At 66.9% G+C, this 54748-nt stretch carries 48 protein-coding genes and 3 tRNA genes (1 of these 51 only partly in view); 25 read left to right on the plus strand and 26 right to left on the minus strand.

From position 1 onward, the window contains the following. The 13 genes from DOM67_RS11045 to DOM67_RS11105 all read right to left on the minus strand — a co-directional run. Positions 1 to 221: the start of a serine hydrolase gene (locus DOM67_RS11045; protein ID WP_110675804.1), read on the minus strand. It extends 973 nt beyond the left edge of the window; 221 of the gene's 1194 nt are visible here — the first part of the coding sequence; it begins with the start codon at positions 219 to 221; the stop codon falls past the left edge of the window. A 191-nt stretch (positions 222 to 412) separates the two neighbouring features. Continuing rightward, positions 413 to 488: transfer RNA gene (locus tag DOM67_RS11050), tRNA-Lys, on the minus strand. A 62-nt stretch (positions 489 to 550) separates the two neighbouring features. After that, positions 551 to 626: transfer RNA gene (locus tag DOM67_RS11055), tRNA-Lys, on the minus strand. A 32-nt stretch (positions 627 to 658) separates the two neighbouring features. Next, positions 659 to 734: transfer RNA gene (locus tag DOM67_RS11060), tRNA-Lys, on the minus strand. Positions 735 to 905: 171 nt separating this feature from the next. Continuing rightward, positions 906 to 1769, minus strand: coding sequence for a 23S rRNA pseudouridine(2605) synthase RluB (rluB, locus tag DOM67_RS11065; RefSeq protein WP_110675805.1), 864 nt, complete (start codon positions 1767 to 1769; stop codon positions 906 to 908). A 38-nt stretch (positions 1770 to 1807) separates the two neighbouring features. Continuing rightward, positions 1808 to 2692, minus strand: coding sequence for an SMC-Scp complex subunit ScpB (scpB, locus tag DOM67_RS11070; protein WP_110675808.1), 885 nt, complete (start codon positions 2690 to 2692; stop codon positions 1808 to 1810). A 12-nt stretch (positions 2693 to 2704) separates the two neighbouring features. Beyond that, the gene (locus DOM67_RS11075) at positions 2705 to 3682 is read right to left on the minus strand and encodes a ScpA family protein (protein ID WP_110675810.1); all 978 of its coding nucleotides are present in this window, start codon (positions 3680 to 3682) and stop codon (positions 2705 to 2707) included. Between the two features lie 147 nt (positions 3683 to 3829). Next, a complete protein-coding gene (pqqE, locus tag DOM67_RS11080) occupies positions 3830 to 4933 on the minus strand; it encodes a pyrroloquinoline quinone biosynthesis protein PqqE (RefSeq protein ID WP_110675812.1) in 1104 nt (367 codons plus the stop codon). Next, on the minus strand, positions 4930 to 5223 hold the full coding sequence (gene pqqD, locus DOM67_RS11085) for a pyrroloquinoline quinone biosynthesis peptide chaperone PqqD (protein ID WP_110675814.1): 294 nt from the start codon (positions 5221 to 5223) through the stop codon (positions 4930 to 4932). Before pqqD ends, pqqE begins: the two co-directional genes overlap by 4 nt. After that, positions 5220 to 6005 carry a pyrroloquinoline-quinone synthase PqqC gene (gene pqqC / locus DOM67_RS11090; protein WP_232825224.1) on the minus strand — a complete coding sequence of 262 codons (786 nt, stop codon included), beginning with the start codon at positions 6003 to 6005 and terminating at the stop codon, positions 5220 to 5222. Before pqqC ends, pqqD begins: the two co-directional genes overlap by 4 nt. Then, entirely contained in the window at positions 5993 to 6886 is an 894-nt protein-coding gene (pqqB, locus tag DOM67_RS11095) for a pyrroloquinoline quinone biosynthesis protein PqqB (protein WP_232825225.1), read from the minus strand. Before pqqB ends, pqqC begins: the two co-directional genes overlap by 13 nt. Before the next feature lie 44 nt (positions 6887 to 6930). Further along, positions 6931 to 7059 carry a pyrroloquinoline quinone precursor peptide PqqA gene (gene pqqA, locus DOM67_RS19995; protein WP_198651791.1) on the minus strand — a complete coding sequence of 43 codons (129 nt, stop codon included), beginning with the start codon at positions 7057 to 7059 and terminating at the stop codon, positions 6931 to 6933. A 57-nt stretch (positions 7060 to 7116) separates the two neighbouring features. Beyond that, the gene (locus DOM67_RS11105; protein ID WP_110675816.1) at positions 7117 to 9111 is read right to left on the minus strand and encodes a DEAD/DEAH box helicase; all 1995 of its coding nucleotides are present in this window, start codon (positions 9109 to 9111) and stop codon (positions 7117 to 7119) included. 194 nt (positions 9112 to 9305) lie between these two features. On the opposite strand from DOM67_RS11105, the gene DOM67_RS11110 reads away from it, so the two are divergent. From DOM67_RS11110 to DOM67_RS11160, 11 genes are all read left to right on the plus strand, one after another. Next, the gene (locus tag DOM67_RS11110; RefSeq protein ID WP_110675818.1) at positions 9306 to 9722 is read left to right on the plus strand and encodes a hypothetical protein; all 417 of its coding nucleotides are present in this window, start codon (positions 9306 to 9308) and stop codon (positions 9720 to 9722) included. 465 nt (positions 9723 to 10187) lie between these two features. Further along, positions 10188 to 10964 carry an FCD domain-containing protein gene (locus DOM67_RS11115; protein ID WP_110675820.1) on the plus strand — a complete coding sequence of 259 codons (777 nt, stop codon included), beginning with the start codon at positions 10188 to 10190 and terminating at the stop codon, positions 10962 to 10964. Positions 10965 to 11034: 70 nt separating this feature from the next. After that, a complete protein-coding gene (locus tag DOM67_RS11120; protein ID WP_110675908.1) occupies positions 11035 to 12270 on the plus strand; it encodes an ABC transporter substrate-binding protein in 1236 nt (411 codons plus the stop codon). A gap of 75 nt (positions 12271 to 12345) precedes the next feature. Next, the gene (locus DOM67_RS11125; RefSeq protein WP_110675822.1) at positions 12346 to 13206 is read left to right on the plus strand and encodes a branched-chain amino acid ABC transporter permease; all 861 of its coding nucleotides are present in this window, start codon (positions 12346 to 12348) and stop codon (positions 13204 to 13206) included. A gap of 1 nt (position 13207) precedes the next feature. Further along, positions 13208 to 14236 carry a branched-chain amino acid ABC transporter permease gene (locus DOM67_RS11130; protein WP_198651792.1) on the plus strand — a complete coding sequence of 343 codons (1029 nt, stop codon included), beginning with the start codon at positions 13208 to 13210 and terminating at the stop codon, positions 14234 to 14236. Continuing rightward, the gene (locus DOM67_RS11135) at positions 14233 to 14985 is read left to right on the plus strand and encodes an ABC transporter ATP-binding protein (RefSeq protein ID WP_110675824.1); all 753 of its coding nucleotides are present in this window, start codon (positions 14233 to 14235) and stop codon (positions 14983 to 14985) included. The genes DOM67_RS11130 and DOM67_RS11135 overlap by 4 nt, the downstream gene beginning before the upstream one ends. Next, a complete protein-coding gene (locus DOM67_RS11140; RefSeq protein ID WP_110675826.1) occupies positions 14985 to 15680 on the plus strand; it encodes an ABC transporter ATP-binding protein in 696 nt (231 codons plus the stop codon). Before DOM67_RS11135 ends, DOM67_RS11140 begins: the two co-directional genes overlap by 1 nt. A gap of 44 nt (positions 15681 to 15724) precedes the next feature. Next, on the plus strand, positions 15725 to 16987 hold the full coding sequence (locus DOM67_RS11145) for a Zn-dependent hydrolase (RefSeq protein ID WP_110675828.1): 1263 nt from the start codon (positions 15725 to 15727) through the stop codon (positions 16985 to 16987). Between the two features lie 2 nt (positions 16988 to 16989). After that, positions 16990 to 18411, plus strand: a complete 1422-nt coding sequence (locus DOM67_RS11150; RefSeq protein WP_110675830.1) for an amidase — start codon at positions 16990 to 16992, stop codon at positions 18409 to 18411. A 76-nt stretch (positions 18412 to 18487) separates the two neighbouring features. Then, on the plus strand, positions 18488 to 18805 hold the full coding sequence (locus DOM67_RS11155) for a putative quinol monooxygenase (RefSeq protein ID WP_110675832.1): 318 nt from the start codon (positions 18488 to 18490) through the stop codon (positions 18803 to 18805). Between the two features lie 103 nt (positions 18806 to 18908). Beyond that, positions 18909 to 20441: an aromatic amino acid ammonia-lyase gene (locus DOM67_RS11160; RefSeq protein WP_110675834.1), complete on the plus strand. Its 1533-nt coding sequence runs from the start codon at positions 18909 to 18911 to the stop codon at positions 20439 to 20441. A 55-nt stretch (positions 20442 to 20496) separates the two neighbouring features. Here the strand turns inward: DOM67_RS11160 and DOM67_RS11165 are convergent, their stop codons facing one another. The 3 genes from DOM67_RS11165 to DOM67_RS11175 all read right to left on the minus strand — a co-directional run bounded on the left by DOM67_RS11165 (position 20497) and on the right by DOM67_RS11175 (position 24965). Continuing rightward, the gene (locus tag DOM67_RS11165; RefSeq protein WP_110675836.1) at positions 20497 to 21777 is read right to left on the minus strand and encodes an FAD-binding oxidoreductase; all 1281 of its coding nucleotides are present in this window, start codon (positions 21775 to 21777) and stop codon (positions 20497 to 20499) included. A 128-nt stretch (positions 21778 to 21905) separates the two neighbouring features. Then, entirely contained in the window at positions 21906 to 23369 is a 1464-nt protein-coding gene (gene nhaC, locus DOM67_RS11170; RefSeq protein WP_110675838.1) for a Na+/H+ antiporter NhaC, read from the minus strand. Between the two features lie 102 nt (positions 23370 to 23471). After that, positions 23472 to 24965 carry an aldehyde dehydrogenase family protein gene (locus DOM67_RS11175; RefSeq protein WP_110675841.1) on the minus strand — a complete coding sequence of 498 codons (1494 nt, stop codon included), beginning with the start codon at positions 24963 to 24965 and terminating at the stop codon, positions 23472 to 23474. 120 nt (positions 24966 to 25085) lie between these two features. Here DOM67_RS11175 and DOM67_RS11180 point away from each other — a divergent pair, with 120 nt between their 5' ends. From DOM67_RS11180 to DOM67_RS11190, 3 genes are all read left to right on the plus strand, one after another. Beyond that, on the plus strand, positions 25086 to 26018 hold the full coding sequence (locus tag DOM67_RS11180; RefSeq protein WP_110675842.1) for a LysR substrate-binding domain-containing protein: 933 nt from the start codon (positions 25086 to 25088) through the stop codon (positions 26016 to 26018). A gap of 146 nt (positions 26019 to 26164) precedes the next feature. Beyond that, positions 26165 to 27418: an aspartate aminotransferase family protein gene (locus DOM67_RS11185; RefSeq protein ID WP_110675844.1), complete on the plus strand. Its 1254-nt coding sequence runs from the start codon at positions 26165 to 26167 to the stop codon at positions 27416 to 27418. A gap of 83 nt (positions 27419 to 27501) precedes the next feature. Beyond that, positions 27502 to 28941, plus strand: a complete 1440-nt coding sequence (locus tag DOM67_RS11190; protein ID WP_110675846.1) for a VOC family protein — start codon at positions 27502 to 27504, stop codon at positions 28939 to 28941. A 44-nt stretch (positions 28942 to 28985) separates the two neighbouring features. Here the strand turns inward: DOM67_RS11190 and DOM67_RS11195 are convergent, their stop codons facing one another. Next, positions 28986 to 30221 (minus strand): FAD-dependent oxidoreductase, encoded by a 1236-nt coding sequence (locus DOM67_RS11195; RefSeq protein ID WP_110675848.1) that lies wholly within the window; start codon positions 30219 to 30221, stop codon positions 28986 to 28988. Positions 30222 to 30597: 376 nt separating this feature from the next. On the opposite strand from DOM67_RS11195, the gene DOM67_RS11200 reads away from it, so the two are divergent. The 5 genes from DOM67_RS11200 (at position 30598) to DOM67_RS11220 (ending at position 34632) form a co-directional block, all read left to right on the plus strand. Then, positions 30598 to 31584, plus strand: coding sequence for a D-glycerate dehydrogenase (locus DOM67_RS11200; protein WP_110675850.1), 987 nt, complete (start codon positions 30598 to 30600; stop codon positions 31582 to 31584). 281 nt (positions 31585 to 31865) lie between these two features. Next, positions 31866 to 32546 carry an HAD family hydrolase gene (locus DOM67_RS11205; RefSeq protein ID WP_110675852.1) on the plus strand — a complete coding sequence of 227 codons (681 nt, stop codon included), beginning with the start codon at positions 31866 to 31868 and terminating at the stop codon, positions 32544 to 32546. Between the two features lie 87 nt (positions 32547 to 32633). Then, the gene (locus tag DOM67_RS11210; protein ID WP_110675855.1) at positions 32634 to 33008 is read left to right on the plus strand and encodes a translation initiation factor Sui1; all 375 of its coding nucleotides are present in this window, start codon (positions 32634 to 32636) and stop codon (positions 33006 to 33008) included. 68 nt (positions 33009 to 33076) lie between these two features. After that, the gene (locus tag DOM67_RS11215; RefSeq protein ID WP_110675857.1) at positions 33077 to 33508 is read left to right on the plus strand and encodes a YbaY family lipoprotein; all 432 of its coding nucleotides are present in this window, start codon (positions 33077 to 33079) and stop codon (positions 33506 to 33508) included. A 131-nt stretch (positions 33509 to 33639) separates the two neighbouring features. Then, on the plus strand, positions 33640 to 34632 hold the full coding sequence (locus DOM67_RS11220) for an aldo/keto reductase (RefSeq protein ID WP_110675859.1): 993 nt from the start codon (positions 33640 to 33642) through the stop codon (positions 34630 to 34632). On the opposite strand, the gene DOM67_RS11225 is transcribed toward DOM67_RS11220, so the two are convergent. Next, positions 34607 to 35485 (minus strand): NAD-dependent protein deacetylase, encoded by an 879-nt coding sequence (locus tag DOM67_RS11225; RefSeq protein ID WP_110675861.1) that lies wholly within the window; start codon positions 35483 to 35485, stop codon positions 34607 to 34609. The genes DOM67_RS11220 and DOM67_RS11225 overlap by 26 nt on opposite strands. Positions 35486 to 35570: 85 nt before the next feature. Between DOM67_RS11225 and DOM67_RS11230 the strand changes: the two genes are divergently transcribed. The 3 genes from DOM67_RS11230 to DOM67_RS11240 are packed head-to-tail and all read left to right on the plus strand — an operon-like array spanning position 35571 to position 38606. Beyond that, a complete protein-coding gene (locus DOM67_RS11230) occupies positions 35571 to 36656 on the plus strand; it encodes a diguanylate cyclase (protein ID WP_110675864.1) in 1086 nt (361 codons plus the stop codon). Positions 36657 to 36693: 37 nt separating this feature from the next. Beyond that, on the plus strand, positions 36694 to 37608 hold the full coding sequence (locus DOM67_RS11235; protein ID WP_110675866.1) for a nuclease-related domain-containing protein: 915 nt from the start codon (positions 36694 to 36696) through the stop codon (positions 37606 to 37608). 26 nt (positions 37609 to 37634) lie between these two features. Next, positions 37635 to 38606: a sugar kinase gene (locus DOM67_RS11240; protein ID WP_110675868.1), complete on the plus strand. Its 972-nt coding sequence runs from the start codon at positions 37635 to 37637 to the stop codon at positions 38604 to 38606. A 27-nt stretch (positions 38607 to 38633) separates the two neighbouring features. On the opposite strand, the gene DOM67_RS11245 is transcribed toward DOM67_RS11240, so the two are convergent. Further along, positions 38634 to 39146 (minus strand): hypothetical protein, encoded by a 513-nt coding sequence (locus DOM67_RS11245; protein WP_110675869.1) that lies wholly within the window; start codon positions 39144 to 39146, stop codon positions 38634 to 38636. Further along, a complete protein-coding gene (locus DOM67_RS11250; RefSeq protein WP_110675871.1) occupies positions 39139 to 40770 on the minus strand; it encodes a sodium:solute symporter in 1632 nt (543 codons plus the stop codon). The genes DOM67_RS11245 and DOM67_RS11250 overlap by 8 nt, the downstream gene beginning before the upstream one ends. A 311-nt stretch (positions 40771 to 41081) precedes the next feature. Here DOM67_RS11250 and DOM67_RS11255 point away from each other — a divergent pair, with 311 nt between their 5' ends. After that, complete coding sequence (locus DOM67_RS11255; RefSeq protein ID WP_110675873.1) at positions 41082 to 41933, plus strand: hypothetical protein; 852 nt, start codon at positions 41082 to 41084, stop codon at positions 41931 to 41933. Positions 41934 to 42037: 104 nt separating this feature from the next. Here DOM67_RS11255 and DOM67_RS11260 read toward each other — a convergent pair whose 3' ends face one another. Further along, positions 42038 to 42916 (minus strand): LysR family transcriptional regulator, encoded by an 879-nt coding sequence (locus tag DOM67_RS11260; RefSeq protein WP_232825226.1) that lies wholly within the window; start codon positions 42914 to 42916, stop codon positions 42038 to 42040. 170 nt (positions 42917 to 43086) lie between these two features. Here DOM67_RS11260 and DOM67_RS11265 point away from each other — a divergent pair, with 170 nt between their 5' ends. Then, positions 43087 to 44274 (plus strand): MFS transporter, encoded by a 1188-nt coding sequence (locus DOM67_RS11265; protein WP_110675877.1) that lies wholly within the window; start codon positions 43087 to 43089, stop codon positions 44272 to 44274. 66 nt (positions 44275 to 44340) lie between these two features. Here DOM67_RS11265 and betT read toward each other — a convergent pair whose 3' ends face one another. From betT to DOM67_RS11290, 5 genes are all read right to left on the minus strand, one after another. Further along, on the minus strand, positions 44341 to 46404 hold the full coding sequence (betT, locus tag DOM67_RS11270) for a choline BCCT transporter BetT (protein ID WP_110675879.1): 2064 nt from the start codon (positions 46402 to 46404) through the stop codon (positions 44341 to 44343). A 283-nt stretch (positions 46405 to 46687) separates the two neighbouring features. Further along, the gene (locus DOM67_RS11275) at positions 46688 to 48742 is read right to left on the minus strand and encodes a choline transporter (protein WP_110675881.1); all 2055 of its coding nucleotides are present in this window, start codon (positions 48740 to 48742) and stop codon (positions 46688 to 46690) included. A 323-nt stretch (positions 48743 to 49065) separates the two neighbouring features. After that, positions 49066 to 51021, minus strand: a complete 1956-nt coding sequence (locus DOM67_RS11280) for a tripartite tricarboxylate transporter permease (RefSeq protein WP_110675883.1) — start codon at positions 51019 to 51021, stop codon at positions 49066 to 49068. Positions 51022 to 51060: 39 nt separating this feature from the next. Next, a complete protein-coding gene (locus DOM67_RS11285) occupies positions 51061 to 52176 on the minus strand; it encodes a tripartite tricarboxylate transporter substrate-binding protein (protein WP_110675885.1) in 1116 nt (371 codons plus the stop codon). A gap of 257 nt (positions 52177 to 52433) precedes the next feature. Beyond that, positions 52434 to 53522 carry a 4-oxalomesaconate tautomerase gene (locus DOM67_RS11290; protein WP_110675887.1) on the minus strand — a complete coding sequence of 363 codons (1089 nt, stop codon included), beginning with the start codon at positions 53520 to 53522 and terminating at the stop codon, positions 52434 to 52436. A 210-nt stretch (positions 53523 to 53732) separates the two neighbouring features. Here DOM67_RS11290 and DOM67_RS11295 point away from each other — a divergent pair, with 210 nt between their 5' ends. Further along, the gene (locus DOM67_RS11295) at positions 53733 to 54659 is read left to right on the plus strand and encodes a LysR family transcriptional regulator (RefSeq protein WP_110675889.1); all 927 of its coding nucleotides are present in this window, start codon (positions 53733 to 53735) and stop codon (positions 54657 to 54659) included. Positions 54660 to 54748: the final 89 nt, after the last annotated feature.

The following is a 54748-nucleotide window of genomic DNA, read 5'->3' on the forward strand; positions in this document are numbered from 1 at the left end:
ATCTCGCCCAGCCCCCTGGGCGAGCGCGACAACTCACGCACCGGCCCGCCAGCGGCGATGGTGCGCGACGGAAACAGCCGCTGGATATTGCGATAGGTCGCCACCGCCAGATCCGGAGTCAGGTGACCCGAGTAGGCATCGGTGACGCTACCGATCGGCTCCTCGGCGTGGCGGTAGCCGGCGGCACGGGAAGCGGTGTGGTCGAGTGACCCTGGGGGCATGGCGATTCTCCTCGGCGAATCCCCCATCTCTATCACAGTTACATGCCACGTGGCGCCGCGCGCTCACCTGCCGTATCGACAGACGCGACAACGCAGACACCGCAGGCCGTGGGTCAATAGGAAACGGGCAATGGGAAGTGGGCAACTGGAAACGGAACGACGTGCGAGGGAGAGCGAAAACAAAGAAGCAATGGTGGGTCGTGTAGGATTCGAACCTACGACCAATTGGTTAAAAGCCAACTGCTCTACCAACTGAGCTAACGACCCATTGCACACGACCGACGAAGGTGTCGAGTCGCTTGCCGAAAAACGGCGAGGGGGGAGATCGATGGTGGGTCGTGTAGGATTCGAACCTACGACCAATTGGTTAAAAGCCAACTGCTCTACCAACTGAGCTAACGACCCAAAACTTGCAAACTGCATCGACCCGTCGGCGGTGGTGGGTCGTGTAGGATTCGAACCTACGACCAATTGGTTAAAAGCCAACTGCTCTACCAACTGAGCTAACGACCCTTACCGACTGGGCGCACATATTACTGGTAAGCCCCGGAGCAGGCAAGCGTTTTTTCTCACCCACCTGCACCGACTCTGCACCACGCCGCTGATGCCAAGCACACGCCAAGGCGACGAGACGAACCAGCGTCGAGGAGACGCTGGCCCGGCATCGGTCAAGCCGCCAAGACGTCAGGCGTCGCGCCGCGGCCGCCGCGGTTTTTTCATCGCCGTGACCGGGCGCCGCTTGTTCTTGTCGCGGCTCCAGCGATTCTTCTCATCCGGGGTCAGCTCCGGCACCTTGCGCGGCTCCAGCCCGGCCATGTTGGAGAGTTCGTCGATCTCGTCCTGGGAGAGTTCGAGCCACTCGCCAGCCTTGGCGCGCTTGTCGAGAAAGATATTGCCGTAGCGCACGCGCTTGAGCCGGCTCACGGTCAGCCCCTGGGACTCCCACAGCCGGCGCACCTCTCGGTTGCGCCCTTCGAGGATCACCACGTGGAACCAGGTGTTGATGCCTTCGCCGCCGAACTCCTGAACGTCGGTGAAGCGCGCCGGGCCATCCTCGAGCATCACACCCTCGACCATGTTGACCACGTGCTCGCGCTGCACCTCGCCCATGACGCGCACGGCGTACTCACGCTCGATCTGGTGCGACGGGTGCATCAGCCGGTTGGCCAGCTCGCCGTCGGTGGTGAACAGCAGCAACCCGCTGGTGTTGATGTCGAGACGACCGATCGCGATCCAGCGCTCGCCCTTCAGACGCGGCAGCCGCTCGAACACGGTGCGTCGCCCTTCCGGGTCCTTGCGCGTGCACAGCTCGCCTTCCGGCTTGTTGTACATGATCACCCGGCGCGGCACCTCGTCGGTGGCGCGCAGGTTGACCGGGCGGTCGTCGAGGGTAACCCGGTCACGCGCGCCGACCCGGTCGCCCAGGGTGGCGACACTGCCATTGACCTTGACGCGCCCGGCGCCGATCGCGGTCTCCATCTCACGGCGCGAGCCGTAGCCGGCCCGGGCCAGCACTTTCTGCAGTTTTTCGGTATTGGTGTCTGTCATGGGTCTATCGATGCCTCATCGGCTGCGGGAAGCCAGGCTCAGGGATCCTGTTCGTCCGAGGCTTCCGGGGTGTCCGCGTCCGTGACGTCGGCCGTGGAGTCTGGCTCCGCGGCCTGGCGCTGGCGGGCGCGTTCGGCCAGTCGTGCGTCGAGCTCGGCAAAACTCAACGACTGGCCGGGGGACGCCGTCTCGGCGTGCTCGCCTGCGTCGGAGAGTGCCGACGCTGCCGAAGATACTGTCTGTTCATCGCCGCTCGGCGTATCACTCTCCACCGCGGGCATCTCGCTCTCCGCCCCGGGGCTCTCGGTCTCTGCTCCGGGTGCGCTGTCAGCGCTCGCGGCATCCTCCGTGGACAGCGCGGTCTCGAAGGTCTCGAAGTGCTTCAGCTCGTGCATCGGCGGTAGCGCATCGAGACTCTTAAGCCCCAGGGCATCGAGAAACGCCCGGGTGGTGGCATACACTGCCGGGCGCCCGGGGACGTCACGCTGGCCCACGGCACGAATCCAGCCGCGCTCGACCAGGGTCCGCATGATCGAGCTCGACACCGCCACGCCGCGCACCTCCTCGATGTCGCCGCGGGTCACCGGTTGACGATAGGCGATCAGCGCCAGCGTCTCCAGCAGCGCCCGCGAGTAGCGCTGCGGACGCTCGTCCCACAGTCGCGAGACCCACGGCGAGTAGCGCTGACGAATACGCACCTGATAGCCGGAGGCGGACTCCATCAGCTCCAGCGCACTCCCCGCGAGCAGGCGCTCGGAGAGCTTGTTGAGCGACTCTCGAATCGCCGCCCGCGAGGGCGGCTTGCCCTCGTCGAACACCGCTTCGATCCGCTCCAGCGACAGCGGCTCGCCCGCGGCCAGCAGCACGGCCTCGAGAATCTCGTCGAGCGCCGGCGTCACGTAGGGATCGGTCAGACGGTTCATGGTATCGCTTCGCTATCGCTGCTGTCGGCCCGGCGGCGCGCCGGGATCAGTCGCGCCCGTCTCGGTATCGGTGGCGAAGACCGGCTCGTCCGCCGCCTCGTCCGTGATTCCGTCGGCGTCGAAGGCGGCCTCGACCCCCGCCTCAAGCGCCAGCCGCGCACGCACGTGGATCGGCGAGAGCGGCGCATTCTGCACGATTTCGATCATCGACTCACGCGCTAATTCGAGAATCGCCATGAAGGTGACGATCACCCCGGCGCGCCCTTCGCGGGGGGTGAACAGCGCCTCGAACGGGGTGAATTGATCGGCGCTGAGCCGCTGCATGATCGCCTGCATGCGATCGCGGGTCGACAGCGCCTCGCGGCTGATACGGTGCGACTGGCGCAGGTCGGCACGCTTGAGCATCTGCCCCAGGGCGCCGAGCAGCTCGCCCAGTTCGACGTCCGGATGCACCACCCGCGGCGTGAGCGTGGGCAGCGCCGCCTGGGCCGGATGCCAGTCACGCCCCAGGCGCGGCAGCGCGTCGAGTTCCTCGGCGGCGAGCTTGAGCTGCTCGTACTCCTGCAGCCGGCGGATCAGCTCGGCGCGGGGGTCCTCCTCGTCGTCGTCCGCGTCCGCCCTGGGCGGTCGTGGCAACAGGCTGCGCGATTTGATCTCGGTGAGCATCGCCGCCATCACCAGATACTCGCCGGCGAGATCGATCTCCATCGCCTGCATCAGCTCGACATACTCGACGTACTGATGGGTGATCGCAGCGACGTTGATCGCCAGGATATCCAGGTTATGGCGCCGGATCAGATAGAGCAGCAGATCCAGCGGCCCCTCGAAGGTCTCGAGGAAGACCTTGAGCGCCTCCGGGGGAATATAGAGATCCTCGGGCAGCTGGGTCAGCGTCTCGCCGTTGACCCGTACCACGAAATCCAGCGGCAGCTGCTCGGGTGACGCCGCGTCGGCGGCATCGGGTTCCTGCTCGGAATCGATCACGCCCATGTCGCCTCCCGGCCGGGTGCTGGATGAAATCGCTCAACGCCAATTCGGCAGTCTAACAAGGGATGGAAGCCCAAGGGATAGCGCGGCCGCGGAATAGAACGTCTAGGGGTGAGACGTGCCAGGGCCAAGAAAAGCCAGTCAGCGCCCCTAACGTCCGAAGCGCCGATAACGGAACTCAGCATCGCGGCTGGCATCGACGATCGCCAGCGTCTGGACCTCGTCGTGATAGGGCGAACGCTCGCACACCGGGTCCATCTGGCTGGCCTCCCCGGTGAGCGCGAGCGCCTGACAGCGACAGCCGCCCCAGTCGATCTCGCGCCGCTCGCAACTCTGGCAGGTATCCGGCATCCACGCCGTACCGCGATAGGCATTGAAGGCCGGGCTGTCGTACCAGATCTCGCCGAGACCGTGCTCGCGCACGTCCCAGAACGCAAGGCCGGGAATCGTCTCCGCCGCGTGGCACGGCAGCACGCGGCCCGCCGGGGTGACGTTGAGCGACTGCCGCCCCCAGCCGTTCATGCATGGCTTGGGCAGGCGCGCATAGTAGTCCGGCACCACGGCATCGATCACCAGCTTGCCCGCGAGCCGTTCACGCGCCGCCTCGACCAGCGCGAGCGCATCCATCACCTGCTCCCGCGGCGGCATCAGCGCGGCGCGGTTCTCCAGCGCCCAGCCATAGTACTGGGCGTGGGCGATCTCCAGGCGCCGGGCCCCCAGGTCGAGCGCGAGCTCCACCAACTCGGGCAACTGGTGCAGATTGTGCCGGTGGATCACGCTGTTGAGGGTCAGCGGCAGGCCCACCGCGGTGACATCGCGGGCGAAGGCCATCTTCTTGGCAAAGGCACCGGGCAGATTGGCGATGCGGTCGTTGACCTCGGCGCTGGCGCCCTGAATCGAGAGCTGCACATGGTCGAGCCCGGCCTCGGCCAGGGCCTCGAGTCGCGCCCGCGAGAGATTGACCCCGGCGGTGATCAGATTGGTGTAGAGCCCGTGTTCGACGCAGCTCGCCACCAGCGCTTCGAGATCCGGCCGTGCCGCCGGCTCGCCGCCGGAGAGATGCACCTGCAGCACACCCAGCTCGGCGGCTTCGGCGAAGACACGCTGCCAGGTCGCCGTGTCGAGTTCGTCGCGCTTGCGCGTCAGTTCGAGCGGATTGGAGCAGTAAGGACACTGCAGCGGGCAGCGGTGGGTCAGCTCCGCCAGCATGCCGAGCGGCGGCGCGGGGCGGGCCGGGTCATCGAGATGGCTCATGCCACTTCCAGCACTTGCTTGAGGATCAGATCGGCGAGCATGGCACGCACGTCGCCGAGAATGCGTTCGCGCGGGGCCGCGAAGGCAGCGGCCAGATCATCGACGATGGCGCCGATATCGCGCTCGCCGTCGACCCGTGCGAGGACTTCACGGGCCACCGGGTCGAGCTGGAACACGCGCTCCGGGGCGAGCAGCACCCAGCCGCCGCGGGCCTTGTCTTCCCGCAGTCTCACGCCGCGCGGCAGACGCACGATCGCGTCCTCCGCGAGTGCTGGCGCTGATGGATTCATGTCGGCTGCCCTCCCATTTCCGGCTCGCCGTTCCAGGCGCCCGGCGGGACTTGACCTGGCGTCACGTAGGCGTGCTGGAGCGCATCGAGCATGGCCCACAGCACGCTGCACTTGAAGCGCAGCGCATCGATCACCGCTTGCTGCTGGTCGGCCCGCTGGGCATGGCGCTTGACGTAATCCAGCGCCATCTCGGCATCCCGCGGGGCCTGGGTCAGGCGCGGCTCGAAGTAGGCCAGGGTCTCGGCCGAGACGAAATCGTAGTGCGCCAGCATGCCGCGCACCCGCTGGCCGATCACCATCGGTGAAAACAGCTCGGTGAGCGAGGAGGCCACCGCTTCCAGCAGCGTGCGATCGCGCACGAAGTGGGTGTAAGCCTCCACCGCGAAGCGTGTGGCCGGCAGGATGCCGCGGGTCGAGACCACTAGTTCACGCCCCAGTCCCAGGCCATCGGTCAGCTTCAGCCAGCGCGCGATGCCGCCCTCGCCCGGCGCCTCGCCGTCATGGTCGACCAGCCGGGCGCGCCAGATACGACGCAGCTCGGGATCGTCGAGACGGGCGATCAAGGAGGCGTCCTTGATAGGAATCATCGCCTGATAGTAATAGCGGTTGAGCGCCCAGGCCTGCACCTGGCGCTTGTCCAGCTCGCCGTTCTGCAGCATCAGCTGGAACGGATGACGATGGTGATAGCGGGTCTCGCCCACCTCGCGCAGGCGTGCTTCCAGCGCTGCCATGCTCAGGGGTTCGACCAGATCGGGATGGTTCTCGACTTTCAGCTGCGACACGCAAGCTCCATGCCGTCGTAGGCGATTTCCCAACCCGCGCGCTCGGCCTGGGCGCGCTCCAGCGAGCCCTCGATCAGCACCGGGTTGGTGTTGTTGATATGCACGAAAACGCGCCGGCGCACCGCCAATTCGGCGAAGGCGGCAATACTGCCCGCGTCGCCCGACATCGACATATGCCCCATGCGTGCCCCGGTCTTGACGCCGACACCGGCGCTGATCATCTCGTCGTCGCGCCACAGGGTGCCATCGAACAGCACCAGATCGGCGCCCTCCAGACGCGCGGCGAGGCTCGGCGTCATCGCCGCGCAGCCGGGGATGTAATAGACCCGCGAGCCGGCACCGATGAACTCCACGCCGACGGTATCCTCACCCTCGACGCCGATCTCGACCGTGTCGCCTTCCAGGTAGAGCGCGGTCTTGCCCGGCACCGCGAACAGCCGTGCGCTGACGCCATCGAGCAGTTCGAAGGCGGTTTCGAGCGCCACCGGCTCGCGCGTCACGCACTCGGCGTTGAGCACCTCGAAGATCGGGTTGGCCTTGAGCACCGCCTGGATCGACGGTGTGGCCAGGAGCCGGAACGGCGAACGCTCGCGCAGATTGAGCAGCCCGCCGATATGGTCGACGTCGGCGTTGGTCAGCAGCACGCTGCGAATCGGGGTATGGCGGTCACCGTGCTGCGGCTGCAGCACCGGGTTGTGACGAATCTGGGCGAGAATCTCGGGGGCGCAGTTGATCAGCGCCCACTGCTCGCCGTCGCGACTGATGGCAATCGAGGATTGCGTGCGCGGGGTGATGCGCGGGTCACCGGCCCAGGCCAGGCGGCACACCTCGCAACGACAGTTCCACTGCGGGGAGCCGCCTCCGGCGGCCGCCCCCAGCACGCGAAGCCGCAGGCCTGCGGCTTCGCGTGCACCTGCTGCCGGGCTCAAAACTCGGCGGGCATGTAGTCGTTGATTTCCATGCCGACGCAGATTTCCTTCACTTCCGGGGTCGTCCAGCTCATGGCGAGCTCCTTGAATCGAGTGGCGTGGCGCTCCAACGAACGCCTGTACATTCTAGCCAATCCGACCCGACTCCGTGAAACAATTAGCCGGTGAACGGTTCTCTCCACTCAGCCATCCGCTGCCTCGGCGGTGCGATAGCGCCCGGCATAGTCGAACAGCTTCTCGCCCAGACGCCAGTAGCGCCCGCTCTTGCGCGCGATGACGAAGTCAGGTGCCCGCAGGCGATGCGCCTCGGCGGCGGCCTCCTCGGCCGAGGCGGGCTGCCAGTCGCTGCCCGGAGCTCGCAGATGCTGGCGCAGGAAGAGCCGCGCGAAGACATGGCGCTGCCCCCGGGTCTCGAGGCCGAACCACTCGTCCAGGGTGTCACCATCCTCATCGTGGTAAGTCACCTTGAGGCGCGGCACGCCGCGGCCGTTGGTGGTCGCCTGCAACTGCATGCCGCTGACCCTCAGCACCTTGGCGTGCTTGAGCTTGACCGCATCGCGCAGCTTGTCGTCGGGGTCGACCAGGCGCTCGCCGCAGTGGCCACAGGCGCGTGCAGCGATGTCGTTCTCGCCGCCGCACTGCTCACACACCTTGAAGCGGAAGCGAAAGGTGCACTGCACCTTATTACTGGCGCCCGAAGCCGCGCCCTTGGCTTTATTGGCGCCCGAAGCCGTGCCTTTGCCTTTATTGGCGCCCGAAGCCGCGCCCCGGCTTTCATTGGCGCCCGCCCCCACGCCGGCACTGGCTGACGCTTCCGGGTTCGACCTGTCGCTTTGCGCGCCGGGTTGGATGCGATCGACAGCGTCGCGTGTGGATAGCAGCCCCTGGCAGCGGCGGCCGTGGTGTTCGATCACCAGATCACCGTCGCGCTTACCCCAGAAGGTGTTGGCGAAGCCGCACTCGGGGCACTCGACCTGGACCGGCTCGCTCTCGCTGTCCGGGCGCGCCTGATCGATCTCGGGGGCGTAGAGATCCCATGGGTTGCCGGCATAGTCGAGCACCAGACAGTCGCGCTTGCCGGGCGATAGCCGCAAGCCGCGGCCGACGATCTGCTGATAGAGCCCCACCGACTCGGTCGGCCGCAGGATCGCTATCACATCGACATGGGGAGCGTCGAAACCGGTGGTGAGTACCGCCACGTTGACCAGATACTTGAGCTCGCGCGCCTTGAAGGCGGCGATCAGACGCTCGCGCTCCGGCCCCGGCGTCGCCCCGGTGACCAGCGCGCTGGCCTCCGCCGGCAGCAGCCCCAGCACCTCCTCGGCGTGGGCCACGGTGGCGGCGAAGATCATCACGCCCTCGCGATCGCGGGCCCGCTCGATCACGTCGGCCACGATCTGCGGCGTGGCGCGGTTGCCCTGCACCACGCCGTTCAGATCGCGCTCGGCGAACTGCCCATTGCCCTGCGCCACGAGGTGCGAGAAGTCGTAGAACGCCAGGGCGGCGTCGAGGCGCCGGGGTTCGGCGAGATAGCCCTGGCGCACCATCACCCGCAGCGGCTGCTCGAACACGCAGTCGCGGAAGAAGGCGTCCTCCGGCCCCTTCACCATGCCGTGGTAGTGGCGATAGTAAAGAAAGCCCTCTCCCAGCCGGTAGGGCGTCGCGGTCAGACCCAGAATCTTGAGATTGGGCCGTGCCTGGCGCAGCCGAGCGATCACCTGGGCATAGCTCGAGGATGCCCGCGCCCGGGCCGCGGCGCTCGTCTGCACCTCGCTCTCTGCCCCACCGTGGCGCAGCGCGACCCGGTGGCACTCGTCGATCACCAGCAAGGTGAAGTCACCGGCCGCAAACGCCTCGAGGCCGTTGACCACCGACTGCACCGAGCCGAACACCACCTGGCGTGCGCTCTCCTTGCGCTTGAGGCCAGCGCTGAAGATATCCGCCTCGAGCCCGTAGGCGAGATACTTGGCGTGATTCTGCTCGACCAGCTCACGCACGTGCGCCAGCACCAGTACGCGCCCCCGCGCACGCCGCGCCAGCTCGGCGATCACCAGCGACTTGCCGCTCCCCGTGGGCAGCACCACCACCGCCGGGTCGTCACTGCCGCGAAAGTGGGCAATGACGTTGTCGACGGCCTGGGTCTGATAGGGGCGGAGTTGGGGGGCGTTGGCAGACATGGCGCGAGGGTAGCATGCGCACCGCCACCGGGCAGCCACGCCTGCCGTGACAGCAAGTCACCGACGCATACGGTCAGGTTCCGGCCGGCAATCTCGCTTACACTGTGGGGATCGCATTCGAACCGGGTCGCGTCGCCGAGCGCGTCGCCGCCTGCCGTTCGAAGCCTGATTGACTTCATTAGCGGAGCGCCACCATGTCATCCGAACAGACGCCACTGGCGCACTACATCGAGCGGCTGCGCGCCCAAGAGATCGATATCGAAGCCATGGACGAACAGGCAGCACGCCTGCGTCAGGATCATCTGGAGTTCGTGCTGGTCGTGGCTGCCGACGAGCCGGCCTTCTTCCAACTGATGCTGCCCGGGGTGTGGCAGGCCGCCGCCTCGAGCAACCGCCTGCGGCTGCTGGAGACCGCCAACGACGTGATGAACACGATCAAGGCGGCCAAACTGGTGGTCCATCAGGAGGCGGTACATGTCAGCGTCGAGCAGTTCGTCAGCGGCCCCGAGCAGGGGGCGGCGCTGATCCCCGGGCTGATGGAGCTGCTCAAGAGTGCGGTGGCCGAATTCCAGGAGCGGCTGGGCATGGGCGAGGCACCGCGCATTCATTAGAGCCCCCGTATTCATTAGCGGTGATCGCCAGGGCTCGCGGTACCGGGTGCGAGGGGGGCGGTCGATATGCCACGACCTGGCGCTGGCGGGGCGGCAACAGGGGCGCTGTCGCGCAGATGACGTGCATGGCAGGCGGGGTGGCTCAGGGTCACCTCCCGGCACCCGCAGGCCACAAAAATATTCATCGATCACGTCTCCCTGAAAACTTTCGACTATCGAAAAATCCCTCGACTCATCCCTCTGGTGCACCCCCGCCCTCCTCGCACTGCCACGTAGCACCCCGCTTCCCGTTATCGAACAAGCGATTAGTGACAGCCTTCAGCATGCCGACGACTCCACCGGCACCACGCCGGTGCAAGACACGTGCACTCGTGCGCCGCCTCCCAGGGAGACGACGTCTTGACGTGCCGCTCCTTTTGCGCGAATTAATATATTTATTCGCATAAATACAAAGACAGGCACCCCATGACCGCGGAACCGACGCGCCGTCGCAAGCTGGCCGACATCATCGGCGAGGACATCAAGCGTGAGATCGTCACCGCCCAGTTGCAGCCGGGCGACAAGCTGCCCAACGAAAAGGCGCTGATGACCCACTATGGCTGCGCCAAGGCGACCATTCGCGAGACCCTCAAGGTGCTCGAGGTGGAGGGGTTGATCACGCTGAAGACCGGCCCCGGCGGGGGCGCCCTGATCAAGGCCCCCACCACCGACCCCGCCAGCCGTGCCCTGCGCAACTTCCTGCATTTCCAGCACCTCGATGGCAGCCAGGTCTATCAGTTGCGACGTCTGGCCGAGGTCGAGATGGCCGTCTCGGTCATCGACCATCTAGCCCCCGAGGACTTCGTCGCTCTGGAGGCCAACATCGAGCGCTGCCGCCAGCCTCACGATGGCGACGAAGGGCATCGCCACCACCGCATGCTGGAGCTCGAGTTCCACAACATCCTGGCGCGTGCCTGCCCCAATCCCCTGCTGCGCTTTTTGTGCGGTTTCCTCAACGATCTGCTGCGCGACCTGGTGGTGCTGAAGAAGGCCTACAAGCCGGAGCGCAAGCAGTTCGATCAGGCCAACATCGACTATCACGTCGAGCTGGTCGCGGCCCTGCGCGAGCGGGACGTGCTGCGGGTACGCGAGTTGATGCACGACCACATGTGCGATGCCGAACACCACATGACGGCCCTCGAGGGCCAGGTCGCCGACCAGTTTCTGGTCAACCCCCGCCAGGGGTTTCCGGCCTCCGACTAGGGGGCCGACACCCCGGTCAATCTCTGCAACAACAACGACAATCATTGCGAGGTTCATGATGCGACGCGACATGCTGTCTTCCACCAACCGGTTTACCACCCCGCGGGTCTCCACCCGGCTGCTTCCCGCCACCCTGCTGGCCGCTACCCTGGGTCTCGGCCTGGCGGCGGGCCCGAGCCAGGCCCAGGACGAGACACCGATCACCGTCTACGGTGTCAAATCCCTCTCCGGCAGTAATGCCAGTTACGGCAAGTACGCCGAGATGGGCTCCAAGCTGGCGGTGGACGAGATGTCCGCCACGCTGGGCCGCCAGATCGACTATGTCTCCATCGATACCGAAGGCAATGCCGGGCGTGCCGTGCGCAAGGTCCAGGAAGCGATCGCGCAGAACGGTGCGCGCCTGTTCAACGGCGCGACGCTCTCCTCGACCGCGCTGGCGGTGGGCAAGGAGGTCAACTCGGCCGGCGGCGTCTTCATGACCCCGGCCGGCGCCGACGAGATCACCGGCAGCGAGTGCAACTCCGCCACCTTCCGCTGGTCGGTGCCCACCTACGGGGCGATCCAGCAGACCCTGGTGCCCTATATCGACAGTCACCCCGACGCCAAGCGCTTCTATACCATCACCCCCCAGTACGTCTTCGGCGAAGCGCTGCTGCGCAATGCCGAGAAGGTCTTCGCGGACAAGGGTGTGGAACATGTCGGCAACAGCTACCACTCGCTGCAGGAGCAGGAGTTCTCCGGCTATCTGACCAATGCCATGGCCGCCAACCCCGACGTTCTGGTGCTGCTCAACTTCGGCTCGCAATCCTCGAATGCCCTGCGTCAGGCGGTCAACTTCGGGCTCAACCAGCAGATGGATATCATCATGGTGTGGTCCTCCGGCCTGGAGCAGCTGCAGGAGCTGGGCAACGACAACATCGACGGCATCTATTTCGGTGCCCAGTACTGGCATGAGGTCGACACCCCCGCCAACCGTGAGCTGGTGAAGAAGGTCAAAGAAGCCTACGGCGTCACCCCCAACTACCCGCTGGCCGCCGATTACACCATGACCAAGACGCTGCTGCAGGCGGTGGCCGACAGCGGCGCGACCCAGGGCGAGACACTGATCCACGCCCTCGAGGGGCGCACCTACCAAGGCCCCACCGGCGAGGAGACGATTCGCGCCGCCGACCATCAGGTGCTCAAGGACTACTACCTGCTCGAGGGCAAGGGTGCCGCCGAGATGACCGACGCCAGCGATTACGCCGACATCGTCAGTTCGGGCCAATCCTTCCTGTCGCCGGCGCAGAGCGGCTGCCACCTGTGACCGTTGCCGCGGGGGCGACGAGCGTCACCTCCGCGGCCTGGCATCAACCACTTCCGCTCCCGGCGAGGTGCCATCATGCTCAACGTCTATCTCTTCCAGATCCTGAACGGGCTGGGACTGGGGATGATCTATTTCCTGATCTCGGTCGGTCTGACTCTGATCTTCGGTCTGCTCAACTTCGTCAACTTCGCCCACGGCGCCTTCTTCCTGCTCGGCTCGTACCTCTGCTACACCACGGTCACCCTGACCGGCAACTTCTGGCTGTCGCTGCTGCTGGCGCCACTCGCGGTGGGGCTGCTGGCGTGGCTGCTGGAGCGCAGCCTGATTCGGCGTATCTATCATCTGCCGCACACCTTCCAGATCCTGGTCACCCTGGGCATTGCGCTGATCATCCAGGAAGTCTCGATCATGCTCTGGGGGCCGGTGGGCAAGAGCGTGCCGACGCCGGAGCTGCTGCGCGGCATCGTGCGACTGGGTCACTTCGCCTACCCGCAGTACCGGCTGTTCCTGATCGGCTTCGCCGCCCTGGTGGCCGTGGCCCTCTGGCTACTGCTGGAGCGCACCCGCTTCGGCGCCCTGGTACGCGCCGGCAGCGAATCCACCGAAACGGTATCGCTGCTCGGCACCAATATCTTCCGCCTGTTCTCGATCACCTTTGCCCTGGGGGTGGCACTGGCCGGCCTGGCCGGGGTGCTCTCCGCGCCGCTGCGCGGTGCCAATCCCTTTCTCGGCCCGGAGATCCTCGGTGTGGCGTTCGTGGTGGTGGTGATCGGCGGCATGGGCTCATTTGGCGGCGCCCTGGCCGCCGGCCTGATGGTGGGCGTGGTGCAGAGCCTGATGGCCAGCCTGTGGCCGCAGGGATCGAGTCTGATGATTTATGCCGCGATGGCGGTGGTCATTCTGCTACGGCCCTACGGCCTGTTCGGGAGGGCCTGAGATGAACCCCAAGCTCACGACACCGGCGCGCGGCGACAGCCGCCCCGCCAACGCCATCTTCCGGCGGCGGCCGGCGGCGACGACCCTGGCCATGCTGGCGGTAGTCATCGCCCTGCCCCTGGTGGTGCCTTCGGCCACGCTGGCCTGCGAGATCCTGATCTTCGCCATGGCCGTGCTGGGCTGCAACCTGCTGCTCGGTTACACCGGCCTGCTCTCCTTCGGCCAGGCGATCTTCTTCGGCAGCGGTGCCTACGTGGCGGCCCTGGCCATGATCCACTGGCAGGTCGGGCTGTTCACGGCACTGCTGCTGGCGGCCGCCGCCGGGGGCCTGCTGGCGCTGCTGGTCGGCGCCCTGGCGATTCGCCGCACGGGGATCTACTTCGTCATGCTGACCCTGGCCCTGACCCAGATGGCCTACTTCATCGCCTATACCCTGAGCGACTGGACGGGCGGCGACAACGGTCTGCTCGACGTGCCGCGGCCTCCCGTGGCCATCGGCGGTTTCACCCTGTTCGATCTCGAGTCGCCGCTGGCCTTCTACGGCCTGGTGGCGGTGCTGTTCGTGTTCCTATATCTGGGGGCGCGTCGGGTCATCGACTCGGCTTTCGGCAGTACCCTCTTGGCCATTCGCGAGAACGAGGCGCGTGCCGCCGCCGTGGGCTACGACACCCGCCACTTCAAGATTCTCGCCTTCGCGCTGTCGGGCGCCGTCACCGGACTCGCCGGGGCGCTCTACGCCATGCTGCTCAACTTCGCGCCGCTATCGAACATCGAGCTACCGATGTCCGAGCAGATCCTGATCATGACCATCATCGGCGGCACCGGATCGCTGTTCGGCTCGCTGCTGGGCGCCGGTACCATCGTCATCCTCGGCGACCTGCTCTCCGCCCTGTGGCCGCGCTGGATGCTGCTGCTCGGGGTGGCCTTGATCGCGGTGGTGATGTTCATGCGCGGCGGCCTGTGGGGCGGCCTCGAATCCCTGGGACGCCGGCGCGCCGGCGCCGCGCGCAAGACGCAGGAGGACGCATGACTTCGCCACTGCTGGAAACCCGCGACCTGACACTGGCCTATGGTGCCTTCCACGCCGTCGACGGGGTCGGCCTGTGTATCCAACCCGGGACCATCCACAGCGTCATCGGCCCCAACGGCGCCGGCAAGACCAGCCTGTTCCACTGTCTGACCGGCGAGCGCCGTATCAGTGGCGGGCAGATCCTGTTCGACGGTCGCGATATCACCCGCCGCCCCGCCCATGGGCGAGTGGCGCTGGGCATGGCGCGCTCGTTCCAGATCACCAGCCTGTTCCAGAACCTGAGCGTTCGCGAGAATCTCCGTCTGGCCGCCCAGGGCACGGCCGGTTGGCGGGCGCTGGACTTCTGGCGCCGCCTGGACAGCCACCGCCGCCATGCCGCCACCGCCGACGAGATGCTCGAACGCCTGGCGCTCACCGCGCGCGCCGAGCTGCCCGCCGGCACCCTGTCACATGGTCAGCAGCGCATTCTGGAAGTGGGCATGGCGATATGCGCCAGGCCCCGCCTGCTGCTGCTCGACGAGCCGACCTCGGGCATGGGGGTCGACGACATCCCCACCATGACCCGGCTGATCGCCGAGCTGGGGCGCGATCACACCGTGCTGTTGATCGAGCACAACATGAGCATCGTGATGTCGATCAGCGACACCATCACCGTCATGAACCGCGGCCAGATCCTGGTCGAGGGAACGCCACAAGCGGTGCGCGAGGATGCGCGGGTGCGCACCGCCTATCTGGGGGAGGCCGCCTGATGCTCGAGGTCGACGACATCCACAGCTACTACGACAAGAGCCATGTGCTCGAAGGCGTCTCGCTCCACGTCGAGGCCGGCGAGCTGGTCACCCTGCTGGGACGCAACGGCGCCGGCAAGACCACCACCCTCAAGAGCATCGTCGGACTGGTACCGCCGCGGCAAGGAGCGGTGCGTTTCGAGGGGCGAGTCATCAACGGTCAGGAGCCGTTCCGCATCGCCCGCCAGGGGGTCGCCCTGGTACCCGAGCATCGCGGTATCTTCGGCCTGCTCAGCGTCGAGGAGAACCTCAAGATCGCCGCCCGGCGCCGCAGCCGCTGGCAACTCGCCGACATCTACCGCCTCTTCCCGCGACTCGAGGAGCGTCGCCGCAACGGCGGCAACGCTCTCTCGGGGGGCGAACAGCAGATGCTCGCCATCGCCCGGGCGTTGATCAACGATCCGCGCATCCTGCTGCTCGACGAGCCCACCGAAGGACTCGCACCGGTGATCGTCGACGAGATCGTGCGCATCCTCAAAGATATCCGCGGCCTGGGGCTGCCGGTGCTGCTGGTCGAACAGAACCTGCGGGTCTGCGAACAGCTCGCCGACCGCCACTATGTGCTCGAACAGGGCCGGGTGGTCTATCACGGTAGCGCCCAGGCGTTCCGCGACGACCCCGCGATCCGCGACCGCTTTCTGGCGCTGAGTGCCTGAACGGCGCCGATCAGGGTGCCCTCGACAAGGATAAGGACAACACCATGACCACCACTTCCTCTTCTCACGCGACCCGGCTGACCATCGACGGCGAGCGCCTATGGCAGAGCCTGATGACACTGGCCAAGATCGGCGCCACCCCCAAGGGGGGCTGCAACCGCCAGGCGTTGACCGAGCTCGACCGGCAGGGTCGCGATCTGCTGACTCGCTGGTGCGAGGCGGAAGGTCTGACGGTGCGCTTCGACGCCATCGGCAACCTCTTCGCGCGCCGTCCGGGGCGCGACGACACCGCCGACCCGGTGGTGATCGGCAGCCATATCGATACCCAGCCCACCGGTGGCAAGTTCGACGGCTGCTTCGGCGTGCTGGCCGCGCTGGAGGTGATCCGCACGCTGAACGCCCAGGGCATCGAAACCCAACGGCCACTGGAGCTGGTGGCCTGGACCAACGAGGAGGGGTGCCGCTTCGCCCCCTGCATGATGGGCTCCGGTGTCTTCGTCGGCCAACTGACACTCGACGACGCCCTGTCGCGGCGCGATGCCGAAGGCATCAGCGCCGGCGAGGCACTCGCGGCGATCGGTTACGTCGGTGACGACGCCCATCGCCCGGCCCGCCTCGCCGGCTATCTCGAGGCGCACATCGAGCAGGGGCCGATCCTCGAGGAGGAGGGCGACACCATCGGCGTGGTCACCGGCGCGCTGGGCATCCAGTGGTTCGATGTCACCTTGACCGGCATGGCCGCCCACTCCGGCTCCACACCGATGCACCTGCGCCGCAATGCGCTGCTCGGCGCCACCCGCGTGATCGAGGCCGTCGATGCCATCGCCATGGCTCACCAGCCCGACGGCCGTGGCACCGTCGGCGCCTGCCAGGTACTGCCCAACTCGCGCAACGTGATTCCCGGCGAGGTCACCCTCAGCGTCGACCTGCGCCACAGCGACGGCGACGTGCTCGACGCCATGGTCGCCGAGTTCCGCCAGACGCTGGAGAAGATCGCCAGCGCCAGCGACCTGGCGCTCGCGGTGACCCAGACGGCGAACAACCCGCCGCAGCACTTCCATCCCGACTGTATCGCCGCGGTGCGCCGGGCGGCGCAGGCGGGCGGCCATGCCTATCGCGACATCGTCAGCGGGGCCGGGCACGACGCGGTGCTCGTCGCCGGCGTGGCACCGACCGCGATGATCTTCATTCCCTGCGAGAAGGGCATCAGCCACAACGAAGCCGAATACGCCAGCCCCGCAGACGTGGCCGCCGGCGCCGACGTGCTGCTGCATGCCACCCTAGAACTGGCGCAACAAGGAGCCTGATCATGACAAAGAGCGACACCGACCTGGCCAGCCTGAGCGCCGTCGATGCCGGGGCCCTGCTGGCCGCCGGCGAGATCTCGCCGGTGGAACTGGCGCAAGACTGCCTGGCCCGCATCGAGCACCACAACCCCACCGTCAACGCCTTCTGTCACGTCGACGCCGAAGGCGCGCTGGAGGCCGCCCGCGCCGCCGAAGCGCGCTACCGCCGCGGCACGGCGCTGGGGCCGCTCGACGGCATCCCGGTGACCATCAAGGACCTGACCCCGACCCGCGGCATGCCGACCCGCAAGGGCTCGGCAACCACCTCGGCGGCCGGGCCATGGGACACCGACGCCCCGTTCGCCGCCCGCCTGCGCGAGGCCGGCAGCGTGCTGCTCGGCAAGACCACCTCCCCCGAGTTCGGTTGGAAGGGGGTGACCGACAACCCCCTCCACGGCATCACCCGCAACCCCTGGAATCCGAACCTGACCCCGGGCGGCTCGTCCGGTGGAGCCGGCGCCGCCGCGGCGCTCAATCTGGGCCTGCTGCATCAAGGCAGCGATGCCGGCGGCTCGATCCGTATCCCCTGCGCCTTTACCGGCACCTTCGGGCTCAAGCCAACCTTCGGCTGGGTGCCCCAGTGGCCGGCCAGCGCCATGACCACACTCTCGCACCTCGGCCCGATGACCCGCAGCGCCGAGGACGCCGCGCTGATGATGAGCGCGATCGCCCAGCCCGATCCGCGTGACGGTTACGCCGGCCCGCCCTGCCCGCTCGACTGGCGCCGCTCACCGCCGGACGACCTGCGGGGCTGGCGGATCGCCTACAGCCGCGACCTGGGCTATGTCGAAGTCGCGCCGGACATCGCCCGGGTGGTGGATGAGGCCGTCGCCGTGCTGCGCGGGCTGGGCGCCGAGGTCGAAGAGATCGACCCCGGTTTCACCGACCCCCAGGCAACCTTCAACACCCTGTGGTTCGCAGGCGCCGCGCGACTGGTGGGCGGTCTGAACGAGGCCCAGCGCGAACGCCTCGACCCCGGTCTGCGGGCCATCGCCGAGCGCGGTGCGCGCATTTCGCTGAGCGACTATCAGCGTGCCGGCGAGGCGCGCGCCGCGCTGACCGCGCAAATGGCCGAGTTCCATCGCCACTACGACCTGCTGGTGACGCCGACGCTGCCGCTGGCCCCCTTTGCCGTCGGCAGCAACGTGCCCGAGGGCGGTCGCTACCTGCAATGGATGGACTGGACCCCGTTCAGCTACCCGTTCAACCTCACCCAGCAGCCGGCAGCGTCGCTGCCCTGCGGCCTCGATGATGGCGGCCTGCCGGTCGGCCTGCACCTGGTCGCGGCGCGTTTCGACGATATGCGGGTGATGGATGCCGCCCGGCTGCTCGAGCGCCGCCTGCCACGCCTGGTTCCGCCGGGGTTCTCGGGAGCTATGACGTAGCCGTCAGCAGACGTCCGACGTTGCACCTACACTTAGCTTTTACGACACCACTCGTTCATCCAACAGGGAGGTCTTCATGACCGCTGACACCCACTTCGTGGTCATTGCCGAATTTCAGATCAAACCGGGCCAGGTGCCGGCCTTTCTGGCGCTGGCGCACAACGATGCCAGCGAGTCGCTGGCCAACGAGGAGGGCTGTTACACCTTCGACGTGCTGACCCCGGAAGGCAGCGAGGATCTGGTGGTGCTGCACGAGGTCTACCGCGACCGTGCCGCCTTCGAGCACCACACCACCATGCCGCACTACGCCCCGTTCAAGGCGGGCTCGACCCCGCTGCTGGCCGCCGAGCCCAAGGTGCGCTTCTTCCTCACCGCCGAACGCCCATCGACCTGAGTCCTTAGCGCTAGGGTTCACTCCCCGCACCCAGCGGCGCTGGCCGCCGAATGCATGGCCCGGCTACACTCGGCACCTTCCCGAACCCAGTGGATGCCGAGCCATGCCTCATGCCCCTGCGCCGATCACCTTCGGCCCCACCCCGCTGACCCTGGAGGCGGTGGTCGCGCTGGCCGAACGCCGCGCCGCCTCACGGCTGGACGACGACCCGGCGTGGCGCGCGCGTATCGCCCGCGGCGCCCAGGCGGTCGAGGGGCTGCTCGACCGCGAGGGGCAGATCTACGGCATCACCACCGGCTATGGCGACTCCTGCGTCACCGCGATTCCCCTGGCCCAGGTGGCGGCGCTGCCGCGTCAGCTCTACACCTTTCACGGCTGCGGCCTGGGCCGCTTTCTCGAGCCCGAGGCGGCACGGGCGGTGCTCGCGGCACGCCTGCAGTCGCTGTGTCAGGGCGTCTCCGGAGTGCGATTCGAGCTGCTCGAGCGGCTTCACGCCTGTCTACAGGAAGATCTGCTGCCGAGAATCCCCGAAGAGGGCTCGGTGGGAGCCAGCGGCGACCTGACACCGCTCTCCTACGTCGCCGCCATGCTCTGCGGCGAGCGCGAGGTGATCTGGCGCGGCGACGTCCGAATGGCGGCCGATGTCCACGCGGAGCTGGGCTGGGAACCGCTGACCCTGCGCCCCAAGGAGGCATTGGCGCTGATGAACGGCACCGCGGTGATGACCGCGCTGGCATGCCAGGCCTTCGTCCGCGCCGAGTATCTGCTGAGGCTCGCCACCCGCATCACCGCCCTCAATGTGGCCGCACTGCGCGGCAATCCGGACCATTTCGGCGCGCGCCTGTTCGCGGCCAAGCCGCACCCCGGTCAGGGCCAGGTCGCCGCCTGGCTGCGCGCGGATCTGGAGAGCGAGTCCGCCGCACCGCAGCAGCGCCTGCAGGATCGCTACTCGCTGCGCTGTGCGCCCCACGTGCTGGGGGTGCTGGCCGACAGCCTCGGCTGGCTGCGCGGTTTCATCGAGACCGAGCTCAACAGCGCCAACGACAACCCGCTGATCGACCCCGACTCGGGCGAGGTGATGCACGGCGGCCACTTCTACGGTGGCCATATCGCCTTCGCCATGGATAGCCTCAAGACCCTCACCGCCAATGTCGCCGACCTGCTCGACCGCCAGCTCGCGCTGCTGGTCGACAGCCGCTACAACCACGGCCTGCCGAGCAATCTCTCCGGTGCGCCAGCGGCACGGGCGATGATCAATCACGGCTTCAAGGCGGTGCAGATCGGCGCCTCCGCCTGGGCCGCCGAGGCGCTCAAGGGCACCCTGCCCGCCAGCGTCTTCTCGCGCTCCACCGAGTGCCACAATCAGGACAAGGTGAGCATGGGGACCATCGCCGCCCGTGACGCCCTGCGCGTGCTCGAACTCAGTGAGCAGGTCGCCGCCGCCACCCTGCTGGCGGCGCTGCAGGGCGTGCACCTGCGTGGCGATCCGCTGCCCGCGCCGCTGGCGGCGATGGTCGAACGCCTGCGTGAGCACTTCGCCCCGGTGGACGAGGATCGCGCCCTGGATGGCGAGCTGCGCCACTGTCTGACGCTGATCCGCTCACGCCACTGGCCGCTGTACCCGCCTGCGGCCTGACCTGGCAACGACTGACACGTAGACGGCTGACGCGAGCGCTGGCAGCGAGTCACGCTCAGGCCAACAGGCGCAGACACTGCCCCAGGTGGTAGAGCGAAAAGCCGCTTTCGTAGGCCGCACTCCATAGCCCGCGCCCGCGTACGGCGCGGTAGGACTTGAGTGGCAGCGGCAGCAGGCTGTCGTCGCCGCGGCTGAGATACTCGGCGAAGCCCTCGCCCACCACCGTGCCGGTGGTGTTGCCACGGCCGTTGTAGCCGCAGGCGGCGACGATCCCGGGCAGCGGTTCGAACAGGCGCAGCGTGTGATCCGGGGTGAAGGCGACGCGGCCGCTCCAGGTGCACTCCCACTCGACCGGGCCCAGCTCGGGGAAGTAGTGGCCGGCGATGCGATCGGCCCAGCTCTTCAGGTAGACCCGTGGCCGCCCTTCGCCACGCCCCAGGCTGCCCAGCACCAGCCGCCCGGCGGCATCGCGGCGAATGCTCGAGAGCACCGTGCGGGTATCCCAGGCGCCCTGGCGCTCGGGCAGGATCGCATCCGCCGCGGCCCCGGAGAGTGGGCGCGAGGCGACCTGCATATAGTGGCCGGCGAAGAAGTGCTGGCGCGTCTGGTTCCAGCTGTCCTGGGCGTAGGCATTGGTGGCGATCACCACCCGATCGGCGGTGACACTGCCGCGGGGGGTGCTCAGGCGCCAGCCGTCACCCTCGCGCTGTATGCTCGACACCGGGTTGTGGGTAAACAGCCGGGTGCCCTGGGCCTGGGCGACGCGGGCCAGCCCACGGGTGTACTCGGCGGGGTTGATCGTACCGGCACGGCGGTCGCACAGCGCGGCGCGAATGCGCCGGGTCCCGGTGAGCCGTTCGCACGCCTCGCCTTCGATCAACTCGACCGGTGCCCCGCGTGCGACGAGCTGGTCCCGCCGCCGGGCCAACTCGTCGCAGCCCTTGGCGTTATGCCCCAGGTGCAGGGTCCCGGTGCGCGTAGGATGACACTGGATACCATGGCGTTCGATCAGTGAGAACACCTTGGCCGGGGCGCCGCCGAGTACCCGGTTGGCGCGCTCGCCGTCGGCCTCGCCGAGCGCCTTGACAATATCGTCCGGCGGCACCCACAGGCCGGCGTTGACCAGCCCGACGTTGCGTCCGGACCCCCCGGTGGGAATATCCCCCGCCTCCAGCACGCACACCTCGGTGCCGCCGGCGCTCAGATGCAGCGCTGTGGAGAGACCGGTGATCCCGCCGCCGACGACGCACACGCGGGTGCGCAACGCGGTGTCCAGCGTCTCGGTGACGGGCGCCGGCTCCTGCGCACCCTGGGTCCATAGACATTGCTCTTGCATGACCGCTCCTCGCCTGAACGCTTGTCGCTCGCTGCTTTCCGCCTGACTCACGGGGACACGGCCACTGTCACGCTGGTCATGCCCCGTTTTTCCCCTCTCTCGACCGCCACCGATCGCGCCTTGCCCGCTCAGGCGTCCGCCGGCGCCGCACTCCCGGACGACGACGCTACCCGGCCCGCCTGAGTGGCCTGGCGCGCTGGCGCAGACTCCCGCGGGACAAAGCAGCCGAGCAGCGCCCACAGCAGGCCGAACAGCGGCGACAGCCAGCAGGCAAAGGCGAAAGGCGCATAGAGCAGGGTGGGCACGCCGGTGGTGGCGGCGACGAAACTCCCGCCCATGTTCCACGGGATCAGCGGCGACAGCAGCGTGCCGTTGTCCTCGATGGTGCGTGACAGCACCGAGGTGCGGTAGCCCATCTGCCGGTACTGCCCGTGCAGTAGCCGCCCCGGCAGCACCAGGGTGGTATAGACGTCGCCAACCACGGTTCCCACCGAAGCGGTGGTGACCGAGCTGGTCAGCACCATGCTGAAGCGCCCGCGCATCAGCTTGGCCAGGTGCAGCATGATCGCATCGATGGTGCCGTAGGCTTCTAGCATACCGGTGAAGCCGAGCGCGAACAGGGTCAGCGTCACCACCCAGGTCATCGACATCACGCCGCCTTTGGAAAGCAGCGTATCCATCGCCGCATTGCCGGTATCCGCGGCGTAGCCGTTCTGCATCACGCCGAAGACCGCCTGGACATCGCTGCCCTGCAGCAGGATCGCGATCACCCCGCCGAGCGCGGCGCCGCCGAAGATGGTGGGAAACGGCGGCATCTTGGCCATCGACAGCGAGACCACCACCAGCGGCGGAATCAGCGTGATCCAGCTCAGGGTGAAGTGCTCGGCCAGCGTGTGGCGCAGCGTGTCGATACTGCCGACATCGACCAGCTGATCGGCGTAACCGGCGCCGAGCCAGGCATAGATCAGCAGTGCCAGTGTCATTGCCGGCACCGTGGTCGCCATCATGCTCTTGATATGCGACCACAGGTCGGTCTCGCAGACCGCCGGCGTGAGGTTGGTGGTATCGGAGAGCGGCGACATCTTGTCACCGAAGAAGGCCCCGGAGACCAGCGCGCCCGCGGTCAGGTAGACCGGGATGCCGAGGCCGTGGCCGATCCCCATCAGCGCCAGGCCGACGGTACCCACCGTGCCCCAGGAGGTCCCCACGGCGAGCGAGATCAGCGAGCTGATCAGGCAGGTGGCGACCAGGAACATTCCCGGCGAGACCAGATTGATCCCGTAATAGATCAGCGTCGGCACGGTCCCCGAGAGAATCCAGGTACCGACCAGCATACCCACCGCGAGCAGGATCAGGATCGCCGGCAGGCCGAGCTTGATCACCTGCAGCATCGACGCCTCCATGCGCGTCCAGGGGATGCCACGCAGACGCGCGAAGAGAGCGCAGATCAGGATGCCGCAGGCGAGCGGGATATGCGGCGTGAAGTCGCCGAAGACGAAGAACTGCGTCATCAGCAGCGCCACCGTGAGCAGCAGCGGCGCCAGGGCCAGCGGCAGGCTGGGAATGCCGCCCACGCGGACATTGTCACTCATCGACCTTCTCCCGGAGTTATTCTTGGAGCACGGATCGGGAATCGCGTCGCAGACGCGCCAGAAGGGGTGGGACCGGGGCGCGGCGCGCGCCCCGGTGAGGCATCAGTCGAACTTGATGCCCTGGGCCAGCGGCAGCTCGCGCGAGTAGTTGACGGTATTGGTCTGGCGGCGCATGTAGCTCTTCCAGACATCGGAGCCGGACTCACGTCCGCCGCCGGTCTCCTTCTCGCCGCCGAAGGCACCGCCGATCTCGGCGCCGCTGGGGCCGATGTTGACGTTGGCGATGCCACAGTCGCTGCCCTGGTCGGAGACGAAGGCTTCGGCCTCGCGTACGTCGGTGGTGAAGATGCACGACGACAGTCCCTGCGGCACGTCGTTGTTGAGCGCCAGCGCCTGGTCGAAGTCGCGGTAGGTGAGCACATAGAGGATCGGCGCGAAGGTCTCGTGCTTGACCAGCTCGTCCTGCTCGGCGACCTCGACGATCGCCGGCGAGACGTAGTAGCCATTGGGGTAGGTCTCGGCCAGTTGGCGCTCGCCGCCGAAGACCTTGGCCCCCTGCTGGCGTGCTTTCTCCAGCACCGACTGCATCTGATCGAAGGCCTGGGCATCGATCAGCGGGCCGACCAGATGACCCTGCATCGGATCGCCGATGGTGACGTTGGCGTAGGCCTTCTTGATCCGCTCGACCACCTCGTCGCGCACCGACTCGTGGACGATCAGACGACGCAGGGTGGTGCAGCGCTGGCCAGCGGTGCCGACTGCCGAGAACAGAATGCCACGCACGGCCATGTCGAGATCGGCACTGGGCGCCAGGATCATGGCGTTGTTGCCGCCCAGTTCGAGAATGCTGCGGCCGAAGCGCGCGGCGACCCGGGGCGCGACTTCACGCCCCATGCGCGTGCTGCCGGTGGCGCTGATCAGCGGCACCCGCGGATCGTCGGTGAGGGCTTCACCGGCCTCGCGCTCGCCGATGATCACCTGGCTCAGATCCTGCGGGGCGTCGTCACCGAAAGCCTGCATGGCACGCTCCAGCAGCGCCTGACAGGCAAGTGCACACAGCGGCGTCTTCTCGGAGGGCTTCCACAGCAGGCTGTTGCCGCACACCAGCGCCAGCGCGGCATTCCAGGCCCAGGGCGCGACCGGGAAGTTGAAGGCGGTGATCAGACCGATCGGCCCCAACGGATGCCAGCTCTCGCGCATGTGGTGGCCGGGGCGCTCGGAGGCGATGGTGAGACCGTAGAGCTGGCGCGACTGGCCCACGGCGAGATCGCAGATATCGATCATCTCCTGGACCTCACCCAGCCCCTCCTGCAGGATCTTGCCGCACTCCAGCGTGACCAGTGCCCCGAGATCCTCCTTGTGCTGGCGCAGCTGCTCGCCGAACAGCCGTACCAGCTCGCCGCGCCGCGGCGCCGGCACCTGACGCCAGGCGGCAAAGGCGCGCTCGGCACGATCGATGCGCGCGGTCACCGCCGCCGCGGATTCGTTGCTGACCCGGCCCAGCTCGCCACCGTCGGTGGGCGAGGTGACCACATAGTCGCCCTCGCGGTAGGTCGAAGGCGCCACGCCGAGGCGTCCGAGGATCTCGTCGATCATGTTGTTCTCCTGCTGCCGGAACGAAATAAGGTGTCGCGGCAGTATTGCGCCGGGCATTGACGCGCCACAAACGACGTTTTATACCAACGTCATTCCTTTTTTTCCTGCCAGCAGGCTGTCATGAATCGTCGTCATCTCCCCACCCTCACCGCCATGCAGTGCTTCGAGGCCGCGGCACGCCATCTCAGCTTCACCCGCGCCGCCGACGAACTGAGCCTGACCCAGAGCGCCGTGAGCAAGCAGGTCGCCCAGCTCGAGGCGATTCTCGAGCACCCGCTGTTCCGCCGCGTCCGGCGCCGACTGCAGGTCACCCCGGAGGGGTCGCTCTATCTCACCGAGGTACGCAAGGTACTGGCCCAGGTGGAGATGTCGACCCGCTACATGCAGTCCTACGGCGGCGAGAGCGAGGTGCTCAACGTCACCACCCTGCCGACCTTCGGCGCGCGCTGGCTGGTGCCGCGTCTCAACGGCTTCCGCCTGCGGCAACCCAGCGTCTATCTCAACATCGGTATCCGCACGCAGCCGTTCGATCTCGAACAGGAGCGAGTCGACGCCGCCTTCTTCTACGGTCGCGGCGTGTGGCCCAAGGCGGAGTGCATCCATATGCTCGACGAGGAGATGGTGGCGGTATGCGCGCCCTCGCTGGTGCCCACCGGCGGCTTCGACGACCCGCTCGCGCTCACCGGTCAGGTGCTGCTGCAGAGCGACTCGCGCCCGGAGGCGTGGCATGCCTGGTTCGCCGATCAGAAGCTCTACACCCAGCACAGCTACCACGGGCCGCGCTTCGATACCTTCGAGATGCTGCTGCGCGCGGCGCGGGTAGGCTGCGGGGTAGCGCTGGTGCCGCGGGTGCTCGCCGCCGAGGAGCTCGATCAGGGGCTGCTGGTGCAGGCCTGGCCCCACGCGCTCGCGAGCCGCGATGCCTATTACCTCGCCTATCCCGAACACAAGGGTGAGGTGGCCAAGGTGCGCGGCTTTCTCGACTGGATGCGCGAACATCGCGACCGCCCCACGCTGGGTCCGGTTCAAGAGTCCGCGCCAACTGAGCGCTAGGCGCCCGCCCCGCGCTGAGTCGATGTACGCTGGGAGAATCCAGAATTTTTGGAATGATACCGCGGCTTTTTTTCGTTTGAAGCGCCGCCTGCCGGGCTGCTTTGATGACCCCGAACCGTCATCGTCGCCACCGCAGGTAGCCGCCCATGGAGTTTCCCCACGTCAGCCACGCCCTCGGGGTGGTGCACCCGATCTGTCTGGAGCGCGGCGCCAACGCCGAGGTCTGGGACGAGCAAGGCCAGCGCTATATCGACTTCATCGCCGGCATCGGCGTGCTCAACCTGGGTCACGGTCACCCCCGCGTCCTGACGGCCATCCAGGCGCAGTTGGGCAAGCTGACCCACTCGGCCTTCAACGCCCTGCCCCACCGCGGCTATCTCGATCTGGCCCAGGCGCTCGATGAGTTCGTGCCGGTCAGCTATCCCCTCAGCTGCATGCTCACCAACAGCGGCGCCGAGGCGACCGAGAACGCGCTCAAGCTCGCCCGCGCCCATACCGGTCGCACGGCGGTGATCGCCTTCGACGATGCCTTCCATGGACGCACCCTGGCGGCGCTCAACCTGGGTGGCAAGGTCGCCCCCTACAAGCAGCGTCTGGGCAGCCTGCCCGGCCCGGTACATCACCTGCCGTTCCCGGGGCCGGACAGCGGGGTCGACGCCGCCACCGCCCTGGCCGCCCTGGAGCGGCTGTTCGCGGTCGAGGTCGACGCCGAGGAGGTCGCCGCGATCATCGTCGAACCGGTACAGGGCGAAGGCGGCTTCCGCCGGCTCTGCCCCGAGTTCGCCCGCCGCCTGCGAGAGCGCTGCCAGGCTCTCGGCATCCTGCTGATCTTCGACGAGATCCAGTCCGGCTTCGGGCGTACCGGGGCGCGCTTCGCGTTCTCGCAGCTGGAGGTCGAACCCGACCTGCTGCTGCTGGGCAAGAGCATGGCCGCGGGGCTGCCGCTGGCGGCGGTGGCGGGCCGCGCGGCGGTGATGAACGCCCTGCCCCGGGGCGGGCTGGGCGGCACCTACTCGGGTAACGCCCTGGCCTGCGCGGCAGCCCTGGCGGTGATCGAGGAGATGAGCGACAACCATCTGGCGCGCTGGTCACAGGCGATCGAGTCGCGCGTGCTGGCCCATCACCGCGAGTGGCAAGCCAGCGGCCGCCACCCCATGGTCGGCGCACTCACCGGGATCGGCGCAATGCGCGGCATCGTGCTCGAGGACACCCCCAACGCCAGTGGCGCTGAACACCTGAGCGCGCTGCTCGCCGCGGCGCGCGAGCGCGGCCTGCTGCTGATGCCCAGCGGGCGCAAACGTAACGTGCTGCGCCTGCTGCCGCCGCTGACCAGCGAGCCCGAGATTCTCGATGAGGGCCTGACACGACTCGGCGAGGCTCTGGCCACGCTGCGCGCCTGAGCGCGTCACGTCCACGTTTTCGCCCCGTTATCCCCTGACGCGCCGCCCCCCTTTGACGCACCCTCATACGCAGGAGACTTGCCATGCCCTCTTTTCTCTCCCCCGACGCGATCCGCGACCGCTTCTCGCGCGCCATGTCGGCGATGTACCAGGCCGAGGTGCCCCAGTACGGCACGCTTCTCGAACTGGTCGAGACCGTCAACCGCGAGGCCCTCGAGGGCGACCCCGAGCTGGCTGCCAGACTCGAGGCCCACGATGACCTGGCGCGACTCGGTGTCGAGCGCCACGGCGCCATTCGCGTGGGCACAGCGGCAGAGCTGGCCGGCCTGCGCCGGCTGTTCGCGGTGATGGGCATGCAGCCGGTGGGCTACTACGATCTCGCCGCAGCGGGGGTACCGGTCCATTCCACCGCCTTCCGTCCGGTGGACGATGCCGCGCTGGCGCGCAACCCCTTCCGTGTCTTCACCTCGTTGTTGCGCCTGGAGTTGATCGAGGATACCCAGCTGCGCGAGCGCGCCGCAGATATCCTCGCGTCACGCCAGATCTTCACCCCGGAGGCGCTGGCGCTGATCGAGCGCCACGAAGCCCAGGGCGGGCTGAGCGAAGAGGACGCCGAGCGCTTCGTCGCCGCCGCGCTGGAGACCTTCCGCTGGCACCGCGAGGCGACCGTCGACTGGCCCACCTATTGCGCCCTGCACGACCAGCACCGGCTGATCGCCGACGTGGTCTGCTTCCGCGGCCCGCATATCAATCACCTGACCCCGCGCACCCTCGACATCGACGCGGTTCAGCGCCGCATGCCGCAGGCCGGTATCACGCCCAAGGCGGTGATCGAGGGTCCACCCCGGCGCGCCTGTCCGATTCTGCTGCGTCAGACCAGCTTCAAGGCGCTGGAGGAGGAGATTCGTTTCGCCGACCTCCAGCAGGGCTCGCACAGCGCGCGCTTCGGTGAGATCGAGCAGCGCGGCATGGCGCTGACACCGGCCGGCCGCGAGCGCTACGACCGCCTGCTGGCGACCGCCCGCGAGCGCAGCCAGGGCCTCGACAACGCCGCCCACCAGCAGGTGCTCGACGACGTCTTCACGGCGTTTCCCGATGATGCCGCTCAGCTACGCCGCCACGGCCTGGCCTACTTCGATTACCGGCTGACCCCGGCAGGCGAGGCGGTCAGAGAGGCGACGGAGAGTGGGGAGAGGGCGGACCTGGCAGTCGTGGACCTGGCCACAGTGGACCTGGAGGCAGCGATCGCCCGCGGCTGGGTCAGCGCCCAGCCGATCACCTACGAGGACTTCCTGCCGGTGAGTGCGGCCGGCATCTTCCAGTCCAACCTCGGCGATGCGCGCAGCGACGGCTACGCCGGCCACGCCAATCGTGACGACTTCGAGCAGGCGCTGGGGGCAGAGGTCATCGACGAGCTGGCGCTCTACGCCCGGCGCGAGGCGGCATCACGCCAGCGCGTGATGCACGCCCTGGGTCTCGACGCCCAGAGCACTGAGGGCCTCGGCTCAGCAGCGAGCGGCTGAGTAGGGCACCGGCTCAGCAGCGGGTGGCTGAATAGGGCGTCGGCTCAGAAGCGGGTGGCTGAATAGGGCGCCGGCTCGATATAGGGCGTCTCGCCGCACATCATCTCCGCCAGCAGCCGCCCCGAAGCCGGCCCCAGGGTGAAGCCCTGATGGGCATGGCCGAAATGGAACCAGAGCCCGTCATGCTTGGGTGCCGGGCCGATCACCGGCTTCATGTCCGGCGTGCACGGCCGCGCGCCCAGCCACGGAGTCTGCTCGACCGCGTCGCCGATCGCCAGCAGCTCGCGTGCGACCTTTTCGGCCTTGCTCGACTGCAGCGGGGTGGCGCGGGCGTCGAGACGTGCGAATTCGGCGCCGGTGGTGATACGCAGACCGCGATTCATCGGCGCCAGCATGATGCCGTTCTCGGCATCCAGCATTGCCATGCTCAGCGGCGTCGGCATGACATAGTGGCGGTGGTAGCCACGTTTGACGAACAGCGGCAGGTGGTAGCCGAAACGCCGCAGCAACTCGTCGGACCACGGGCCCAGCGCCACCACCGCTTCGGCGGCCTCGACCGGGCCTTCGCTGGTGGTCACGCGCCAACCGGCGCCCTGGCGTTCGAGGGTCGCGGCGTCGCCGCTGACGAAGGCGCCGCCGCGGGCCTGGAACAGGCTGGCGTAGCTCGCCACCAGCGCGCCGGGGTCGCGCACCGACCACGGCTGGGTCCAGTGCACCGCCCCCGCCATGCGCTGGGTCAGCCCGGGTTCCAGCCGCGCCAGCTCGTCGCCGCTGACCGGTGCATGCTCGACCCCGTACTCCTGGGCCAGCCGCTCGGCGTTGGCCAACCCCTTATCCAGCGCCGCCTGGCTGCGGTAGGCGGTGCGCCAACCACTCTTGCGCACCAGCGCCTCGGCGCCGGCCTCGGTGATCAGGCTGTCGTGCTCGCTCAGACAGTGGGCGATCAGCCGGCTGTACTCACGCGCCACCTGGGCGTAACGCGACGGCGAGGACCACCACCAGTACTGCGCCAGCGGCGAGGCCAGGTGCGGCAGTGCCGAGGGGTGGTAGTTGACGTCGATGCCGCCCTTGCGCGCGACCTTGAAGATCATGCGGCTGTCGTGTGGGAAGGGATAGGGTTCCACCGCCTCGCGCTGGATCAGGCCGGCGTTGCCGTAGGAGGTCTCCTCTCCCGGGGCCCGGCGATCCACCAGCACCACGTTGCGCCCCCGCCGCTGCAACTGCAGCGCGGTCGACACTCCGATCATGCCGGCACCCAGCACCACGACATCCGCTTGCATAGCCACTCCTCAGCCCTTGAACACCAGCAACAGCCACGCCGGCACGACGGGAACGCTCCCCCCGCGACGCGGCCCTATCGACGATGGCGGGCGGCCCCGCACCGGGCGGCGACAGCCCAGGGGTCAAACTCTGTGCCAAACCCTGCGCCACCCCTGAAAGGCGATGATACCAGTAACCTCGGCGCAACCAAGCGCCGCGGCCTGGACTTTAGGCCGGCCGACTCGCCATGATGCGGTAGTCGTTGGTCCACCGCTCGGCGCCATGCCGATGCGGGTTTTTGCGTCTTTCGCCAGCCACACCGGCAGTGCCTCGGCCACTCCGAGACGTGGTCAGTTGGCCATTGTCGTCATCAAGGTCGTCAACAGGAGAGTCCCCATGCCCAAACGTATCCTGGCCTATCGCCGTCTCGACGAGCAGCAGCTCGACCAGCTCCGCGAGCGCTATCAGGTCGATTACTTCGGCAAACTCTCCTCCGCCGACGATCCGGCCTTCCGGGAGGCGCTGGGCGAGGCCCACGGGCTGATCGGCGCCGGGCTGAAGATCACTCCCGAACTGCTCGACGCGGCGCCGCAGCTGGAGACCATCTCGAGCATTTCGGTGGGCGTGGACAGCTATCCGGTGGCGGAGCTGAGCCGCCGTGGCATCCTGCTCAGCCACACCCCGGACGTGCTCACCGAGACCACTGCCGACACCGGCTTCGCGCTGATCATGGCGAGCGCCCGGCGCGTGGTGGAGCTGGCCGAGTACGTCAAGCGGGGCGAGTGGCAGGAGAGTATCGGCGCGGAGCAGTTCGGCACCGACGTCCACGGCAAGACCCTGGGCATGATCGGCTTCGGTCGCATCGGCCAGGCCATCGCCCGCCGCGGTGCACTGGGCTTCGGCATGCGCGTGCTCTACGCCAAGGCCTCGCCCAAACCCGAGCTGGAGCAGGCGCTGGGCGCACGCCACTGCGAGCTGGACGAACTGCTGCGCGAGTCCGACTTCGTCTGCGCCATCGTGCCACTCAACGCCGAGACCCGGCATCTGATCGGCGCGCCCGAGTTCGCGCGCATGAAGTCGAGCGCGATCTTCATCAACCTGGCCCGCGGCGAGGTGGTCGACGAAACCGCGATGATCGATGCCCTCGAACGTGGCGAGATTCGCGGCGCCGGTCTCGACGTGTTCGCGCAGGAGCCGCTGCCGGCCGACTCGCCGCTACCGCGCATGGCCAACGTGGTCGCCCTGCCACACATCGGCTCCGCGACCCACGAGACGCGCACCGCCATGGCCCAGCGCGCCGTCGACAATCTTTTGCTGGCGCTGGATGGCGAGCGCCCGCTCAGCCCGTTCAATCCCGAAGCGTGGCCTGAGCGGCTTGGCTGAGAGCCAGGGCCAGGCAGGAGCGAGCGCACGCCATCCGGCCGGACCGACTTCACCGGTCAAAAAGTGTGCAATTCACGCCCCGTGGCACACCCCGACTTGTCAAGCCGAATCGGGGCGACTAGAGTTGGGAAGCGTCATTGAAAACAGTGTTCCGTAACCTTATCTAAACAATGAGGCTGCGGTGCCGATAACCGGGATATTGGCGCGACAGCCACCGACTCACCGGCCGCGGCCGCTCGGGTCACCCCCTTTCACTGACAGCGCCCTCGAGGCGACCCATCATGCCCGACCCGCTCTGCTTGCTCTTCGATTGCGACGGCACCCTGGTCGACAGCGAACCGCTGCTGGCCGAGATCATGGCCAAGTACCTCAATCGGGCCGGCCTTCCGTTTCGCCCCCTCGACTACATGAACGATTTTCGCGGCACGCGTTTCGCCAGCATCGTGGCGCATCTCGAACGCGCCTACGGCGAGATCGACCCCACGCTGCGCGAGGAGACGGAGCGCGACATGCGCCGTGAAATGAACGAACGCATGGCCACCGAGCTCGCGCCGATCGAGGGCGCCGCCGGCGCCCTCGATGCGCTGGGCGGGCTGCCGCGCTGTGTCGCCTCCAACGGCCCCGAGCACAAGATTCGCCGTGCGCTGGACAGCACCGGGCTGCGCGGCTTCTTCGGCGATCATATCTACAGCGCCTACAACGTGGGCAGCTGGAAGCCCGACCCCGGCCTGTTCCTGCACGCCGGCCGCGACATGGGCTTCGCCCCGGCACACTGCGTGGTGATCGATGATGCCCAGGTCGGCGTTCGCGCCGCGCTGGCCGCCGGCATGCGGGTGATACACATCAACCGCTTCCCCGAGCGCGAAGCCACGCCGGCAGGCGCCATCGCCATCGGCCACATGCGTGAGCTGCCCGGCGCCGTCGACCGGTTGCTGCCCATGCTGGCCGCCAGCCACTCCTGACACGGGCAGGGCGCCGGCGGGCGCCGCTCGTCCGCCCCTGGCCGAGCGCGCTATCATGGCGCCTCAGTCATTGCAGCGGAGCCCCTCATGCCCTCCCTACAGGATCAGTTGCGCGGTCTGGTCTACTCCACCGAGCATGGAGAGACCTGCCCCGCGTGCCGCCAACCGCTCGCCGAGTGTCGCTGTCAGGCGCAAGCCGAGGCCGAGCGTCTTGCTGCGCTCGACGGGATCGTGCGCATCCGCCGCGAAACCAGCGGCCGCAAGGGCAAGGGCGTGACCACGATCGAAGGCGTCCCCCTCGCCGAGGAGGAGCTCAAGGCGCTGGCCAAGGCGTTGAAGAAGCGCTGTGGCACCGGCGGCGCGCTCAAGGCGGGCGTGATCGAGATCCAGGGCGACCACCGCGAGGTGCTCAAGCGCGAACTCGAAACCCGCGGCTATACGGTCAAGCTGGCCGGCGGCTGAGGAATTTATCGCCGCCGCGCCTGTCTCAACGCAAGCCGCTCGTTCGCCCCGTCAGGAGATCGCGTCCCATGCCGTTGCCCGCCCTTTCGCGCCGCGTCCGTCTGGCCGCCGCCCTGCTCGCCGTCGCCGCGCTCGCCGGCTGCGCCGGGGGTCCGCAGTTCGAGACCCTCGCCGCCCGGGTGGTCTCCGAGAACCCGGTCACCCTGCCCGCCGATGCCACCCTGGAAGTGCAGCTCGAAGACGTCACCCAAGGCGACGTGGTGGCCAGCAGCCGTTACGAGCAGCTCGGCCAGCTGCCGCTGCCGGTCACGCTGCAGTACCTGCCCGACGCCATCGCGCGTGACGATATCTACCAGCTCAGCGCCCAGATTCGCAGCCATGGGCGCATCATCTACCTGAGCCAGACACCGGTGGCGGTGTTCGGTCGCCACGACCCGGCGGAACCCGACATTCCCGTGGTGCCCACCGGGGCCGACGCGCTCGCCCCCGCAGCGCCCTGAAAGGCCCGCGCCGCCGGCAGCGCAACGGGCCGATCGCCGCCGCGATGACGCGGGTGATACCGCCATCCGCTTGATGCCCGGGAGAAAACCGACCACGCTGATTCGACTGTCATTCCCGCATGGAGACGAGCATGGAAACGCGTAAGCTACCCGGTACCGATATCGAGATGTCCCGCGTGGGGCTGGGCACCTGGGCCATGGGCGGGCGCATGTGGGGCGGCACCGACGACCCCAACGCCATCCGCACCATTCATGCCGCCATCGACAAGGGCATCACCCTGATCGATACCGCCCCGGCCTACGGCTTCGGTCACTCCGAAGAGGTGGTGGGCAAGGCGGTCGCCGAGAGCGGCCAGCGCGAGCGGCTGGTGCTGGCGACCAAGGCGGGGCTGGAGTGGTACGACGACGACAGCCTGGCCCGCAACGCCACCGCCAAGCGGCTGGAGAAGGAGCTCGACGACTCGCTGCGGCGGCTAAAGACCGACACCATCGACATCTACCAGATCCACTGGCCCGATCCGCTGGTGGAGATCGCCGAAACCGCGGAGGCGATGGCACGCTTTCATCAGGCGGGCAAGATCCGCGCCATCGGGGTCAGCAACTTCTCCCCCGAGCAGTGCGAGACCTTCCGCGAGGTCGCACCGCTGCACACCCTGCAGCCCCCGTACAACCTGTTCGAACGCGATATCGACGATCAGATCCTGCCCTATGCCGAAGACAACGACCTGACCCTGCTTACCTATGGCGCGCTCTGCCGCGGCCTGCTCAGCGGCAAGATGCACAGCGACTCCACCTTCGGTGGCGACGACCTGCGTAACAAGGATCCCAAGTTCCAGTCGCCGCGTTTCGCGCAGTACCTGGCCGCTGTGAAGGATCTGGAAGCCCTGGCCCGCGAGCGTCACGACAAGTCGGTGCTGGCCCTGGCGGTGCGCTGGATTCTCGACCGTTCGCCCAATATCGTGGCGCTGTGGGGAGCGCGCAAGCCGGCCCAGGTCGACCCGGTCGGCGACATCAGCGGCTGGCAATTGAGCGATCGCGACCTGGCGGATATCGATGCGCTGCTCGCCGAGCACATCAAGGACCCGGTCGGCCCCGAGTTCATGGCGCCGCCGACGCGCCGCTGAGCGCGACCGCGGGCGGCCTCGGGGCCGCCGTCGCGGCGATCAGCGTGGGTCCGATCGGCGCCGAGACCTTGAGCGCGTAGAGCTCGTCGGCCCGGGTCCGCCCCAGGTTGAGGCAGGCGATCGGCTTGCCCTGCTGCGCGGCATGGCGGGCGAAGCGGTAGCCCGAATAGACCATCAGCGACGACCCCACCACCAGCATGGCAGGCGCCCGTTCGAGGGCGTCGAAGGCGGCCTGCACCCGCGCCCGGGGTACGTTGTCGCCGAAGAACACCACGTCCGGCTTGAGGATGCCGACGCCACAGCGTTGGCAGTCGGGTAGCACGAAGTCAGTGAAATCGACGCCCTCGAGATCGGCATCACCATCCGGCGCCACTGCCGCCGGCAGGTCGAGCCAGCTCGGATTGCGCCGCGCCAGCTCATCGTGCAGCGCATGGCGCATCAGCGTCGCGCCACAGTGCATGCAGACCACCAGATCGGCCTGACCGTGGAGATCGATCACCCGCTGCGAGCCGGCACGCTGATGCAGACCATCGACGTTCTGGGTCACCAGTTGCGAGATAACGCCTCCGGCCTCCAGGGCCGCCAGTGCACGATGCGCCTCCCCCGGTCGCGCCGCGGCGAGCGCGCGGAACCCGACCAGGCTGCGCGCCCAGTAGCGCTGGCGCACCGCCCGACTGGCCATGAACGCCTGATGGCTGACCGGCGGCGGTCGCTTCCACGCCCCGCTGGCGTCCCGATAGTCGGGGATGCCGCTGGCGGTGCTCACCCCCGCGCCGGTGAGCACGAACAGGTCCGAATAGCGGGCGAGAAAGGCGCCCAGCGCCTCAATGCCGTCAGGCGACGCGTCGGGCATGCTTTTATTCCTCGATCGATGGTAGAAAGGGAGACAATCCATTTCTAATGAACTGTGTCCCACGGAGACGCAGCACGGCTGACCGATGCCCAATACGCTTCTGGATCCCCTGGTCGAACAGCGGCTGCGCGGCCTGCGCCTGGCGCGACGCATCTATCCGCCACGCACGCTGGGTCTGGCGGCCGGCGGCCTGTGCATCGGCAGTGCGCTACTGACGCTGGCGACTCCGGGATGGGTCTGGATGCTGTGGGTACTGCAGATCGCCACCTGGTCACACGTCGCCTACTGGCGCGCCAAGCGGCACGCCTCACCCTACCACGCCGAGCGCCAGAACCTCGGCATCGACAGTCTGCTGGGGGGCTTCTGGCTCGCCGCCATGCACTTCAACCTGCTGCCGACGATCATCGTGCTGACCATGATCAGCCTCAACAACATCGCCGTCGGTGGCCCCCGTTTGTTGTTGCGTGGTGTCGGGCTGCTGGCACTGGGCGGCCTGCTCGGCATGTGGCTGATCGCGCCCGGCGCACCGCCGATCATCCCCACCACCGGGGTACTGCTGTGCAGTCTACCGATGCTGATCACCTACCCGCTGGCGATCGGCTATATCACCTACCTGCAGGCGCGTCAGCTCAGCCGCCAGAAGCGTAACCTGACCGACCTGAGTCGCACCGACGGTCTGACCGGGCTCTACAATCGACGCTTCTGGGAGGCCCAGATCGCCGCCGAGCTGCTGGCCTCATCGCCTGCCGTGATCGCACTGATCGATATCGACCTGTTCAAGCACATCAATGACGAGCACGGTCATGGCGTCGGGGACGAGACGCTGCGCGAACTGGCGACACTGCTGCGCCAGTCGCTCCCGCCACACTTCCTGCTCGGGCGTTATGGCGGTGAGGAGTTCGGTGTTCTGATGCCGGCGACCAAGCTGGCGCAGGCCGAGGCCGCGCTGCACGCCTTCCAGCAGCGTCTGCACCGACACGCTCCGCCGGCGCCGCTGGCGCGCATGCCAACCTGCAGCATCGGCCTCGCCGCCAAGGCCCCCCACATGATCAGCCACGAAAAGTGGCTACTGCTAGCCGACCAGGCACTCTACGCGGCCAAGGACGCCGGCCGTGACCGCCTCGAGGTGGCGCGCAGTGCGGCATCGCAGAGCCTACTCGACCTCGGCTAGAATAGCCTTTTCGCCGCCGCCGCAAGGACATCTGCCCATGGCCTGGTTGGAGTACCTGCTACCGCTGATCTTTCTCGCCCCGCTGGGGGCGGCCGCACTGGTGGCGATCACCCTGCGGGATCTGCAGAACGTCGGCCTGCGCTCGCCCCATGACGGCAAGCCGATCCGCGAAATCGCCCAACTGCACCGCGATCGCCTCGAGCGTGCGCGGGTGGCGTTCTTTCTCGATGCCGCGCTGGCACCGACCCTGACCCTGATGCCGCTGGTCTACGGCATGGGGCGCATGCTGTTCGCCGACGAGCAGAGCTGGCTCGAGTGGTCGCTCTACGGCGTCTTCAGCACCCTGCTGGCGATGCTGTTCGGCTTCCTGATCCTGCGCGACGTGCAGCGGGTGCGCCGGCTCACCCGCAGCCTGGCCTCGGAACTGGCCATCGGTCAGGCGCTGGATCATCTGATCCGCCCGGTGGCGAAGCCCTTCTTCGTCTTCCACGACTTCCCCGCCGACAGCTACAGCATTGATAACGTACTGGTCACGCCCCAGGGCGTGTTCGTGATTCAGACCATGGCGCGGGACTTCCCCCTCGATCTGGAGGGCCATCCCAACCAGGTCGTGGCGGTGGAGTCAGAGCGACTGCGCTTCCCCGATGGCAGCCAGCGCAGCATGCTGCGCAAGGTGCGCATGGCCACGGTATGGCTGCGCCAGTGGCTGACCCGTCATACCCAGTTGAACGTGCCGGTGAAGGGCGTGCTGGTGCTGCCTGGCTGGACCATCGACGACGAGACCCAGCACCTGGGCGGCGATCGCGAGGTGCAGGTGATCGACGGCGCCGATCTCGCCGCCCAGTTGGGTATCGACGGCGATGAAAAGATCGACGACGAGCAGCGCCAGCGCCTGGTGGAGTCGCTCGACCGACGCCAACAACAATGTCAACGCAAGGCGGCCGCACGCTGACGGCAGCCCGTTACTCAGGAGATGTCATGCCCGCTGCATCCGCTTTCGATGTTCTCACCTTCGGCGAAGCCATGGCGATGTTCGTGGCCGACGAGGCCGGGCCGCTGGATACGGTCGGCCGCTTCCACCGGCGCACCGCCGGGGCCGACACCAATGTCGCCATCGGCCTGGCCCGGCTGGGCTTCGACGTGCGCTGGCTCTCCCGGGTCGGGCGCGACCACAACGGCACTTTCCTGCGCCGGGCACTGGAAGCCGAGGGCCTCGACTGCCGCCATCTGATCGAGGACCCGGCGCACGCCACCGGGCTGCTGTTCAAGGCACGCGCCGAGGGTGGCGCCGACCCCCACGTGGAGTATGTCCGCCGCGGCAGCGCCGCCAGCCATCTGTGCCTCGACGACTGCCGCGAGGTAGCGCTGGAGACCGCTCGCCATCTGCACGCCACCGGCATTCCCCCGGCGCTCTCCGCCACCACCCGCGAGCTCTCGTTCGAGCTGCTCACCCGCGCCCGCGCCGCGGGGCTGTCGATCTCCTTCGATCCCAACCTGCGCCCCAGCCTGTGGTCCAGTGAGGCGGAGATGAAGCAGACGCTCAACGCGCTGGCGGCCAAGGCCGACATCGTGATGCCCGGGCTCGCCGAGGGACGGCTGCTCACCGGGCGTGACAGCGCCCATGACGTCGCCGGGGTCTATCTCGACAGCGGTGCCCAGGCGGTGGTGATCAAGCTCGGCCCCGAGGGCAGCTACTTCCGCACTCGCGAGCATGAAGGCAGCGTCGCCGGCACCCCGGTGACCCAGGTCGTGGATACCGTAGGGGCGGGAGACGGTTTCGCCGTGGGCATCGTCAGCGCCCGTCTGGATGGGCTCGACTGGCCCGCCGCCCTGCACCGCGCCAATCTGATCGGCGCGCGTCAGGTGCAGGTGATCGGCGACATGGAGGGGCTACCCCGGCGCGATGAACTCGCCGCCATGGAACGCAGCGGCGAGGCGATGCCCGGCTGACACGCTCGAGATGGGGCAATCAGGCGCTCAAGCCCGCGCGCCAGCCCGAAGCGCGGCCAGTACCGCGGGCTTGAACGCGCCGAGGGCTTCGCCGGAGACCCCGCTCAGCACGATCAGCCGCGTCTGGCGCCCCTCGTGGTAGCCCAGCCATAGCGGCAACCAGAGCCGCTGCAGCGTGGCAGGCTGCACGCGCAGCGGCCACAGCCGCGGTTTGGCCAGCCGCTCCCACAGCCACCAGCGCGCAAATGCCTCGGGCGAAGGGCAGGCATCACCCACGGCGTCGCCCCCCAGCATGAGTGCCGAGCGGACCTGGGCCTCGCCGTCCAGGGTGTCGTGCGCCAGGGCACCGGGCCACAGCAGCGCTCGCGACAGGCCGCGGCGCCCCAGCAGCCAGGCATCCGGCGTCTGCGCCTGCCGCGCGGTCAGCGCCACCGCCCACAGCGCCAGCCAGGCCGGCTCGAAGCGCGCGGCTGCGTAGCGCCGCAGCCGCTGGCTCGCCGCCGTGCTATCGATCCGCCGGCGCAGACAGCGCTCATCCATGGGCATGGGCCCAGAGCTGCAGCCCGCCCAGCGCCAGCAGCGAGATCACGAACCAGGCCAGCAGGCCGAGACAGCGGGTACGTGTCACGCGGGCATCGCGCCCCAGCGGCGTGGCCGCGGCACTGCGCCGACGCAAAAGCGCCTGCATGTCCGGGGCGGTCTCCTCCAGGGTCACGTCGGCGAGCTGCTCACGCCCGGGGGCCGGTGCGCTGAGGCTGACGCCATAGCCAACCGCCAGCGACACGCCGAGCCCCACCGCATTCTGATAGAGCCAGGAGATACCCAGATGCGAGGCGGCCCACACCGCCGCCATCCCCATGAGCATGCCCGCCACCGCGCCGCGGCCATTGCTGCGCCGGCTCAGCACTGCCAGCAGGAAGACACCGAGCAGGGCGCCGTAGAACCATGAACCGATTCGATTGACCGCCTCGATCACCGGGCCGAGATTGCCGGCGAAGAACGCGAACAGAGTGGCGTAGAGTCCCCAGAACACGGTGGCCCAGCGCGACGCCTTGAGATAGTGGCGTTCGTCGGCGTCGGGCCTGACGAAGCGGGCATAGAAGTCGCGTACGCTCACCGCCGAGAGCGAGTTGAGCGCCGAATCCAGGCTCGACATGGCGGCGGCGAAGACCCCGGCGATCACCAGCCCTGTGATACCGACCGGAAACGCCTCGACCACATAGCGCGGGAACAGCTCGTTGAGATTCTCCGGCGGGGTCAGCCCATGCTGCTGGTAGTAGGCGGCGAGCATCACCCCGATGAACAGGAACAGCAGCATCTGCGGCACCAGCAGATAGCCGCCGATCAGCAGCGAACGCTGCCCCTCGGCGATGCTCGGACTGGTCAGCACGCGCTGGATCTGACTCTGATCGGTGCCGAAGTAGGCCACGTGCATGACCACGCCACCGATCAGCCCCGCCCATAGCGAATAGGTCACGGTAGGATCGAGCGACAGGTCGATGGTATCGAACATGCCGTGGGCGGCGCCGTAGGCGAATACGTCGCTCCAGCCGCCGGGCAGGCTCGAGACCATCAGCAGCATGCTCAGAATGGCACCGAGCCAGAGCACGAACATCTGGATCACGTCGGTCCAGATCACTGCGCTGATGCCGCCCAGCACGGTGTAGCCGACCGCGATCACCGCCATCAGTACGATGGTCAGATCGACGCTCCAGCCGGTCACCACGGAGAGCACCAGCGCCGGCGCGTAGAGCACCACGCCGGTGGCCAGACCGCGGGCGATCAGGAACAGCAGCGCCGCCAGTGATCGAGTCAGCGGCCCGAAGCGCCGCTCGAGCAGCTCGTAGATGCTGTAGATACCGGCGCGGTGGAAGATCGGCACCAGCACCACGATCAGCACCGCCATCGCCAGCGGTACGTTGATGAAGGTCACCAGACGCTGCAGACCACCCTCGAAACCCCAACCCGGTGCACCGATGAAGGTGATCGCACTCGCCTGGGTCGCCATCACCGAGAGGCCGATGGCCCAGCCGGGAATCTTGCGCCCACCGAGAAAGTAGTCCTGCGTCGTCGCCTGAGACTTGCCGAAGCGAGCCCCGACCCAGGCGATGCCCAGTACGTAGACGACCAGCACGATGCTGTCCCAGACAGTGAAAGCCCCCATGAGCCAATCCTCGCGTTGTTTTTATACGTCGATGTTGTCCGTCGAGTGGTGAGGTGTTTTTGCAGCGCCTTGTCTTGATGACTTCAGCCTAGCATGTCGTCAGGAAGTGATCGCGACGCCGCGTCTCGATAGCCTCGCAGGTGACAGGAAAGCCCCGAACGGCGCGGCCTGGGACAACGCGTTGTGGAGCATGCGGTCCTGCTCATCGAGGCCACCAACAAACTCTCTCGCCCCTCTTGCCAAGCGCAAAAAAGCCGCGGATGATGCGCTCCCCTGACCTGCTGGCGCGCCTGTCCTCGACGAGGTTTCCGATGCGTTTGATCACTTTCGATGTCTCCCGCACCCTCGGCATGCCGAACGTTCGCTATATCAAGCCCGAACGCATGTTCGATCACCTGGATGAGATCACGGCCGCCGACTGGCTACTGTTTCCCAGCTACTGGCAGGTGAACGTGCTGCTGCATGCCCTGCACAAGCGCATCTTCCCCTCGCCCGCGACCTACTATCTGGGACACGACAAGGTGGAGCAGACCCGCGCCATGCGCGCAGCCTTTCCGCAGCATATTCCGCCCACCGCGATCCAGGCCAACACCGCCCACGGCATCGACGCCGTGGAGGCGGAAATCGGCTATCCGATGATTCTCAAGGAGATTCGCAGCGCCCGCGGCAATGGCGTGCACCTGGCCGAGCGGCGCAGCGAGCTCGAGCGCTTCGCCGCGGAGAATCCGGTGCTCTACGCCCAGCCCAGGCTACCGATCGATCGCGATCTGCGTATCGTGCTGGTGGGGGATCGCATTCTCGCCAGCTACTGGCGAGTGACGCCGCTGGGCGGCTATCGCGCCAACGTCGCCCAGGGCGGCCGGATCGACCACGAGGAGATCCCCGAGGCGGCGGTAGCGCTGGTGAAACGGGTCGCCGCGACCTTCCAGATCGACCATGGCGGCTTCGACGTCGCCATGCTCGGCGAGACGCCTGTGCTGTTCGAGTTCAACCGCCTGTTCGGCACCCAGGGCATCGCCGACGCCGGCCGCGTGACCGCAGAGGCGATGCTGGATTGGCTGGGTCGCCGCGAACTCGGCCTGACCGACAAGGTGCCCGATGCGGCAGACCTGCCGACGGCCTGGGAACCGCCGACGGAGACGACCTGCGACACGCGCCCCTGAACCGTTCAGGGGCCCGCCCCTCAGGGCGGCTCAGGGATGTCGGGTATGGGGCAAACGACGCTTTTTCGATAAAGGTCTACGGAGGGCCCCGGGAGACGTCGAACTCAAAACGCCAGGCGATCGAACCAGTCGACGATAAAGTCTGTCAGCACCCTCAAACGGTTCGGCACATAGTGCATGTGGGGACGCACGATCGAGATCGACGTATCGCAGGTCGCGTCGCGGTACGCCTCGAGTACCGGCAGTAGCACGTTATCTTCGATATCCTGCTTCACCAGAAACAGGGGCAGCCAGGCAATACCGTGCCCTTGCCGGCAAGCCGCATGCAGAGTTTCCAGCGAATTGCAGGAAAAACCGGCGCCAAGCTGAACCCTTTGGCCGCTTGCCGAGGCCAGCCCCCACTGATTGAAACTGCCGGCCAGGTTCAGACGAAGGCAGGCGTGGTTGTGCATGTCTTCAGGGCGTTGCGGGGTACCCCGTGCGGCGAGATAAACCGGGCTCGCACAGGCCATCCGCCGGTTGGTTGCCAGCTTGCGGGCGACGAGACGCGAGTCTTGCAAGTTGGCGCTGCGGATCGCGAGGTCCATCCCCTCCTGGACGATATCCACGACGGTATCCGTCAGTGTCAGATCGACCTGCACCTCTGGGTAGCGCTGCATGAACGCGAAAAGGGCCGGCACGACATGCATACGGCCGAGCGCATTCGATGCCGTCACGCGGATCCGCCCGCGAACCGTGCCTGCGCCTTCGGCCACTTCCGTTTCCACTGCCGTCAGGCGAGCGAGTATGTCGCGCGTTTCGGCGGCATACAGCTCGCCAGCATTCGTCAATCGAAGATGACGCGTCGAACGGATGAGAAGCTGTACGCCGAGCCTGTCTTCTAGAGCCGTTATGCGCTTGCTGACGGCTGAATGTGTCAGGCCGAGATTGGCTGCAGCACCAGAAAAACTCCCGGCACTCAGGACAGCGTGAAATATGGCCATATCGGCTTCATAGCGCATATGTTCCAAATTAGAACAGACAATGTGCCGACTCAAGGGGTTATCGGGAGAAATCAGGACTCATAGGATCAAATGGTGCCTGCCAATGGCGCTCGGGGCGTCGGTATCCCTCTCGCGGGCCAATCGCGCATCAGCAAACAAGGAATGGCTCTATGTCCGCTCGTCTCCTGCAAACCCAGATACCCTCTGACGCCAATCTATTCGGCATTTTCCGGGCCTTCGGCTTTATCTTGACCGGTGTTCTCGCGTTTGGCCTCGCAACCGGGGGGCTCTTCCCGCTCATCGGACTCAAACTGCAGGATCAGGGCGCCAGTGATCTTATCATCGGGTTGATCACGTCCGTTTTCTTTGCCGGGACCTTTGCCGGTTCCCTGTTGACCGAGCGGATCATTGCTCGCATACGCCACATTCGGACCTTTTCATTCCTGGCAGCGACGGCAGGCATCAGCACTATGGCACTGGCCCTGTCGGACGACCCCAAGGTGTGGATACTCATGCGTTTCATCACCGGGTTTTGTCTGGGCGGTTACTATGTAGTCATTGAGAGCTGGATCAACTACGCCTCGACGAACCAGACCCGTGCGCGTGGCATGTCGATCTACGAAGCGGTACGCATGCTGGGTATCGCGATCAGCCCGTTCGTCCTGGGACTGGGCCTCAATGGTCAACCTTACCTCTTGGCTGGATTGCTATTTACGCTAGCGATCATCCCGTTGGTGTTCTGTCCCCTGGAAGAACCCGTGCAAAACGAACCAGGGACACTGCCCTTTGGGCGCCTGCTCTCGCTCGTACCGCTTGGCATGCTGGCCGCGTTCGTCTCTGGCTCAGTCAATGCGGCGTTCTACGGCATGGCCGGGGTGTATGGGGACAGAGCAGGCCTCGACACCTCGGAGATCGCGATCTTTATTGGTTCCATGCTGATCGCCCCCACTTTCGCCCACCCCATCATGGGGGCGGCAGCGGATCGTTTTGGGCGGTTGCCCGTGCTCTTCGTCGCATCGGCAAGCTCGGCGTTGGCGGCGGTCGTGATCGCCACGATGGCGTCAGGATTCTGGGATCTGGTGATATTCAGCTTTCTGCTGGGCGGGTTCAGCCATCCGGTCTATTCGCTAGGAGTCGCTTATGTGAACGATAGACTCGATCCCGGCGATTTCGTGCGAGCCGGTGGCGCACTGCTCATCGCCTTCTGCCTGGGCACCACCTTTGGCCCGACGGCTGCGGCGGCAACCATGGCCCTGACGGGCGACTCGGGCCTCTATCTCTTTATCGCGGGCATTCTCACCCTCGTTGCCTTAAGCGTCGCGATGAGTGCGGGAGCCAGCCGCCCTGTCAAACAGTAACCGTGTTTCCAACCCTGAAAAAACCCCGACCAGTTGGCCGGGGTCGGTATGGCGAGATGCGTGAACTCAGCTCGGCGGCTGCTCCGGGCTGTCAGGCATGTTGATGCTGCCCGGCTCCTCGCGGTTGAGATGCAGGAACTGCAGATGGCGCTCGTACTGGTCGAGGATATCGTCGATCACCTGCTCACGGGTGTAGCCGGCCAGGTCGTAACCCTGGCTGCCTTCGAGCAGATAGACCTCGAGCCGGTAGTAGCGGCTGCTGCTGCGCGGCGTGCGCATGGCGAACGAGGGGGTGGCGAACGGATGCGTCCAGATCTGATAGGTGAAGTTCTGCTCGCTGCCGAGGTCGACGTAGAGCGACAGATAGTCGTCGTCGTTCTGCGTGCCCTCGCTGATCTGCACCTTCACGCCCTGGCCTTCGAGCTCGTCGCGTACTGCCTCCATCGCCGGACGTCCGGTCTGCTCGAGGAACTGACACGCCTCGTCTCGGGTGGGGAAGGACATCGCCCGCTTGAGCCGCTTGCGCCAGTCGTAGCCTGCACCGCGGCCGCCAGTGGACATGCGCCCGGAGAGCGACCCCGAGAGGCTGAGCCGGTGGCTATCCTCCTTGAACGCCTCCACCTTCAGCGCCCGGTAGAGCCCGGCCATCATGAAGAAGAGCACGACCGAGAACGGCAACCCGGTAATCACCACCGCACTCTGCAGCGTGCTCAGCCCCCCGGCGAGCAGCAGCGACAGGGTCAGTACACCGATCACCGCCGACCACAGGATACGCATCCAGATCGGGGCATCGCTGTTGACGTCCTTGAGGATCGAGGTGAAGTTCGACAGCACCAGGGCGCCCGAGTCCCCCGAGGTGACGAAGAACACGATCGCCAGCACGCTCACCGCGATGGTGGTGAACACCGGCCACGGGTAAGCCTGCAGGAACAGGTAGATGCCCGCCGGCGGGTTGTTCATCACCTGCTGGCCGAAGTCGTGAGCGCCGTTCATCGCCATGTCCAGCGCGCTGTTACCCAGAATCGACATCCAGATCATCATGAAGGCGATCGGCAGGGTCAGGGTGCCGGCGACGAAGGTGCGGATGGTACGCCCACGCGAGATACGCGCCAGGAACAGCCCCACGAACGGACCCCAGGCGATCCACCAGGCCCAGAAGAAGATCGTCCAGGCGTTGAGCCACTCGGTCGGGCGGTCGAAGGCGTAGGTATTGAACGACAGCGAGACGAAGTCGGAGAGATAGTCGCCGACGTTCATCACCAGCGCATTGAGCAGGAAGATGGTCTTGCCGGCGAAGAGCACGAACAGCAGCAGCGCGACCGCCAGCAGAATGTTGAACTCCGACAGCCGCCGGATGCCCTTCTCCACCCCGGTGATCGCGGAGATGGTGGCGAACAGCACGATCATCAGCACCAGAACGGTCTGGGTCCAGACGCTCTCGGTGATGCCGAACATGAAGTCCAGGCCGTAGTTGAGCTGGATCACGCCGATCCCCAGGCTGGCGGCGATCCCGAACACCGTGCCCAGTACCGCGGCGATATCCACCGCATGGCCGATCGGGCCATAGATCTTCTTGCCGAAGATCGGATAGAGCGCGCTCGAGATGGTCAGCGGCAGGTTGTGGCGGTAGCTGAAGAACGCCAGCGACATCCCCACCAGGGTATAGATGCCCCAGCCCGAGATGCCCCAGTGCAGAAAGGTCAGCTCCATGGCGTGGCGCGCTGCCATCACCTGGTCGCTGGGCACCTGCGGCGACTGGTAGAACTGGGTCAGCGGCTCGGCCAGGGCGAAGAAGATCACCCCGATACCGATGCCGGCGGAGAACAGCATCGCCGACCACGAGAAGATGTTGAAGTCAGGCCTGGCATGCTCGGGCCCGAGGCGGATCTTGCCGAAGCGCGAGACGCCCAGGAAGATCACGAAAGCGAGATAGATGACGACGGTCAGGAAGTAGTACCAACCGAAGGTGTTGGAGATCCATCCCAGCAGCGCATTGATGATCTCATTGGCCTGCTGGGTAGCGACCATCGCCCAGATCGAGAAGGCGACGATGCCGATCACCGAGCCGTAGAACACGACAGGATTGAGTCGGTCCCTGGCTGGTGCGTTATTATCGTTTTGTGTGTGCATACGGTGTCCATCCGGTGTCGAAATGACGTCCGACCCATCGCGCCCAGCGTGTTTCATGGGCGACGACGAGCCATCGAACGCAGCACGCTGCTCCCGCTGTCCCTCGCGGGCCGCTGCGATCTTGCCTTGAGTTAAGTCGACTCGGGGCATACCGGCCAGGGCGACTTTCAACGCCCGCCCTCCCCGCGGTCAACGCAACCCGGCGCTACACGGCGAGCCGCCGTGTGAGGCGCCCAGAGACAACGGCCACCACCCTTTGCCTAAAGGTGGCGGCCGTGTCGGTTCAAGCCGGAGGCTGCTCGGGGCTGTCGGGCATGGTCACGCTGCCCGGCGCCTCGCGGCTCATGTGCAGGAAGTGGAGATGGCGCTCGTACTGGTCGAGAATATCCTCGATCACCTGCTCCTGGGTGTAGCCCATCAGGTCGTAACCCTGACTCCCCTCCAGCAGGTAGACCTCCAGGCGGTAGTAGCGGGCTTGGCCCTGCGGCGCGCGCCGCGCGAACGACGGCGTGGCGAACTGGCGCGTCCAGACCTGGTAGGTGAAGTTCTGCTCGTCCCCCAGGGAGACATTCAGCGCCAGGTGCGGATCTTCACCCTTGACCTCCAGCAGCTCGACGCCGACGCCCTGCTGGCGCAGCCCCTCGCTGACCGCTTCCATCGCCGGATGTACGGTCTCGTCGAGGAAGCGGCGCGCCTGCTTGGCCCCGGGGAAGCTCATCGCCCGCCCCAGACGCTGGTGCAAGCTACGCGGATTGCGCCCGCCCGCCTGGGTGCGCCCGGAGAGATGCCCGGAGAGGCTGGCGCGCAGACTGTCCTCCTTGTAGCCCTCGACGCGCAGCGCCTTGAGCAGACCGGCCATCATGAAGAACAGCACGATCGAGAACGGCAGCCCGGTGATCACCACCGCGCTCTGCAGCGCCGAGAGCCCGCCGGCCATCAGCAGTGCCAGGGTCAGCACGCCGATCACCGCCGCCCACAGGATACGCATCCAGATCGGTGCGTCGCTGTTGACGTCCTTGAGCCGCGAGGTGAAGTTCGACAGCACCAGCGCGCCCGAGTCCCCGGAGGTGACGAAGAACACGATCGCCAGAATGGTGGTGACGATGGTGGTCAGCCCGGTCCATGGCAGCGACTCGAGGAACAGATAGATCGACGAGGCCGGTGTGTTCATCGCCGTATCGCCGAAAGCGCTGGCGCCATTCATCACCATGTCGATGGCGCTGTTACCCATGATCGACATCCACGCCATCATGAACGCCAGCGGCAGGATCAGCGTACCGGCGACGAACTCACGGATGGTGCGCCCGCGCGAGATACGCGCCAGGAACAGCCCCACGAACGGGCCCCAGGCGATCCACCAGGCCCAGAAGAACAGTGTCCACGCATTGAGCCAGTCGGTCGGCGGCGCGAAGGCGTAGGTGTTCATCGACAGATCGATGAAATGGGAGAAGTAGTCGCCGACGTTGAGCACCAGCGCATTGAGCAGAAACAGCGTCTTGCCGCTGAACAGCACGAACAGCAGCAGTGCCAGCGCCAGCAGCATGTTGAACTCGGAGAGCCGCCGGATGCCCTTCTCCACCCCGGTCGCCGCCGAGACCGTGGCGAAGAATACGATCATGACCACCAGCGCGGCCTGCACCAGCGTATTCTCCGGCACGTTGAACATGTAGTTGAGGCCGAAGTTGAGCTGGATCACGCCGATCCCCAGGCTGGTGGCGATCCCGAACACCGTGCCCAGCACCGCGGCGATATCCACGCTATGCCCGATGGGGCCGTCGATGCGCTTGCCGAAGATCGGATAGAGCGCACTGCGGATGGTCAGCGGCAGATTGTGGCGATAACTGAAGAACGCCAGCGACATGCCCACCAGCGTGTAGATCCCCCAACCGGAGAGTCCCCAGTGCAGGAAGGTGATCTCCATGGCGTGGCGCGCCGCCTGCACCGTGCCCGCCTCGCCGTCGGGTGGCGCCAGGAATTGGGTCACCGGCTCGGCAATGCAGAAGAAAAGCAGATCGATACCGATACCGGCGGAGAACAGCATGGCGGCCCAGGAGACCATGTTGAAGTCGGGCTTGGCGTGCTCCGGCCCTAGCTTGATCTTGCCGAAGCGCGATACCCCGATCACGATCACGAAGACCAGATAGATCACCACGGCCAGAAAGTAGTACCAACCGAAGCTCTCGGAGATCCACCCCAGGATGGCGTTGATCACCCCCCCGGCCGATTCGGTGAAGAGCATGGTCCAGAGCGCGAACAGTACGATCCCGATGGCCGAGCCGTAGAACACTACCGGATTGAGGCGGTCGCGGCTGGCGTCGTCGGTGTGTTGTGGATGCATGAGCGATCCTCGTCGTTGTAGGAGTACAGCGGCAGTCGAGCGTATCCACGACCTATGTCAGACAGTCGTTGGCGAGGCACAGGAGCGCGCGGCGTGGATCGACGATGACTACCAGGTAGACGTCACATGTTTTTATTGATTGACCGTTCAATTAAAATACGGCGTTATGCTGCGACTTTCAACCGCACCCCCGCTGCACTGCCTGCCGCCCGAGCACACCGGCTCCCACCACGCTGGACACCAACCATGGCGGGGCCTGAGGTCAAAAAAAGGCGCCTCCCCGCTCGGGGAGGCGCCTTGGATCACCGCTGTGGCGCGAGCGCTCAGAGACCGATCAGCGCATCCAGCCAGCCGCTGGGGTAGTGCAGGTTGAGCAACGCCTGCATCCCGAGCAGGAAGGCGGCGATACCGGCAGCGATCGCCAGCGCCGTCGACCAGCGCGCCTTGGCCACACCGCGCAGGAACGCAAAGGCCATCAGCGTCGCGGCACTGACGAAGCCGAGCAGCGACGCCGCCACCACCAGCCCCAGGAGCCCTACCAACCACAGTAGCGGCTCGCCCAGCGGCTGCGCCTCCCAGCGCGCGCCGCGGCGCCACGCTTCCAGGGCGCTCAGCGCCGCCCCCGCGGCCATGATCGTGATCGCCAGGCGCGGGAAGATACCGCCGAGGAAGGAGAGCCCGCTGATGTCGTACCAGGACGCCGCGGCCAGCAGCAGAAGCCCCACCACCAGCAGCGTGTCGACGCGCCCGAAGGTAGGCACCGCAGGCGGTTGCTGGGGCGAACTGACGTCGGCGCCCACCGCCAGCGGTTGGCGCCGACGCAGGAGCCGCTTGAACAGCGGCAGCAGCAGCGCCAGTGCGATCATGCCCAGGATGATCAGCACGCCGGGACGCAGGAACGCCGACATGCCCTGGAACTGCACGCTCTGATAGAAGTAGGTCTCTGCCCCCGGTGCCAGCACGAAACCGATCAGGAACGCCGGTCGCGACCAGCCGGCACGCTTGAACAGCACCCCGACAGCGCCCACCGCCAGCAGCGTGTACCAGTCGCCCAGCGAGCGCGTGGCCTGATAGGCGGCGAACAGGATCAGCGTGGTGATGACCGGCGCCAGCAGCACGAACGGAATTCGCGTCAGTTGCGCCACCGGACGTGCCAGCACCAGGCACAGCGCCGCCCCCAGGATATTGGCCAGCGCCAGCGACCAGATGATGGTGTAGGTCAGGTCGAGATGGGTGGAGATCATGCTCACACCCGGCTCCAGGCCGAGCAGCAGCAGGCCACCGAGGAAGATCGCCGCGGTCCCCGACCCCGGCACGCCGAACAGCAGCGTGGGCACCATCGCCCCGCAGGCACAGGCGTTGTTGGCCGACTCCGGCGCGATCACGCCGCGGATATCGCCCTGGCCGAAGTGCTTCTCGCCCTTCGCCGTCCGTGAGGCGAAAGCGTAGGTCAGCCAGTCGACCACCGAGCCCGCCAGCCCCGGGATGGTACCGATGATGCTACCCATACCGGCGCACTTGGCCACCAGCCCGCGGTTGTCGACCACGTCGCGGATCCCCTGGCGCCAGCCATGCCCCAGCGACGTGCGCTCGCGGGCAATGCTGCCGCGCTGGATCAGCAGGTCGATGATCTCCGGCAGGGCAAAGATCGCCAGGCCCACCACGATCAGCGGCACGCCGTCGTAGAGATAGCCCACATCCAGATTGAGTCGGAACTCACCCGTCGCCGGCGCGGTGCCGATCGCTCCGAGCAGCAGCCCCAGACCACACGCCGCCATGCCCTTGAACTGGCTCTCGCCGGAGAGCACCGCGACCATCGCCAGGCCCAGCAGCGTGAGCACGAACAGCTCCGCCGACGAGAACGCCAGCACCAGCGGCCGGGCGACCAGAATGAAGCCGGTCAGCACCACCGCCCCGATCACGCCACCGCACAGCGATGAGAGAAAGGCACTGGCCAGGGCCCGTGCCGCCTGCCCTTTCTTGGCCAGCGGAAATCCATCCATCACCGTGGCCTGGGAGGCGCTCGAACCGGGTATCCCCAGCAGCACCGAGGTAAAGGTATCGCCGGTGGGGATCACCGCCACCATGCCCATCAGCATACCCAGTGCCAGGCCCGGCGACATGCCGTAGAGAAACGGCAGCAGCAGTGCCATGCCGGCGATACCGCCCAGGCCGGGGATGATCCCGACCAGCAGCCCCACCAGCACGCCGAACCCCATGTAGAGCAGATGGGCGCCGCTGAACACCTCGCCCAGGCTCGTCATCAACGCATCGATCATCGTTCTGTCTCCTTGGCCGGCGTCGGCGCCGGCCCTTGATCAGCGCGTGGCAACGCGTACGCCGTAGCGCGACTTGAGCCAGTCGATCACCCACTGGCGGCGCGCGTCGCTGAGCTGCATGGCGGATTCCAGCTGCTTGGCCGCGACCTCGCCCACCACCGGCGTGTAGGGGCCGACCTGATTGCGTGCTGCGGTCAGAAAGTCCTCGCGCTTGGGCAGTGTCGCCGCGGCCTGGCGATAGGCTTTGATCAGCGCCGGCGGGGTGTCCTTGGGCACCAGCAGCAGCTTCTGCAGGGCATAGCCGGAGGCGAAGAACTTGTGGAACACCTGATAGGCGGTGTCATCGCGGCTATGGCCGGGCTGCGCCAGGTAGAGTTCGGAGAAGGTGGGCAGATCGGGGAAAGCGGGATCACGCTCGATGACGTTGTCGGCGTTCATCACCCCGAGCGAGAACAGCGGCACTGCCTTGCCCGCCTCGACCAGCGGGGCGACATTGCTGAAGTAGGCCGAAGTGGTCTGGAAGTCGACCCCCGCCTCGCCGCGCTCAAACGCCAGCCGGCCTTCGCCCCGGCTGCGCATGCCGAAGACCGGCTCCACTTTCAGTCCCAGCAGGTCGAAAGCCAGCAGTACCGGCATCTCCAGTCCGGTGGGGGTCTGCATGGCAAACTTGGTCGGCGACTCGCGCAGCGCGGCGAGAATCGTATCCGTATCCTTGCCGTAGCCCGGCTGGGCGTAGACCACGCCGCCGGTGGGGGCAGCGATGATCGGCGTCCACTTGGCGTAGTCGTAACGTACCCGCGGGTCGTCGAGCATGGCCGGGAACTGGGTCGAAGCCGAGGTCACCAGCATCTGCGAGCCGTCGTCGTCGGCACGGGCGTAGAACAGGTTGGTCCCGGTGATGGAGCCGCCGCCGGGCACGTTGTCGATCACGATGGTGGGATGCGAAGGCAGCGCCTCACCCATCCAGTGCGACATGAAACGTGCCCAGACGTCGGTACCGCCACCGACCCCGAAGGGAACGGTCCACTCGAGCGTATCGGGCACCGTCGCGGACTCCGCGGCCTGCGCCCCCAGCGGCAGCAGCGCCGCGGCCAGCGCGAGGACGCAGCGGCGGCCGACGCGGGGGAAAAAAGTCTGTGTGCGCTTGGCGTGCATGGCACTTCTCCTGGTTACTGTTGTTGCTGTTATGGCTGTTATGGCTGTTATGTCGTCATACCGTCGGCTAGGTTTTGATCTGAAAAGCGAAGACCCGACCAGGCGAAAATTGGCGAAAGAGCGATGTTTACGGGGTGCCAATGAGCATGTGACTCGCTCCGCTCGCCCTTCGGACGTTCTGAACGTTGTTCAGTGAGCCGATTGTTAACGCCCTATGGTCAAGCGCGGTCCTTTTCAGGCATGGCCTGGCGCCATGTTCAGCCGACCGCCTCATCGGCCTCGCTGGATACCCTCTCAGGCACGTAGACGCTGCCGCTGAAGAGCCGCCGCGCGGTGCGGATCAGCGAACAGCTCGGCCACGCCTGCCCCGTCGGCCAGCGCGAGATCACACCGAGCCGGCCACTGGGGTGCTCGAACTCGAGCAAGCCGTCCGCGTCCGGCGCGCCGGCGAGCTCCCCGACCAGGCCACGGCCATCGGCGCAGGCCACCGCCAGCCCAACCGCGCCGGTGATCGCCAGCGCCCGATGGCAGCGCTGTGGCATGAAATAGCGCACGCACAGGGTGCCGCCGGCCGTTGGTGCGCTGATCAATACCGGTTTGGGAATCACGCGCTCGCGCACGTCACCCAGGCCCATGGCAGCGCCGGCCTTGAGACGAATCGACTCCAGCCGCGCCAGCAGCTCGTGGTCGCCATCCAGCGCCTGGGGCGTTTCGTCGCCGCGCTTGCCGAGATCGGCGGCGCGTATCAGCACCATCGGCATGGCGGCATCGATACAGCTCACCTCGAGCCCGTCGATCGTCTCCACCGGCTTACCCGTGGGGTAGAGCTTGCCGGTCTTGGCCCCCACCACGTTGCGGAACTCCAGCAGCACCGGCGCGGCACTGCCGGGCACGCCGTCGATCCGGGTATCGCCGACGTAGGTCACCTGCCCACCCGGCGTGCAGATCTCGGCATCGATCAAGCTGCCGGTATTGAGATTGCGGATGGTCAGCCGGGTGACGTCCCCCGTCGCGGCGACCAGGCCCTGCTCGATGGCGAAGGGCCCCACGGCGCTGAGCATGTTGCCGCAGTTGGGAGAGGTATCCACCCGGCGCTGCTCGACCATCACCTGAACGAAGAGATAGTCGACGTCGACCCCAGGCTCGGCGGAGGGAGTGACGATGGCGACCTTGCTGGTCTGCGGATAACCGCCACCGATGCCGTCGACTTCGAGTTCGTTGCCCGACCCCATCAGGGTCAGCAGTAGCTCATCGCGTTGCGCGGGATCGCTGGGCAGATCGCGTCCCAGAAAGACCGGCCCCTTGGAGGTGCCGCCGCGCATCAGGACGCAGGGTATGGCTCGCATGACGTGTTTCCTTTCCCGTGACGGCCGTCGTGGCCGACAAGTGACGGGGAAGCTCGCATGCTTGAAATCGCCATTCCAATGCCATTATCGTGGACATTAATGCATATTGCGCATCAATTAAAAAAATCTATATAACCGTTTGATAAATAATGGAAAAATACTGGCACCGGGCGCTGAAAGCGATCCTGGTGACAGCGAGGCATTCGACTAATGAACTATGAGATTCAGCAGATCCAGGCCTTCCTCAAGGTCGCCGAGCTGGAGAGCTTCCAGGCCGCCGCCGAGGCGCTCAACCTGTCGCAGCCGGCGCTGAGCCGACGCATCCAGAAGCTCGAGGCGATACTCGGCACCCCGCTGCTGGCGCGCACCACGCGCAAGGTGAGCCTGACCACCGTGGGCCGCGACTTCTTCCCCCAGGCCAAGCGTCTGCTCGATGAGTTCGACCACGCCCTGTTCAACATTCGCGCCCTGGCGGAGAACCGCATCGGCCAGATCACCCTCGCCTGCATTCCCACCGCGGCGTTCTACTTCCTGCCCGCGGTGATCCGCGAGTACAACGCCCGCTACCCCAACATCCGCATTCGCCTGCTCGATCTCAGCGCCAATGACGGTCTCGGTGCCGTGCTCAGCGGCGAGGCCGAGTTCGGCATCAACATGCTCAGCGGGCACCACCCGGACATTCGCTTCACGCCACTGGTGGTCGAGCCGTTCGTGCTGGTGTGCCGCCACGACCACCCGCTCGCCGCCCAAGCGCAGGTGACCTGGAGCGAGCTGAGCGAGCACAAGCTGATCGGCGTGGGCCGGATGAGCGGCAACCGGATGCTGCTCGACCACGAGCTGTCGTCGCTGACCCAGCGCCCGACCTGGTTCTACGAGGTCCAGCATCTGTCGACCTCGCTGGGGATGGTGGAAGCAGGCCTCGGCGTGGCCGCGGTGCCGCGGCTCTCGATGCCGGACGACGAGCACCCGCTGCTGGTGCAGCGCCCGCTGGTCGAACCACTGGTCAAACGCACGCTGGGGATGGTGCGCCGCCGCGACAGCGCGCTATCACCGGCCGCGGAGCGCTTCGTCGAGACGCTGCTGCGGCACTGGGATCGCGGCGAAGGGGGCGAAAACGGTGGGCCGATACATCTCTAGGCGTTCGGTGAGGCAACAGCATTATCGCGGCGACAAGTTTCATGTCATTCATTGGGCACAAATGCGCCTTTTCGGCGGATATCTCACGC

It is taken from the genome of Salinicola sp. RZ23 (assembly GCF_003206675.1).
Lineage (GTDB): Bacteria > Pseudomonadota > Gammaproteobacteria > Pseudomonadales > Halomonadaceae > Salinicola > Salinicola endophyticus.

Coding starts and splice junctions, on each gene's coding strand:
- pqqD (WP_110675814.1), bottom strand. CDS start 5,223: ATGAATCCATCAGCGCCAGCACTCGCGGAGGACGCGATCGTGCGTCTG.
- DOM67_RS11160 (WP_110675834.1), top strand. CDS start 18,909: ATGCCTCATGCCCCTGCGCCGATCACCTTCGGCCCCACCCCGCTGACC.
- DOM67_RS11225 (WP_110675861.1), bottom strand. CDS start 35,485: ATGCCCGACGCGTCGCCTGACGGCATTGAGGCGCTGGGCGCCTTTCTC.
- DOM67_RS11285 (WP_110675885.1), bottom strand. CDS start 52,176: ATGCACGCCAAGCGCACACAGACTTTTTTCCCCCGCGTCGGCCGCCGC.
- betT (WP_110675879.1), bottom strand. CDS start 46,404: ATGCACACACAAAACGATAATAACGCACCAGCCAGGGACCGACTCAAT.
- DOM67_RS11105 (WP_110675816.1), bottom strand. CDS start 9,111: ATGTCTGCCAACGCCCCCCAACTCCGCCCCTATCAGACCCAGGCCGTC.
- DOM67_RS11275 (WP_110675881.1), bottom strand. CDS start 48,742: ATGCATCCACAACACACCGACGACGCCAGCCGCGACCGCCTCAATCCG.
- scpB (WP_110675808.1), bottom strand. CDS start 2,692: ATGAACCGTCTGACCGATCCCTACGTGACGCCGGCGCTCGACGAGATT.
- DOM67_RS11145 (WP_110675828.1), top strand. CDS start 15,725: ATGACCACCACTTCCTCTTCTCACGCGACCCGGCTGACCATCGACGGC.
- DOM67_RS11200 (WP_110675850.1), top strand. CDS start 30,598: ATGCCCAAACGTATCCTGGCCTATCGCCGTCTCGACGAGCAGCAGCTC.
- DOM67_RS11235 (WP_110675866.1), top strand. CDS start 36,694: ATGGCCTGGTTGGAGTACCTGCTACCGCTGATCTTTCTCGCCCCGCTG.
- DOM67_RS11165 (WP_110675836.1), bottom strand. CDS start 21,777: ATGCAAGAGCAATGTCTATGGACCCAGGGTGCGCAGGAGCCGGCGCCC.
- DOM67_RS11240 (WP_110675868.1), top strand. CDS start 37,635: ATGCCCGCTGCATCCGCTTTCGATGTTCTCACCTTCGGCGAAGCCATG.
- nhaC (WP_110675838.1), bottom strand. CDS start 23,369: ATGAGTGACAATGTCCGCGTGGGCGGCATTCCCAGCCTGCCGCTGGCC.
- DOM67_RS11230 (WP_110675864.1), top strand. CDS start 35,571: ATGCCCAATACGCTTCTGGATCCCCTGGTCGAACAGCGGCTGCGCGGC.
- DOM67_RS11120 (WP_110675908.1), top strand. CDS start 11,035: ATGCTGTCTTCCACCAACCGGTTTACCACCCCGCGGGTCTCCACCCGG.
- DOM67_RS11180 (WP_110675842.1), top strand. CDS start 25,086: ATGAATCGTCGTCATCTCCCCACCCTCACCGCCATGCAGTGCTTCGAG.
- DOM67_RS11255 (WP_110675873.1), top strand. CDS start 41,082: ATGCGTTTGATCACTTTCGATGTCTCCCGCACCCTCGGCATGCCGAAC.
- DOM67_RS11215 (WP_110675857.1), top strand. CDS start 33,077: ATGCCGTTGCCCGCCCTTTCGCGCCGCGTCCGTCTGGCCGCCGCCCTG.
- DOM67_RS11195 (WP_110675848.1), bottom strand. CDS start 30,221: ATGCAAGCGGATGTCGTGGTGCTGGGTGCCGGCATGATCGGAGTGTCG.
- DOM67_RS11185 (WP_110675844.1), top strand. CDS start 26,165: ATGGAGTTTCCCCACGTCAGCCACGCCCTCGGGGTGGTGCACCCGATC.
- DOM67_RS11190 (WP_110675846.1), top strand. CDS start 27,502: ATGCCCTCTTTTCTCTCCCCCGACGCGATCCGCGACCGCTTCTCGCGC.
- DOM67_RS11125 (WP_110675822.1), top strand. CDS start 12,346: ATGCTCAACGTCTATCTCTTCCAGATCCTGAACGGGCTGGGACTGGGG.
- DOM67_RS11265 (WP_110675877.1), top strand. CDS start 43,087: ATGTCCGCTCGTCTCCTGCAAACCCAGATACCCTCTGACGCCAATCTA.
- DOM67_RS11290 (WP_110675887.1), bottom strand. CDS start 53,522: ATGCGAGCCATACCCTGCGTCCTGATGCGCGGCGGCACCTCCAAGGGG.
- DOM67_RS11110 (WP_110675818.1), top strand. CDS start 9,306: ATGTCATCCGAACAGACGCCACTGGCGCACTACATCGAGCGGCTGCGC.
- rluB (WP_110675805.1), bottom strand. CDS start 1,769: ATGACAGACACCAATACCGAAAAACTGCAGAAAGTGCTGGCCCGGGCC.
- pqqE (WP_110675812.1), bottom strand. CDS start 4,933: ATGAGCCATCTCGATGACCCGGCCCGCCCCGCGCCGCCGCTCGGCATG.
- DOM67_RS11250 (WP_110675871.1), bottom strand. CDS start 40,770: ATGGGGGCTTTCACTGTCTGGGACAGCATCGTGCTGGTCGTCTACGTA.
- DOM67_RS11210 (WP_110675855.1), top strand. CDS start 32,634: ATGCCCTCCCTACAGGATCAGTTGCGCGGTCTGGTCTACTCCACCGAG.
- DOM67_RS11260 (WP_232825226.1), bottom strand. CDS start 42,916: ATGGCCATATTTCACGCTGTCCTGAGTGCCGGGAGTTTTTCTGGTGCT.
- DOM67_RS11075 (WP_110675810.1), bottom strand. CDS start 3,682: ATGGGCGTGATCGATTCCGAGCAGGAACCCGATGCCGCCGACGCGGCG.
- DOM67_RS11130 (WP_198651792.1), top strand. CDS start 13,208: ATGAACCCCAAGCTCACGACACCGGCGCGCGGCGACAGCCGCCCCGCC.
- DOM67_RS11245 (WP_110675869.1), bottom strand. CDS start 39,146: ATGGATGAGCGCTGTCTGCGCCGGCGGATCGATAGCACGGCGGCGAGC.
- DOM67_RS11135 (WP_110675824.1), top strand. CDS start 14,233: ATGACTTCGCCACTGCTGGAAACCCGCGACCTGACACTGGCCTATGGT.
- pqqA (WP_198651791.1), bottom strand. CDS start 7,059: ATGTACAGGCGTTCGTTGGAGCGCCACGCCACTCGATTCAAGGAGCTC.
- DOM67_RS11220 (WP_110675859.1), top strand. CDS start 33,640: ATGGAAACGCGTAAGCTACCCGGTACCGATATCGAGATGTCCCGCGTG.
- DOM67_RS11140 (WP_110675826.1), top strand. CDS start 14,985: ATGCTCGAGGTCGACGACATCCACAGCTACTACGACAAGAGCCATGTG.
- DOM67_RS11295 (WP_110675889.1), top strand. CDS start 53,733: ATGAACTATGAGATTCAGCAGATCCAGGCCTTCCTCAAGGTCGCCGAG.
- DOM67_RS11205 (WP_110675852.1), top strand. CDS start 31,866: ATGCCCGACCCGCTCTGCTTGCTCTTCGATTGCGACGGCACCCTGGTC.
- DOM67_RS11150 (WP_110675830.1), top strand. CDS start 16,990: ATGACAAAGAGCGACACCGACCTGGCCAGCCTGAGCGCCGTCGATGCC.
- DOM67_RS11115 (WP_110675820.1), top strand. CDS start 10,188: ATGACCGCGGAACCGACGCGCCGTCGCAAGCTGGCCGACATCATCGGC.
- DOM67_RS11280 (WP_110675883.1), bottom strand. CDS start 51,021: ATGATCGATGCGTTGATGACGAGCCTGGGCGAGGTGTTCAGCGGCGCC.
- DOM67_RS11155 (WP_110675832.1), top strand. CDS start 18,488: ATGACCGCTGACACCCACTTCGTGGTCATTGCCGAATTTCAGATCAAA.
- DOM67_RS11175 (WP_110675841.1), bottom strand. CDS start 24,965: ATGATCGACGAGATCCTCGGACGCCTCGGCGTGGCGCCTTCGACCTAC.